Source organism: Paenirhizobium selenitireducens ATCC BAA-1503, assembly GCF_900492185.1.
GTDB classification, from domain to species: Bacteria; Pseudomonadota; Alphaproteobacteria; order Rhizobiales; family Rhizobiaceae; genus Allorhizobium; species Allorhizobium selenitireducens_A.
Map to the genome: position 1 here is coordinate 392,256 of NZ_UEYP01000002.1, position 56,988 is coordinate 449,243.

Sequence of the window (56,988 nt, forward strand, 5' to 3'; positions counted from 1 at the left end):
GTGACGTTCTACGCATCCTCTCCGACCTCGGGATCGACGACAAGGAGAAGTCCGAGCGCATCATCGAGATCTGGAACAAGATCGACCGGCTGGAGCCGGAGATGCACGACGCGCTCTTGCAGAAGGCGGAGACCCGCGAGAACGTCATGACCGTCTCGGCGATCACCGGCGAGGGCGTCGACCGTCTGCTCGATGTCATCTCGCAGCGCCTGTCCGGCGTTCTCACCGAAACGACGATCGTCATCCCGGCCGACAAGCAGGCCTTGATTTCCTGGGCCTACGAGAACGCCGTTGTCGACGGGCGCGAGGACCACGAGGACGGCTCGGTCAGCCTCGACGTGCGTCTGACCGCCCGCCAGGCCGACGAACTGGACCGCAAGCTGGGCAGCGGGCAGAAGGCGGAGAAGGAAGACTGGGAGCGGTAGGGCCCGACGGGTGTCGCTTCCGGCGTCTGCCTCTGCCCGCCTTCGGCCTGGCGCCTGCCACTGCAATGTCGACAGCGGTCCCCCGCTTGGTTAAGCTGTGCCAAACACTCAAGGGCAGTCGCGATGTCAGACGCGCAGCACAAGCTCGACACTTTCTTTCAAGGTCAGGATCGATGGCAGGCCGAGCTGGTCGCCCTGCGGCAGATTCTGCTCGGCTGCGGTTTGAACGAGGAGTTCAAGTGGAGCTCGCCCTGCTACACGATCAACAGCGGCAATGTCGCGATCCTCTGGGGCTTTAAGGACAATGCGACCCTGGGCTTCTTCAAGGGTGTGCTCTTGAAGGACGAGCGGAACCTGCTCGTGGCGCCCGGCGACAATTCCCGTTCGTCACGCGTCTTGAAGTTCACCGACCTTGGGCAGATCACAGAAATGGAGCCGCTCATCCGGTCCTATGTGCTTGAGGCGATGGAGCTCGAAAAGGCGGGCGCCAGAGTCGATCTTGCGAAGGACGACATCGTCTATCCCGAAGAACTGATTGCCGCGATGGAGGCGGATCCGTACTTGCAGGAGGCCTTCGAGTCGCTGACGCCCGGACGCCGCCGCGGCTATGCCCTCTATTTCGCCCAGCCCAAGCAGACTGCGACCCGAGCGGCCCGGATTGATAAGATGCGTGCCAGGATTGTCGCCGGCAAGGGACTGCACGACCGGTGAAGCCGGCCTTATCTCCCACCATTGTCACGTGACGGCCTTCTTTGGCTGACGGGTACAGGAGGGCCCGCGGTCTGAACGCGATCACGGCCCGTTGGATCTTGACTCCAGACGCTTCGCCTCCTGCCAAAGCGCTTCCATCCGCTCCAAGGTGGCGGCCTGAAGCGTTTCACCATTCGCTTCAAGAGTCTTCTCTATGTATCCGAACCGCCTACGGAATTTCGTATTCGTTCCGCGTAGTGCCTGCTCCGGATCAGCCTTCACATGGCGGCCGATATTGGCGAGCGCGAAGATCAGGTCGCCGAGTTCGTCGGCGATCTTGTTTGCCTCTCCGGCCCTCAGCGCCTCGCGCAGTTCGCCGATCTCTTCCTCGATCTTGTCGAGGATCGGTTCGGCCTCCGACCAGTCGAACCCGACCTTCGCTGCCTGTTCCTGGAGCTTCAAGGCTTCGGTTAGCGCCGGGAAACTGCGCTGCACCGAGCCGAGGAAGCCGGCCTTCGGATCGTCGGGCATGGGCTTGCCCGAAGCGCTCGCACGGGCGGCGTGGCGTTCGGCGCGTTCCTGCTTCTCCTGCCGCTTGATCTCGTCCCATTGCAGTTTGACGGCGTCCGGGGTCGCCGCGTCCGACACGGCGAACACGTGCGGGTGGCGGCGGATCATCTTCCTGGTGATGGCCTCGACCACGTCGCCGAAGGCAAACAGGCCCGCCTCCTCGGCGATGCGGGCGTGGAACACCACCTGAAGCAACAGGTCGCCGAGTTCGTCGCACAGATCGTCCGGATCGTTGCGTTCGATCGCGTCGGCCACCTCATAGGCCTCTTCGATGGTGTAGGGCTTGATCGTCTCGAAGGTCTGCACCACGTCCCAGGGGCAGCCGGTTTCAGGCGCGCGCAGGGCCGCCATGATGTCGAGCAGGCGGGAAATGTCCTTGGAGGGTTCCATGCGGGTCTCTGTGCTGGACGCTCAGTTGAGCGGAATGTCGTTGTCGGATTTGCCGGACTGATATTGTTGCGAGAGCCGGTCATAGACGGCGCGGATACGCTTCGACTGGGCCACGAGCCGTTCGGCATCGTCGTCGACCGCGACCAGGTCGGCGATGGCATAGCAATTCCAGAAGGCGTTGGCCTTGCGATAGCCGCCCGGCTCGAGACCGAAGACCTCTTTCAGGATCTTCAGGTCGTGCGGGATGGCGAAAGCGTCGCGGCTGTCCTCATGGCTGAAGAAATAGTAGAAATTGTCGAAGCCGGCCCAGGTGATCGCCGACATGCACATGGTGCAGGGCTCATGCGTCGACAGGAAGATCAGGTCCTTGGTCGCCGGCCGTTCGCCCAGTTCGTAGAAGCGCTTCAGCGTGTGGACCTCGCCGTGCCAGAGCGGGTTTTCCAGCTCGTTGTTGGTTTCGGCCAATACCAGCGACAGGTCGGATTTCCTGATGATCGCCGCGCCGAACACCTTGTTGCCGGCCGCGACACCTTTTTCGGTTAGCGGCAGGATGTCGTGTTCGATGACGTCGAGCAGGCGGCGGGTGATGTCGGCGGCGGTCAAGGCGTTCTCCAGGCTGGATGCCGCCCGATCCTATCGGCGGGCCATGGCCGGCGGAAGGCGCAATTTTCGTCCGCGACGCTGTTATCCCGTGCGATTTGTTGCGCTGCCGCGACCGGCAAATGCGCCCCGGTGATATTTGCTCTATTCCCGCGAAAGCCTAGCAAAGAAATATCCTTCTCCGAAGCCCGACGGATTTCTGTTTCTTCATTCCCTTGGCGAATGCGGGGATAAATGGGCAGTCTTCCACAACGCGGAATCGGGCATGGGCGTGAGCGAACAGCGACTTTCGGTATTTCCGGCCTTCTTCAAGGTTGCGGACGCCGTTGCCGTGGTGTTCGGCAACGGTCCGGAGGCCTTTGCCAAGACCCGCCTGCTGCGCAACACCCAGGCGCGGATCGTCGCCTATGCCGAAGCGCCGGATGCCGATTATGCCGCCTATCTGGTGGAGAACAACGTCGAAACAGTCGCCCGCAGCTTTGCCCCATCCCAGGTCGAAGACGCGGTTCTGGTGTTCGCCGCCACCGGCGATGCGGAGCTGGATCGCTCCATCGTCCAGGCTGCCCGCGGCCGCCGCATCCCGGCCAATGCCGTCGATCAACCGGATTTCTGCGATTTCTACACGCCGGCACTGGTCAACCGTGCGCCGATCGCCGTTGCCATCGGAACGGAAGGGGCGGGCCCGGTGCTTGCCCAGATGATCCGCGCCGACATCGACCGGCTGCTGCCGCGGACCCTCGGTAATCTGGCCCAACTGGCCAACAGCTATCGGAGCGCGGTCGACCGTCTGCTGCCGCGCGGCCTGGCCCGCCGGATGTTCTGGCGCTCCTTCTTCAAGGGACAGGTTGCCGATGCCGTCGCCTCCGGAGACATCAGTGATGCCCGCCGCCGCGCCACGCGCCTGCTCAAGGACGCCGTGAACGAGAAGGCCGAAGGCCGCATCTTCCTGGTCGGCGCCGGGCCGGGCGCGGAAGACCTTTTGACGCTTCGCGCCCACCGGCTGCTGATGGAATGCGACGTGATCGTGCATGACGCGCTGGTGCCGCAGGCCGTGATCGACATGGGCCGTCGCGACGCGACCCGCATTCCGGTCGGCAAGCGCAAGGGCTGCCACTCGAAGTCGCAAGACGAGATCAACGAGCTCCTGGTCGAACTCGGCCGCGAGGGCAAGCGCGTAGTGCGGCTGAAATCCGGCGACCCGCTGGTCTTCGGCCGCGCCGGCGAAGAGATGGCGGCGCTGCGCGAGGCGGGCGTCGCCTACGAGGTCGTGCCGGGCATCACCTCGGCGCTGGCCGCCGCCGCCGATTTCGAGCTGCCGCTGACGCTGCGCGGTGTCGCATCCTCACTGGTCTTCACCACCGGCCACGACCTCCATGGCGAGACCCTGCCGGACTGGGCGCGGCTGGCGCTCTCGGGCGCCACGGTCGCCGTCTACATGGGCCGCAGCAATGCCGCCTCCGTCGCCTCCCGCCTGATGGCGTCCGGGCTTTCCGAAGACACGACCGTCGCCGTCGTGGAAAATGCCGGTCGCAGCGACAGCCGCCTCATGCACGGCACGCTGGCCGAGCTGCCGGCGCTCGAGGCGCGCGACGAACTCAAAGGCCCGGTGATGGTGATCATCGGCGATGCCGTCGCCGGCGGCAATTTTACCCGTTCCGAACCGCTGCGCGGCACGATCGCCAGCCTTGCCGCTTTCGAGAGGACCTGACATGGCAGACAAGGTACTGACCGCAAATCGCCTGGGTGACGGCATCGCTGTCTGGCTCGACGTCAACGGCCAATGGACCGAACGGCTGCAGGACGCCTTCGTCGCCCGCCATGCCGAGGCGGTTGCCGCGATCGAGGATGCCGGCCGCAGGGCCGTTGCCAGCAACCTGGTCCTCGACGTCAACGTCATCGAGGTCGAGGAGAAGGGCGGTCTGCTGCGGCCCTTGCGCCTTCGCGAACGCATCCGCGCCGAGGGGCCGACCATCGCCTATGCCGACGGCCATGGCTTCGCCAATCCCGAATTCATTGCCGCCTGAGGAATTTCATGTACCGCTATGATGAATTCGACCACGCCTTCGTCTCTGCCCGTGTCGAGCAGTTTCGCGACCTGGTGACCCGGCGTTTGTCCGGCGAGATCGCCGAGGACGCGTTTCGGCCGCTGCGCCTGATGAACGGCGTCTATTTGCAGCTGCACGCCTACATGCTGCGGGTCGCCATTCCCTATGGCACGCTGAATTCGAAGCAGATGCGCATGCTCGCCCATATCGCCCGTCGCTACGACCGGGGCTACGGCCATTTCACCACCCGCCAGAACATCCAGTACAACTGGCCGAAGCTGTCGGACACGCCGGACATCCTCAAAGAATTGGCAAGCGTCGAGATGCACGCGATCCAGACCTCGGGCAACTGCATCCGCAACGTGACGGCCGACCATTTCGCCGGCGCCGCCGCCGACGAGGTCGCCGATCCGCGGCCCTATGCGGAAATCCTGCGCCAGTGGTCTTCCGTCCATCCGGAATTCTCCTTCCTGCCGCGCAAGTTCAAGATCGCCGTCACCGGCGCGCCGCGCGATCGTGCCGCGATCCAGGTGCACGACATCGGCCTGCATCTGAAGAGGAACGACGCCGGCGAGCTGGGCTTTGCCGTCTATGTCGGCGGCGGGCAGGGGCGTACGCCGCTCGTTGCCAAGCTGATCCGCGACTTCCTGCCGGAAGAGGACCTGCTGACCTATGTGACGGCGATCGTGCGCGTCTACAACCTGCACGGCCGGCGAGACAACAAGTACAAGGCCCGGATCAAGATCCTCGTGCACGAGACCGGCGTCGAGGAAGTGACGCGCCAGGTCGAGGCCGAGTTCCAGCAGATCCGCGAGAGCGAACTGAAGCTGCCGGAAGGCGACATCCGCGCGATAGAGACCTATTTCGCACCGCCGGCTCTGCCCGACCGCGCCGATGGCTGGGAAGCCCTTGCCCGCGCCAAGAAGGCCGACGGGGCCTTTGCCGCCTGGGCCGCCCAGAACGTGCAGCCGCATCGTCATCCGGACTACGGCATGGTGACGATCTCGCTGAAGCCCATCGGCGGCACGCCGGGCGATGCCAGCGACGTGCAGATGGAAGTGGTCGCCGACGTCGCCGAACGGCTGGCCTTCGACGAGATCCGCGTCAGCCACGAGCAGAACCTGATCCTGCCGCATGTGGCGCTCGGCGATCTCTATGCCGTCTACCAGGCGCTGGAGGCGTCCGGCCTTGCCACCGCCAATGCCGGGCTGATCACCGACATCATCGCCTGCCCGGGGCTCGACTATTGCGCGCTGGCCAATGCCCGCTCGATCCCGGTCGCGCAGGAAATCTCGACGTGCTTCGGATCGCCCGAGCGCCAGGCCGAGATCGGCGAGCTGAAGATCAAGATCTCCGGCTGCATCAATGCCTGCGGCCATCACCATGTCGGCCATATCGGCCTGCTGGGAGTCGAGAAGAAGGGCGCCGAGCTTTACCAGATCACGCTTGGCGGCTCGGGCGACGAGAACACTTCGATCGGCGAGATCATCGGCCGCGGCTTCGAGCCGGAGCGTGTGACTGATGCCATCGAAACGATCGTCGACACCTATCTCGGCCTGCGCCTCGAACCGAAGGAGACCTTCATCGACGCCTATCGCCGCGTCGGTCCGAAACCCTTCAAGGAAGCCCTTTACGGCCAGACGGCCGAGGCGGCCTGAGAAATGGACAAGATGACCAAGATCTGGAACGCGGGCGGTTTCGTCGACAATGACCCCTGGGTGATCGAAACGGACGAGGTAAAAGCTGGCGAGGGCGCGCGCCCCATCATCGGATTGGACGCTTTCCTTGAACTTGCCGAGCACAGCAACGAGAGCGGCTTCGGCGTAATCGTCGGGCCTGCCGACGATGTGACACGGCTCGAACCCCATCTCGACCGCATCGCGCTGGTGGCGATCGCCTTTCCCGCGTTCAACGACGGGCGCGGTTTCAGCCATGCAACGCTGCTTCGCCAACGGCTGGGCTACCAGGGTGAGGTCCGGGCCGTCGGCGACGTGCTGATCGACCCGATCCCGCTGATGCTGCGCACCGGCTTCACCAGCTTTGCCGTATCAAACCCGACCGCGCTTGTCCGATTGGCCGAGAACCGCCTGCCGGGGATCGCCCAACGCTACCAGCCCACGGCCGTCGCCTCGGCGGTGGCGGGTGGTTTCAGCTGGCGTCGGATCGGTGGCACAGGTGCCTAGAGCATCGCAAAATTGTAATCTAACAGCCCCTTCTTGACGGAGGTCAAGGAAAGCGCCGTCTCTCTGTTGCATCGGGGAGGGGACAAAAGCCCGAACGCGGCGAATTGCCGACTTTGTCGGTCGCCCAAGTTGCGGTATAGGGCAGCGAGCGAAGTCAGACAGGCGACCATAGGAACCAAAGACGCATGAATGCTCCCGTCAAAACCGAGAATGCGGAACTGATCGTCCCGGAAGGCGTCTACGCCGAGATCGTGCTCAGCGTGACCCATTATACCGACCGCCTGTTTCGCTTCCGCATGACACGGCCCGCAGGCTTCCGCTTCCGCTCGGGCGAATTTGCCATGATCGGCCTGATGGTCGAGGGAAAGCCGATTTACCGCGCCTATTCGATCGCCAGCCCGTCCTGGGACGAGGAACTGGAATTCTTCTCGATCAAGGTGCCGGATGGCCCGTTGACCCAGCACCTGCAGAAGATAAAGCCCGGTGACAAGGTGCTGATGCGCAAGAAACCGACCGGCACGCTGGTCCTCGATGCCCTCACTCCGGGCAAGCGCCTCTACATGTTTTCGACCGGCACCGGCATCGCGCCGTTTGCCAGCCTGATCCGCGATCCGGAAACCTATGAGAAGTTCGAGGAGGTCATCCTCACCCATACATGCCGTGAGGTGGCCGAGCTTCAATACGGTTTCGACCTGGTCGACGAAATCCGGAACCATGAATTCCTGGCCGAACTCGTCGGCGACAAGCTGAAACACTACGCAACCGTGACCCGCGAGGACTATCCGTTCCAGGGGCGCATCACCGACCTGATGGAGAGCGGCAAGCTCTACGCCGATCTCGGCGTGCCGCCGCTCGACCCCGCGGTGGACCGCGGCATGATCTGCGGCTCGACCGCGATGCTGAAGGACACCAAGGCCTTGCTCGAAAAGGCAGGCCTTACCGAGGGCGCCAACAACAAGCCGGCAGAATTCGTCATCGAGCGCGCCTTCGTCGGCTGAACCTTCGAGATTGAGATCAGACGTGCGCCCGGGGATTGCTCCGGGCGTTTCGCGTTCAAGCGAACTGCGCGACCTTTCAGGCTTTGCTGAGGTACCCGATCAGAGCCGCCATCGCCGCCTCGGCCTCCTTGCCATTGCCCTGCTGGATCGCGCGGATAACTGCGACGTGAAGCGAGACAGAGCGATCCATCTTGGCCACGGTTGCGCCGGCATACCACATGCGACGCGAATGGGACTGTAGCGGCGCGAGGGCCGAAATCAGGAACCGGTTGAGACAGGCCTGTTCAATGATCTCGTCGAACTCCTTGTCGGCGGCGAGAAATGCGTCGAAATCACCGGTGGTCGCCGCGGCGGTCATCGCCTGGGCACAATCGAGCAGGTGGGCACGCTTTTCCGGATCGGCATTCTCCGCCGCAAGTCTTGCCAGCAGCGGTTCGAGCTTGAGGCGGACGGCCATGATGGACTGGTGGTCGTCCGGCTGGATTTCCGCGATCTGCAGCCCGACGCGGGGACGCACCACCACGAGGCCCTGCCATTCGAGCTTCTGGATCGCCTCGCGGACCGGCGTCCGTCCGAAGCCGGACAGTTCGATCAGCTGCCGCTCGTTGACCAGTGCGCCGGGTTTCAGCTTCAGCGTCACGATCAGCCGTTCCAGGGCGAGGTAGGCGAGATGGCTCTGGGAGCCGAGGGTCGCGGTCATTGAAGCCTCCACTGATATATCACACTGTGCCATGTCGCATTTGGAAAGACAAGGTGCGGTGATATATCAGGGCGGTATCGGAGGGGCACCTCGCGCCGAGGACGGTCCTTCGCAGGTGACGGCCCGCCGGCCCGCCGGACAGCGGCCAGGCTTATTCGTGCCTCAAGGCTTCAATCGGATTGAGCTGGGCGGCGCGGCGCGCCGGAAAATAGCCGAAGACCATCCCGATCGCGGCGGAGAAGGCGAAGGCGAGCACAATCACGGAGGGGCTGCTGACGAACGGGACGTTCATGTAGGAGACCGCACTGTAGGCGAGACCAAGGCCGAGCAGGATCCCGACGATGCCGCCGGCGAGCGACAGGGTCACCGCCTCGACGAGAAACTGCATCAATACCTGCTTTTCCAGCGCGCCGATTGCCAGCCGGATACCGATCTCGCGGGTTCGCTCTGTCACCGAGACCAGCATGATGTTCATGATGCCGATGCCGCCCACCAGGAGGCTGACGGCGGCGACCGCGCCGAGCAGGCCGGTCATCAGCGTCGTCGTGCCGGTCAGGGTCGAGGCCATCTGGGTCATGTCGTTGACGGAGAAGTCGTCGTCGCGCCCGGCAATGATCTTGCGGCGTTCACGCAGCAATCGCTCGACATTGGCCTGGATTTTCGACGTCGAAACGCCGTCCTCGGCCGAAAGGACCATGCTCGACACCTCGCTTGAGCCGCCGATGCGCCGCTGGAACACCTTGAGCGGCATGACGACGATGTCGTCCTGGTCGGTGCCCATGCCGCTCTGACCCTTCTTGACCAGCGTGCCGATCACTTCGCAGGAGAAGCCGCCGACGCGGATATTCTGCTGGAGCGCCGGCGTCGAGCCGAACAGTTCCTTGCGCACGGTCTCGCCGATGACGCAGACCGCCTGGCCGCCGCGCTCTTCGGAAACCAGGAAGGTTCGGCCGCTCGCAAGCGTCCAGTCCTGGGCGATGAAGTAGTCGCCGGTCGTGCCCGTCACCGTGGTCTGGTGGTTCTCGCCGCCGTAGACCACTGTCTGGCTCGACTGGTTGACGCCGGCCACGGCGCGAAGACCGGCGATCTGGTCGACGACAGCCTGAACGTCGCGTTCGGTGAACTTCTTGGCATCCGTGCTGGCTCTGCCCGGGCCGAACTGGCCGGGCCGCACGAAGAGCAGGTTCGTTCCCAGCTTGGAAATCTCCGCCGTTACCTGGGCGGTCGTGCCATTGCCGATCGTCACCATGGCGATGACGGCGGCGACCCCGATCACGACACCGAGCACGGTGAGGAACGAACGCAGCATGTTGCGGCTGATGGCCCGAAGCGCGAGTTTTACGGTTTCAAAGAACATCGGCTTTGCCCTTTCCGTTATGGCTGTCGGAATTCAGGCGACCGTCGAGGAAGCGCAGATTCCGTTTGGCGTAAGCCGCGATGTCGTCCTCGTGGGTGACCATGATCACCGTGATGCCGTGCTCCTCGTTGAGCCCGGTAATCAGTTCCATGATTTCCTTGCTGGTTTTGGTATCAAGATTACCGGTGGGCTCGTCGGCCAGCAGGACCTTGGGACTGGTGACGATCGCCCGGGCGATCGCGACACGCTGCTGCTGGCCGCCCGACAATTCCTGGGTCGTGTGATGTTCGCGGCCGGTGAGGCCGACCTGGGACAAGGCTCTGTTGGCCAGGCGGCGACGCTCGCCGGCCTCCATGCCGCGATAGACGAGCGGCAGTTCGACGTTTTCCAGCGCCGAAGTGCGGGCCAGCAGGTTGAAGCCCTGGAACACGAAGCCCAGCATGTGGCGACGCAGCATCGTATGCTGCCTGCGGTCGAGGGTGGATGTGCGTATGCCGTGGAACAGATACTCTCCGGAGCTTGGGACGTCGAGGCAGCCGAGAATGTTCATCGCCGTGGATTTTCCCGAGCCGGACGGACCCATGATCGCGACGAATTCGTTCTTCTCGATCACGAGGTCCACGCGGTCGAGCGCCTTGATCGTCGCCTCTCCGCGACCGTAGACCTTCGAGACCTGCTGGAATTCGATGAGGGGAGGGCTGGCCATCTGTCGCCCCTCAGCCGTTCTTTTCCGTGGCGTCGGTGATCAGCAGATCGCCTTCGGCGATGTCACCCTTGGTGACGACGGTGCTCTGTCCGTCGCTGGCACCGATCTCGACGTTGACGGCGGTCGGCACGTTGTTTTTCATCAGCCAGACGGTGCGCTCGCTACCTTCCGGCTCAGGTGCGCTGATCGATCCCATGCGAGGCGGCCGGAACAGGCTGAACATGCCGCTCCCGCCGCCCGAACTGCTCTTCGTCAGGGTCTCCGGCGGTGCATAGCGCAGGGCGGCATTGGGAATGAGAAGAGAATCCTCGATCGACTGCACGACGATGTCGGCAGTGGCGGTCATGCCGGGGCGCAGCAGCAACTGGTCGTTTTCGACCTTGAGGATGCCCATATAGGTGACGACGTCGTTGACGGTTTCGGAGGCATAGCGCACCGAGGTGATTTCGGCCGGAAAGCGCTTCTCCGAAAAAGCGTCGACGGTGAAGGTGGCCTTCTGTCCGACGGCCACCTGGCCGACATCGGCTTCATCGATATCGACCTGCAATTCCATTTCCCTGAGGTCGCCGGCAATGGTGAACAAGGTCGGCGCCTCGAGCGAGGCTGCGACCGTAGCGCCTGGATCGACGTCGCGCGATAGGACAATGCCGTCGATCGGTGAAATGATCGTCGCCTTGGACAGGTTGAGGCGGGCCTGCTCAAGCTCGGCTTCGGCGGAGAGGACATTGGCCTCGGCGCTGGCCTTGGTGGCGACGGCTGCCTCGTAGGTGTAGCCGGCGGCATCCATCTCCTGTTGGGTCGAGACGCGGCTGCTGACCAGGGATTTCAGCCGGTCAAAGGTTGCCTTGGCCGATTTCATGTCGGCATCCGCCTTGGCGACGCTCGCCTTGGCGGACAGGAGGTTTGCCTCGGCGCTCTTGACGTTCGCCTCGAGCTTGGCGGTGTCGAGCCTGGCGACCACCTCTCCCAGCTTGACGACACTGTTGTAGTCGACCAGCACGTCACGGATGGTGCCCGACTGTTCGCTCGAAACATCGACCTGCACGGTCGGCTCAACCGATCCCGTTGCGGTAACCACGACGGTGAGATTGCCCCTCTTCGCGGCGGAGGTGGAATAGGTATAGGCGGTCGCCTGGGTGCTGTAGGACCAATAGGCATAGCCTGCGCCGATCAGCACGCCGGCCGCCAGCAGACGCCAAAGCCAGCGCGAACGCTTGCCGCGCTTTTGCGAACTCCCCAGCAGCGCGGTCAGTTCATCGGTTTCCTTGTCCTTGGCGGGGGGCGGTGCGGCGGTGTCGCTCGTCATGTCGCGTCCATTTTTCAGCGTTCGATTTAAAAGTGTATGGCCGGAATTCGCGGTAAACTTATTGACCCGTATCAAGTCTCGACGAAACGCTGCCCCGAATTGCCCACCCCGCCGGCAGGTTCCGTCGATGGATTGTTTGTCACAGGCGTCGCGGGAAGCGAAGTTAAATCTTGGTAAGGGATTGCAACGAAATCCGTCGCGGCAACGTTTCTCAGGGTCGTTTGTGCGATACGCCGTCGCCGCCCAGCGGGTAACGGATCAAGGCCGTCAGGAGCACACCGAAAGCCAGACAATTGCTGATATGCCAGAGGAAATGGGTCCCTGTCGGGAAGACCGAACAGAGCGGCAGGTCGAGGCTGCGGAACACGAAGGACAAGACGAAGAGCGCGGCCGCCAGCAGGATGAGGCGGAAGGACGGATGCTTCTCCTTCCAGACTGCTCGCCCCGTGGCCAGAACGACGAAGAGCGCCGGCAGATATTGGGTCGAGCCGCTGACCGTATCACCCACCATCTGGGTGTCACGCAAGGACAAGGCCATTCCGGCGGAAAAGACCAGCAGGCCAGCGACAATGGCGAGAGGGAGAGCAAAGCGCGGACGCAGAGACTTTCGCAGAACCGCGGCGCCGTAGAGCGCGACGAAGCCCCAGATCGGCAGGACGTCGGCCAGTTCTGCCCAGCGTGTGGCGAAGGTGTGCCAGAGAAAGGAGCCGACGCCGATCGCCACCGCAAGCGCCATCAGTGCAAAGAGACCGGGGGAGACGGATCGGGTCCGCATCACATGGACAAAGGCGAGAAGGCTGACGACGACGACGAGCAGGCTGGAAGTGGCGTTCAGCGGTTCGCCCCAGATTCCGGGATCGGTTCGCTCGCAATAGGCACCTGTGATCGGTGCATTCCAGTCGATCGTCATCACCGATACCAGTCACATCCAAACGAGACAAAGCCTGCCAAATTCACCGGCGAGGGTCTTTTCCTTTGCGCATTAGGTACACCGTACATATGATGTCAAGCGGGTGGATGAATAGTTGCGGGGACGATTCGCCGGCTGCAAACGGGAGTGCCATCCGGTGTTCATCTTGCGGAATACTTTCTGGGGCGTGCATGTACTCTTGGTTGAATTTCCATCATTCTCGGCGCGTTGCAGGATTGAGGCGGCCCGTACTTGCCGTTGCCGTGTGGTTCGCAACACTTCTCGGCATGGCCAGCTCGGCCACCTCCGCCGCCAATGTGAACGGGGCCATCGCTGCGGTCGAAAGGATCCACGCCCTGGTCGTGGCTTCCGCGAATGGTCCAGCCTCCAGGCTTGCGCCCTTGCTCGAGCGCCATCTCGATCTTGGCGAAATCGCCCGTAAGGTTGCCGGCAAAGCCTGGGACAGCGCCAGCGAGAGCGAACGGCGGAAGTTCCTCATCGTGCTGCGCGACGTCATGGCGGTGGAACTGGATCGCCGCATTCGTGGCGACGACCGTCTACGCATCAACGAAGCCAAGCCCCTCGGCGCCAGGGACGTGGTCGTTCTGACGTCGCAGATGCGGCGTGACGGCAGCGCTCGCCGGATCGACTGGAAGATGCGACCGTGCGGCGGCTCGTTCTGCCTTTTCGACCTGGTCGGCAACGGCGCGTCGCTGACGGTTGCTCGACGCGACGACTATGCCGTGCGCCTGAAGGCACTCGACGGTTCGTTGGCGGCGCTGACCAGGAGCCTGCGGGCCGAACTCGACGGGCGGAAGTGAGAACCTGAAGCATGCCGCATCTGGTCGAACTTCAACATTGCCACCGCGTCTATGACAATGGCCGGATCATCGCTCTCAATGACGTGTCCTTTTCCGTCGCGCGCGGTGATTTCATCGCCATAACCGGCCCCAGCGGCTCTGGTAAATCGACCCTGCTCGACCTTTTGTGCGGGCTTGAGGAGCCCAGCGCCGGCGACGTGGTTTTCGATGGCGCGACCGTGCGGGACAGGGCGGATTGGGCCCGCATCCGTGCGGAACGGATCGGCTTCGTCTTCCAGTCCTTCTGTCTTATCCCCTCACTGACGGCGGCCGAGAACATCGAACTCGCCATGCTATGGCAGGGAATTTCGGCGCATGCACGACGGGACCGGGTGGCGGAGCTGCTCGAACGTCTGGGGCTTGGCGCGCGGGGCCGGCAGCACCCGATGCAGCTCTCCGGCGGGGAGCGCCAAAGAGTGGCAATCGCTCGGGCACTCGCGAACAGCCCGGAACTGATCGTCGCCGACGAGCCGACCGGCAGTCTCGATAGCCGGTCGAGCGCCGATATCATCGGTTTGCTCGAGGGTCTCCAGCGTGATGGTGCGATCACCGTCGTAATCGTTACCCATGACCGGGCGATCGCCGAACGCTGCGACCGGCGCGTCGAACTGGTCGACGGCCGGATCGTCTCCGACCAGCGCCGGCAGACCGTATAAGAGGCGATCCCATGAACCTGCTCAGCTTGCCGGCCCGCAACCTCATGTCACAGAAACTGCGCTCGACACTGACCGTACTCGGGATCGCGGTGGCGGTCGGCAGTTTCATCGCGCTGACCGGGCTGACGCGCGGCCTGCAGGACAGCTATTCTCAAGGGGTAGGCGATGTCGGTGGGGATTACGTCGTCAGCCAGAGGGGTACCTACAGCCTGGTCAGCAGTTCGATTTCCGAAGAGCTTGTGGCCAGGCTCGATGCGGTCGCCGGTGTCGACGAGGCGGCCGGCATCGTGCTGTCGATCGCCGCGGTCGACGACGAGGCAAACATCTTCGTCACGGGCTGGCCGGATGGTAGTTTCTTGTGGCGTTCACTGATGCTGGAGCAGGGGAAGGCGCCTGCAGGCGACCGCGAGGTCGTGCTTGGCCGCACGGTTGCCGAGGCGCTCGGCAAGACGGTCGGCGACGAGATCCTGATCCAGTACGAACCCTTCCGCATCACCGGCATTTCGGTGCCGGATTCGGTCTTCAACCAGAATGTCGCGGTCGCCCGCCTGTCCGGTCTGCAGGAACTTCTCGGCCGCCCGGCCAGCGTTTCCCTGGTGCAAATCCGCCTGGCGCGTCCCGTCGATCCGCAGAAGGCGGCGAACGTCAAGGCGGCGCTCGCCAAGGTCTCACCGACGATCGAGGTCAGCGACAGCGCCGAATTCGCCGAGAACATGGACTTCGTCAAGACGGTGGACGCCATCACATCGGCCGTGTCGCTGGTGATGATCCTCGCCTCGTCCATCCTGGTCGCCAATACCTTGTTGATGTCGGTTTCGGAAAGGGTGCAGGAATTCGGCATTCTTGCCGCGATCGGCTGGACACCGGGCCGCATTCGACTGCTCGTGGTGGTCGAGGGGCTCTTGATGTGCCTGATCGGCAGTGTGATCGGCGTCGCTCTCGGGACCGCCGCGATGCACCTCGTGTCCTGGCTGCGCGTCTCGGCCGGCCTGCTCGAGCCTTATCTCACTCTTGGCATCATCATGGAGGCGATGTTCTGGGTTCTCCTGGTCGGCCCGCTTGCCGCCCTTTATCCCGCATGGCGGGTGACCCGCGCGACGCCTTCGGCGGCCCTCAGGGGGATCCGCTGACCGCGGTCGCTTTATTTCTGGCGGGCGTCGGACCCTTCACTTAAGTTGTGCGTTGTTGCTGCGCTGTGGTGGGGAGCCGGAGGTCGAGCTTGCGCGTCGCGAAAATAATCCTGATCGGCCTGGTCCTGTTTGCCCTCGCGTCCTGGCTCACCGTCTATGTCTACGGACGCTTTGCCGCGCAGGCGAGGGGCGCGCCGTCCGAGGCTTTGGCCGTGGCGGAAAACGGAACGGCACTCGACCGCGTTGTCGCGGCGCAGACCGCCAGACATCCGGACATGAGCGGCCTTAGGCTCGTCTCCGACAATATCGACGCGTTTGCTGTGCGGGCGCATGCCGCACGCGCCGCCGGCCGCAGCCTCGATCTGCAATATTATTACTGGCGGGACGATCTGACCGGTTCGCTGCTCGGCCGGGAGATACTGGCCGCCGCCGACCGCGGGGTGCGGGTGCGGCTTCTGCTCGACGACATCAACTCGCGGGGTGATGGAGATGACATTTATGCCGCTTACGACAGCCACCCGAACATCGAAGTGAGGTTGTTCAACCCGGCCATGAGCCGCGACAGCGCACTGGGGCGCGGCATCGAAATGATCCTCAGGGCCGTGACCGTGACGCGCCGTATGCACAACAAGGCCTTCATCGCCGACGGCCGCGTGGCGATCGTCGGCGGACGCAATATCGGTGACGCCTATTTCGGCGCCTCGGACACCGCCAACTTCCGCGATCTCGACGTTTCCATGGTCGGGCCGGCCGTGGGAGAGACCTCGGCGATCTTCGACCGCTTCTGGAACAGCCCGCTGGCACTGCCGATCCGCAGCCTGTCCGACCCGGAGCAGCGGAGCCTTTCCAAGCTTCGAGCGCGGTTGGAGGGGCTATCCGCCAGCGAGGCGGCGCAACGCTATCTCTCCCATCTGGAAGAGGCGGCAAACGCGGCGGCGGAACGCGCGGCAGAACCGCGATACCACTGGACTGCGGAGGTGCAGGTCGTATCGGACCCGCCGGAAAAGGTGCTCGACGTGGGTCAGCAGAGTTGGCTCGACCAGGCGATCAATCCGGTCATCACCTCGGCCACCCGGACCCTCGAAATCACGTCGCCCTATTTCATTCCGGGCGATGAAGGCGTCTTGACGCTGCGCACCCTGGTCGAACGCGGGGCGAAGGTCACCGTGCTCACCAACTCGCTCGCCGCCACCGATGTCGCCGCCGTCCACGGCGCCTATGCGCCCTATAGGGAGACCCTGCTGACCGATGGCGTGGATCTGTTCGAACTGCGGGCGGAGAGTGCGCCGGGACGTATTTCACTGTTCGGATCGAGTAATGCCAGCCTCCATACCAAGGCCTTCACCGTCGATCAGCGGACAGGCTTCATCGGCTCGTTCAATTTCGACCCGCGGTCGATCGCCCTCAACACGGAAATGGGCGTGCTGTTCGATGATGCCGAGTTGACCGCCGAGGTGCGCCGGGAGTTCGCCACCCACATCGCGCCGAACCACAGCTATCACCTGACACTCGAGAATGACACGCTGACCTGGACGGGCGAGCCGGGCGCCGCCCCGGAATATAACGAACCGGGCGCCAGCATCTGGCGAAAGTTCGTCGCCACCTTCACCGGGCTATTGCCATTGGAATCGCAATTGTGAGGGAATGGTGAGAGCGCAGGGATTCGAACCCTGGACCTACTGATTAAAAGTCAGTTGCTCTACCGGCTGAGCTACGCTCTCCCAGGACCGGGCATTCAAGCTCCGGCGGAAGTGTGCGTTACATAGGCAGGTGCCCTTTGCCGGTCAACCGAAATTTTCACCGGGGACCGGAAGTGCCGTCGCAATTGTCGCAGCGAACAGAAAGGTGATTGGCAAGCACGGGAGGAGGGCGCTAGGAAGGCGGCACAAGGCTGCAGATGGAGTTGCCCACGTGTCGATTGCCGAGATTTCGCTGCTCAGCGCGCTGTTTGCCGGAGCGCTCTCCTTCCTCTCGCCCTGCGTTCTTCCGCTTGTGCCGCCCTATCTCTGCTACATGGCCGGGATATCCGTCGACCAGTTTCGCGGTGGCGGCGTGGCTGCGCAGGACCGGCAGGCCCGCCGCGCGGTGATGTTCTCGGCGCTCGCCTTCACGCTCGGCTTTGCCACCGTCTTCGTGGCGCTCGGGGCCGGCGCCTCGACCATCGGCACGATGCTGCGCCAGCATCTCGACCTGCTTTCCAAGATCGGCGGCGTGATCATCATCATCATGGGGCTGAACTTCCTCGGCGTCTTCCGCATCGGGCTTTTGTCGCGCGAGATGCGCATCTCCGGCGGCGGCAAGCCGGCGACGCTGTCCGGCGCCTATGTCATGGGCCTGGCCTTCGCCTTCGGCTGGACGCCCTGCATCGGTCCGGTGCTCGGCGCGATCCTCGGAGTGGCCGCAGCGCGCGATACGGTCGGCGAGGGCGCCATGCTGCTGGCGGTCTATTCGCTGGGTCTGGCGGTGCCGTTCTGGATCGCCGCTGCCTTTTCCGGCGCCTTCATGCGGTTCCTCACCCGCTTTCGCAAGCATCTCGGCCTGGTCGAGAAGATTATGGGCGGCTTGCTCGTGCTGACCGGCCTTGCCTTTATCTTCGGATTCGTCGCCGACATGGCGATTTGGTTCCAGCAGACCTTTCCAATCCTGTCGCAAATCGGCTAAGGCCGAGAGGATTGGGTCGTATGCGAACGGCCCGCCGAACCGGGGAGTGGCGGCTTGGGTGACATTATCGCGCTGGTGCTGCCGTTCTTCGGCCTGATCCTGATCGGCTATGTTTCCGGCCGAGTGACGCGGCAGCCGGCCGAGGCGCTCGGATGGCTCAACTTCTTCGTCATCTACATCGCCCTGCCGTCGCTGTTCTTCAAGCTGGTGTCGCGTACGCCGATCGAGGAACTGACCCGGATCGACTTCATCGTCGCGTCGCTGGCCGCCACCTATGCGATCTTTCTTCTCGTCTTCCTGATCGGCCGTCTCGTGCGGGGCAATACGATCGCCGACTGCACGATCCAGGCGCTCGCCGGCGCCTATGGCAATATCGGCTATATGGGGCCGGGTCTTGCGCTCCTGGCCTTTGGGGAAGCCGCCGCGGTGCCGGTCGCGCTGATCTTCTGCTTCGAGAATGCCGCCCACTTCATTGCTGCACCGGCGCTGATGGCCTTTGCCGGCGGCGATGAGCGGCCGCGCAGCCGGGTGGCGCTGGACGTGGCAAAGAAGATCGCCTACCACCCGTTCATCATCGCCACAGCGATCGGCTTCCTGGCGGCGGGGTTCCAGTTCGAGCCGCCCCTCGCGCTGCAACGACTGATCGACTATCTCGCCCAGGCGGCTGCCCCCTGCGCGCTGTTTGCCATGGGCGTGACGCTGGCGCTTCGTCCGCTGAAGCGCATACCGGCCGAAATCGGCTATATCGTGCCGATCAAGCTGTTGCTGCATCCGCTGCTGGTCTATGTCGTGCTCGGACTTGTCGGCAATTTCGATCCGTTGTGGATCTTCACCGCCGTGCTGCTGGCCTCGCTGCCGACGGCGACCAATGTCTTCGTGATCGGACAGCAATACGGCGTCTGGCAGGAGCGCGCCTCTGCCACCATCCTGATCACCACGGTGCTGTCGGTGCTGTCGGTTTCCGCGCTTCTTTACGCCATCACCAACGGCATTCTACCGCCGGATCTTTTCCCTTAGGAAATCCGGGAAGGAACTGAGCGCCCGGCCGGGAGCGACCCCTTCCTGCATCAGCAGATGACGGAGCGGCGCGACGCTGGAAAGCACCTGCAGGCCCGCTGCCCGCAGCATCTGCACCGGCAGGAGGCTCGACAGGAGCGAGCGATTGAGCAGGTCGACGCTTGCCGTGCGGCTGATCACGTCGACGCGGCGCTTGGCGTCGAAGCGATCCCCGGCATCGGCGGCGATCGGCCGGCCGGTGCGATCGCACAGGATATCCTCGAGCGCTGTAATGTCGCGCAGGCTGAGATTGAGGCCTTGCGCGCCGATCGGCGGGAAGGCATGGCCGGCCTCGCCAATGAAGGCGGCGCGGCCCTTGCCATAGCGGTTGGCGGTCATGCCGGAAAGCGGCCAGGCCTGGACGCCCTCCTCAACAGTGACCTTGCCGAGCATCGACTGCATGCGGGACTCGACCGCCATCGACAGGTCTTCTTTCGTAAGCGAAAGCAGCCGGTCGGCCTCTTTCGGATCAACGACCCAGACCAGGCTGGAGCGCTGGCCGGGCAGTGGCACCTGGGTGAACGGGCCGCTTTCGCCGTGGAACTCGGTCGAGGTGTTGCGATGGGGAACGCCGTGGGCGAAGTTGAGGACGACGGCGGTCTGGGGATAAGACCAGGTCTTGACGCCGACGCCGGCGCTTTCCCGGACCAGCGACTTGCGGCCGTCCGCGCCGACGACGAAACCGGCCTCCAGGTTCTCGCCCCCGTCCAGCGTGATCATGACCTTGTCCGGGCCAAGGACGATGTGCTGCGCAGCGGCTGTAAAGCGCGTGATGTTGGGCTCGGCGGCAACCGCCTCGGCCAGAACTTTAAGCAGCGCGCGGTTGGGCATGTTGTAGCCGAATGCGTCGAGGCCGATCTCGGCGCTGCGGAAGGCGACAACCGGGGCCCTCAGCAGCCGGTTCGTGCCGTCGATGATCTGCATGGTGGAGAGGGCCGCCGCCGCCGGGCGCACGGCGTCCCACAGGCCGAGCCGCTCCATCATGCGGATCGACTGGTCCATCAGCGCGGTCGTGCGTTTGTCGTCGACGAGTGGGCTGGGCGCGACGAGGGCCACACGGCGGCCACCGCGCGCAAGGGCGATCGCGGCGATGGAGCCGGCAAGACCTCCGCCGACCACGGCGATATCGAAATCTCTCATGTCACGGACCTCTGCTGTTTCGTCCTATCTAGAGTGCGGGACGGCAAAAATCCATAAGTCCAATTGGCGCAGCCGCTCGCATTCCTTTCCCAGCGCCGGGGTCATTTTTGTTCATCTTCGAGCATCGCGGTTGCAAAAAATGTGGTTTCGGTCGATACGAAATCGGAGGGTGAAGAACGGGGCAAAACCGCAGATGAAGATCTTCAATTATCGGCGCGTGCCTTACGCGGAAATCCGTGCCTTCTCCGTTCATATCCTGACAGCTTCCGGTTCGTTCCTTGCATTCCTCGGGGTAGTCGCGGCCGCCGAGCGGCGATTCGTCGACATGTTCTGGTGGCTCGGGCTGGCGCTTCTGGTCGATGGGATCGACGGCCCAATCGCGCGCAAGGTCAGGGTCAAGGAAGTGCTGCCCAACTGGTCGGGCGACACGCTCGACAATATCATCGACTACGTCACCTATGTCCTTTTGCCGGCCTTCGCGCTGTATCAGAGCGGCATGATCGGCGAACCCTGGTCCTTCGTCGCCGCCGGCATGATCGTGGTGTCGAGCGCCATTTATTACGCCGACATGGGCATGAAGACGGATGAGTATTTCTTCTCCGGCTTTCCGGTCGTGTGGAATATGGTGGTGTTCACCCTTTTCGTCATCGACGCGGATGCCACCACGGCGCTGATCGTCGTGGTCGCCTCGGTCATCCTGACCTTCCTGCCGATCCATTTCCTTCATCCAGTGCGGGTCCAGCGGCTTCGACCAGTCAATCTCGCCGTATTCTTCCTCTGGTGCGCACTGGGCGGCTATGCGCTGCTCAAGCATTTCGACATTCCCGATTGGGTCAGCCTCGCCTTTGTCGCGACCGGCATCTACCTCTACGGCATCGGCGCAGTGCTCCAGTTCTTCCCATCGCTGGGCAAGTCGAAGTCGTAAATGCCGCAACTGTGTGCAAGCGCAAAAAAGTCGCAAGGGTCGGTTGCCGGATGGCGCAAAGCGGGTATCAATATCGCCTTCTCGCTTTGATCGGCAGGCTTCGCGGCTGCGTTGGGAGCACGAGAGGGAACAGTGCCGAAGGGTGACATGACGAAGGCTGAACCACTTCTTGCCGTCGAGGGGCTGACAAAACTGTTCGGCAGTTTCGCCGCCTGTCAGGGGATCGACCTTGAGATCGGCCATGGCGAGATCCATGCCCTGCTTGGCGAAAACGGAGCCGGAAAATCGACGCTGGTCAAGATGCTGTTCGGCATCCTCGCGCCAAGCTCCGGACGGGTCCTTTGGCAGGGACAACAGGAGGACATCATCTCGCCGGCGGCTGCCCGAAAGCTCGGGATTGGCATGGTCTTCCAACATTTCTCGCTGTTCGAGGCGCTGACCGTGGCCGAGAACATCGCCCTTGCGCTCGACGAGAAAGTGTCGATCGACGAAATCTCGCACAAGGCCGCCGAGCTCTCCAAAGCCTATGGCCTGCCGCTCGACCCCGCCGCCCATGTCGCCGACCTGTCCGTCGGCGAGCGCCAGCGCATCGAGATCGTCCGCGCCCTCCTGCAAAACCCCAAGCTGATCATTCTCGATGAGCCGACTTCGGTTCTCACCCCGCAGGAAGCGGACAGGCTGTTCGAGACATTGTTCAAGTTGAAGGCCGAGGGGCGGTCGGTTCTCTACATCAGCCATCGCCTCGAAGAGGTGCAGCGCATCTGCGATCGCGCCACCGTGCTTCGCCAGGGCAAGGTGACGGGAACCTGCGATCCGCGCGGAGAGACGCCGGCCTCGCTCGCCCGCATGATGGTGGGTGGCGAGGTGGCCACGGTCCTGCGCGACGACGAGGCGCCGGTCGGCGACGTCCAGCTCGAAGTGCGCCATCTGAACCTTCGGCCGCGCACGCCCTTTGCCATGCCGCTCAAGGATCTTTCGCTGCGCGTGAGGGCCGGCGAGGTACTGGCGATTGCCGGCGTGGCCGGCAACGGGCAGGGCGAACTGTTCGACGCACTTTCCGGTGAATACATATCGGAAGAAAACGATGCGGTGCGCATTCGCGGGCGCTCGGTCGGGCGTCTCGGTATAACCGGCCGGCGCCTGCTCGGGGCCGGTTTCGTTCCCGAAGAACGCAACGGACACGGTGCTGTCTCGGCCTTGGCCTTGTCCGACAATCTCCTGCTGGCCCGCAATCAATCCGATGCCAGGGCATTCCTTTCGGGCGGCTGGCTTAAACTCATCCGCCACGATGCTGTCCGCATGGCGACGCAGCGGATCTGCGAGGTGATGGACGTGCGCAAGAGCGGCCTCGATCCGGCGGCGGGTTCGCTGTCGGGCGGCAATCTGCAAAAATTCATCGTCGGGCGCGAGCTCGACCGCCAGCCGGCCGTGCTCGTCGTCAACCAGCCGACCTGGGGCGTCGATGCGGGTGCTGCGAGCCGCATCCGCCAGGCGCTGATCAACCTGGCCCGCGCCGGTTCGGCCGTGGTGGTGATCAGCCAGGACCTTGACGAAATCTTCGAGGTGGCGACCGCGATCGCGGCGATTTCGGAGGGACAGCTGTCGGAGATCTATCCGGCTGCGACGATGACCCGCGAGAAGATCGGTCTCCTCATGGGCGGCATGCATGGCTTGGAGACGGCGAATGCGCATTGAACTTGAACGCCGTCCCGCCATGTCGGGCTTTTTCGCGGTCGTTTCGCCGCTCGTCGCGCTGGCGCTCACCGTCTTTTTCGGCGGCATCATGTTTGCCCTGCTCGGCAAGGATCCGGTCGACGCGCTCTACAGCTTCTTCATCGAGCCGCTGCTCGAGGTCTGGTCGCTGCATGAGCTGGCGATCAAGGCGGCACCGCTGATCCTGATCGGCGTCGGGCTTTCGGTCGCCTACCGCTCGAACAACTGGAACATCGGTGCCGAGGGACAGTTCACCATCGGCGCGATCACCGGCTCGTTCCTGCCGGTGGTGTTCTACGAATGGAATTCGCCCTTGCTTCTGCCGCTGATGCTGATCATGGGCATGGTCGGGGGCGCGCTCTACGCGGCAATCCCGGCGCTGCTCAAGACCCGCTTCAACACCAATGAAATCCTCACCAGCCTGATGCTGGTCTACATCGCCCAACTGTTCCTCGACTGGCTGGTGCGCGGCGCCTGGCGCGATCCCGCAGGATACAATTTCCCACAGAGCCGATCCTTCGTCACCGAGGCCGTACTGCCGGAAATGCTTGGCTCGGGCCGCGCGCATTTCGGCTTTGCCTTTGCCATTCTTGCGGCCATCGGCGTGTGGTTCATGATGCGCTACATGCTCAAGGGCTTCCAGGTCGTGGTGCTCGGCCAGTCGGAACGGGCAGGGCGGTTCGCCGGCTTCTCCTCGCGCGGCATGGTATGGTTCTCGATGCTGTTTTCCGGGGCCCTTGCCGGCTTGGCCGGCATTTCCGAAGTGTCCGGTTCGATCGGCCACCTGCAGCCGTCCATTTCGCCCGGCTACGGCTTCACCGCAATCATCGTCGCCTTCCTCGGGCGCCTGAACCCGCTCGGCATCATCGCGTCCGGTCTGGTGCTGGCATTGACCTATCTGGGCGGCGAGGGCGCGCAGTTGTCGATCGGCGTTTCCGACAAGGTGACGCGGGTTTTCCAGGGACTTTTGCTGTTCTTCGTGCTGTCCTGCGACACGCTGATCCACTACCGCGTCAAACTGGTGCTGGGCAAAGGCCGGGCCCTTGTCGGGGGAGCCAACCGATGATCATTGAAGCCATACTGCTGACCGTCATCACCGCGTCCACGCCGCTCGTCATCGCCGCCATGGGCGAACTCGTCACCGAGCGGTCCGGCGTGCTCAATCTTGGCGTCGAGGGGATGATGATCATCGGCGCGGTGTGCGCCTTCGCCGTCGCACAAATGAGCGGATCGCCGCTGATCGGGGTGGGGGCCGGGATCGTCGGCGGGGCAGCGTTTTCACTGCTTTTTGCCTTCCTGACCCTGTCGCTGGTCGCCAACCAGGTCGCCACCGGCCTTGCGCTGACCATTCTCGGTCTCGGCGTTTCGGGCATGCTGGGTGAGAGCTTTGTCGGCGTACCAGGCGTCAAGCTGCAGCCGATCGCCATTCCGCTTCTCGCCGACATCCCGTTTGTCGGGCCGCTGCTGTTCAGGCAGGATCTCATCTTCTATCTCTCGATCCTGCTGGTCGTGGGGGTGAACTGGTTCCTGTTTGGCACCCGCACCGGCCTGAAGCTCAGGGCAATCGGCGACAATCACGGATCGGCCCATACGCTCGGCATCCATGTCATCCGCACCCGCTATCTCGCCGTTCTGTTCGGCGGCGCCTGTGCCGGGCTCGCCGGCGCCCAACTGTCGCTCGTCTACACGCCGCAATGGGTGGAGAACATGTCGGCGGGGCGCGGCTGGATCGCCCTCGCGCTGGTGGTCTTCGCCTCCTGGCGTCCGTGGCGGCTGCTGGCCGGTGGCTATCTGTTCGGCGCCGTCACGATCGGCCAGTTGCACGCCCAGGCCTTCGGCATCGGTTTACCCTCGCAGCTGCTTTCCGCGCTGCCCTATGCGGCAACCATTGTGGTCCTCGTGATTATCTCGCAAAATCGGCGCACCACGCTGATCAATACTCCGGCCTCGCTCGGCAAGCCGTTCGTGCCTGACCGGTAAATTCAAAAGCCTTTGTCAACAACCAGAAGGGGTTCCCCATGAAAAAGATGCTCATCGCACTCGCCACGAGCGCTGCCGTTCTCGGCAGCTTCGCGGCCTCGGCCCAGGCCGAAGACAAGACCAAGGTCTGCTTCGTCTATGTCGGCACGACGACCGACGGCGGCTGGACCCAGGCCCACGACATCGGCCGCCAGCAGTTGCAGGCGCATTTCGGCGACAAGATCGAGACGCCCTTCCTCGAAAGCGTGCCGGAAGGCCCGGATGCCGAGCGTGCCATCGAGCGCCTCGCCCGTTCCGACTGCAAGCTGATCTTTACCACCTCGTTCGGCTTCATGGACGCCACCGTCAAGGTCGCCCAGAAGTTCCCCGACGTGAAGTTCGAGCACGCCACCGGCTTCAAGGCCGCCGAGAATGTGGCCACCTACAATTCGCGCTTCTATGAAGGCCGCTACATCCAGGGCGTGATCGCCGCCAAGATGTCGGAAAAGGGTGTGGCCGGCTACATCGCCTCGTTCCCGATCCCGGAAGTCGTCATGGGCATCAACGCCTTCATGCACGGCGCGCAGTCGGTCAATCCCGAGTTCAAGGTCAAGGTCGTCTGGGCCAATACCTGGTTCGACCCGGGCAAGGAAGCCGATGCCGCCAAGGCGCTGATCGACCAGGGCGTCGACATCCTGACCCAACACACCGACACCACCGCGCCGATGCAGGTCGCAGCCGAACGCGGCATCAAGGCTTTCGGCCAGGCGTCCGACATGATCAAGGCCGGCCCGGAGACGCAGCTGACCGCCATCGTCGATACCTGGGGCGCCTATTACATCAAGCGGGTCCAGGCCCTGCTCGACGGCACCTGGAAGTCGGAACAGATCTGGGACGGTCTGAAGGACGGCATCCTGACCATGGCGCCCTACACCAACATGCCGGATGACGTGAAGGCGATGGCACAGGAAGCGGAAGCCAAGATCAAGTCGGGCGAACTGCATCCCTTTACCGGTCCGATCAAGAAGCAGGACGGTACGGACTGGCTGAAGGACGGCGAGAAGGCCGAGGATGGTGCGCTGCTCGGCATGAACTTCTACATTGCCGGCGTCGACGACAAGCTGCCGCAATAATCGGCTCTTGCCGGACATTACCACGAACTGCAAAGGGCGCCTCGGGCGCCCTTTTTGTCTTCGGTATTTCGGCAAATTCGACCACGGCGCGTTTACAAAAGTCATATAGTATGATTTATGACATCTGTCACGGGAGGTGACGCCAAGGGAGGAAATCATGACGTTCTTTAAAGCGCTTGCCAGCGCCACGGTGCTTGCTGGCTGCATGTTCGCGACAGCCCAGGCCGAGGGCCTCGTTGTCGGCTTTTCGCAGATCGGTTCGGAATCCGGCTGGCGTGCGGCAGAGACCACGCTGACCAAGCAGCAGGCGGAAAAGCGCGGCATCGACCTGAAATTCGCCGATGCCCAGCAGAAGCAGGAAAACCAGATCAAGGCGCTGCGCTCGTTCATCGCCCAGGGTGTTGACGCCATCCTGGTCGCCCCGGTCGTCGCCACCGGATGGGACGAAGTGCTCGAAGAGGCCAAGGAAGCCGAGATCCCGGTTATCCTGCTCGACCGTACCGTCGATGCCGACAAGGAACTCTACATGACGGCGGTGACCTCCGACCTCGTGCACGAGGGCAAGGTTGCTGGCGAATGGCTGGCCAAGACCGTCGGCGACAAGCCCTGCAACATCGTCGAACTCCAGGGCACGACCGGTTCCTCGCCGGCCATCGATCGCAAGAAGGGTTTTGAGGAAGGCATCGCCGGCAAGGCGAACCTGAAGATCGTCCGCAGCCAGACCGGCGATTTCACCCGCACCAAGGGCAAGGAAGTCATGGAGAGCTTCCTCAAGGCCGAGGACGGCGGCAAGAACATCTGCGCGCTCTACGCCCACAATGACGACATGGCGGTCGGCGCGATCCAGGCAATCAAGGAGGCGGGCCTGAAGCCGGGCACCGACATCCTGGTCGTCTCGATCGATGCCGTGCCGGACATCTTCCTCGCCATGGCGGCGGGTGAAGCCAATGCGACCGTGGAACTGACGCCGAACATGGCGGGTCCGGCCTTCGATGCGCTGGAAGCCTACAAGAAGGACGGCACCATGCCGCCGAAGTGGATCCAGACCGAATCGAAGCTTTACACCCAGGCTGACAATCCGCAGAAGGTCTACGAAGAGAAGAAGGGCCTCGGCTACTGATTGCTGCTTTGATGTCCCGGCCACGCTCCCTTCGCATGTGAACGGAACGCGGTCGGGTCCGACACTCCCACCGGCAGGCGCCCGGCGCCTCCGGCGGGACCGTTGCGATGATCTGGGGCCGCAAATGACCGAGCATTCCAATTCCATTCTGACGGCAACCGGGATCTGCAAGTATTTCCCTGGGGCAACCGCACTCGACAATGTCGATTTTGACTTGCGGCGGGGGGAGATCCTAGCGCTCTTGGGCGAGAACGGCGCGGGTAAGTCGACGCTGGTAAAATGCCTGACGGGCGCCTACCGCCGCGACGCCGGTGCAATCACGCTCGACGGACGGGAGATCGACCCGAGAGACACGCGCGCTGCGCAGTCGCTCGGCATCGGCACGGTCTACCAGGAGGTCAACCTGCTCGGGAACCTCACTGTGGCGGAGAACCTCTATCTCGGCCGCCAGCCGCGCAGGTTCGGGCTGGTCGATAGCCGGCGCATGAATGCGGACGCCCGCGAACTGCTGCTCGGCTATGGGATCGACATCGACGTCAGGCAGGAACTTTCCGTCTACTCCGTCGCGATCCAGCAGGTGGTGGCGATCGCGCGTGCGGTCGATCTCTCCGGCAAGGTGCTGATCCTCGACGAGCCGACCGCCAGTCTCGACGCGCAGGAAGTGGCCATGCTCTTCCGCATCATGCGCGAACTGAAGGCGAAGGGCCTCGGCATCGTCTTCATCACCCATTTTCTCGGACAGGTCTACGAGGTCGCCGATCGTGTGACAGTCCTGCGCAATGGCTGTCTCATCGGCACACGCGACATCGCATCGCTGGACCGCAAGGCGCTGATCTCGATGATGCTGGGCCGGGAACTCGAGGCGGTGGAGAATACCCATGGCGGTGCAGCGCGCTCCGAGGGCGAAATCCGCTTCCGATTCGACGGATATGGCCGGCGAGGGCGCATCCATCCGTTCGACCTCGAGGTCAGGGCCGGCGAAGTGGTCGGGATGGCCGGGCTGCTCGGTTCGGGGCGAACGGAGACTGCCGAGACGCTATTCGGCATTCATCCGTCCGACAGTGGCTCGGCCCAGATCGACGGAAGGCCGGCCAAGATCGGCAGCCCGCGCGAGGCGATCCGTCACGGTTTCGGATTCTGCCCGGAAGACCGCAAGATCGACGGGATCGTCGGCGATCTGTCGATTCGCGAGAATATCGCCTTGACCCTCCAGGCACGCCGCGGCTGGTTGCGCCCGATATCGGCACGGGAACAGGTCGAGCTTGCGGACCGCTACATCGCGGCGCTCGACATTCGCACGACGGATCGGGAGAAACCGATCCGCCTGCTCTCCGGTGGCAATCAGCAGAAGGTCATCCTGGCCCGCTGGCTCGCCACCGATCCGCAATTCCTGATCCTCGACGAGCCGACCCGTGGCATCGATGTCGGGGCGCACGCGGAAATCATCAAGCTGATCGAGGCGCTTTGTGCAGAGGGGCTGTCGCTTCTGGTCATCTCCTCGGAACTTGAGGAGTTGCTCGCCTACAGCGCTCGGGTCGTGGTGCTGCGTGACCGGCGTCACGTCGCGGAACTGAGCGGCGAGGCGATGACGACTGCCCACATCGTCGAGGCGATCGCCAGTCAAGCCAGTGAAGGAAATCCCGCATGATCGCCCATCTGAAACCGCTCGCCGTCAGGCTTGCCCCCCAGCTGGTTGCACTTGCCGTCATCCTTGCCCTCAATGTCATCGCCTTTCCCGGTTTCTTCCACATCGAGATCCAGAACGGTCGGTTCTATGGCAGCCTGATCGATGTCTTGAACCGCGGCGCGCCGGTCGCCTTGCTCGCCGTCGGCATGACGCTGGTGATCGCGACCAAGGGGATCGATTTGTCCGTCGGCGCCGTGATTGCCATCACCGGAGCGGCCGGCGCTGCGGCCGTTGCAGCTGGCTATTCGCTGGGGGCAACGCTCGGCCTCGTCCTGCTCGTCGGGCTTGCCTGCGGACTGTGGAATGGCGTTCTCGTCGCGATCCTCGGCATCCAGCCGATCATCGCGACGCTGGTGCTGATGGTCGCCGGGCGCGGTATCGCCCAGTTGATCACCGAGGGCACGATCCTGACCTTCACCCATCCGGGCTTCATCTTCATCGGCAGCGGGTCGCTGTTCCTCATGCCGATGCCGGCGCTGATCTTCATCGCCTTTGCAATCATGATCGCCTTGCTTGTACGCGGTACGGCGCTCGGCCTTCTGGTCGAAACGGTCGGCATCAACCGGCGTGCCGCAACCCTCTCCGGCGTCGGCACACCGGTACTGCTGCTCGTCGTCTATCTGATCTGCAGCCTGTCGGCCGCCATTGCCGGCCTGATTGTCGCTGCCGACATCAAGGGTGCCGATGCCAACAATGCCGGCCTTTGGCTCGAGCTGGATGCTATCCTGGCGGTGGTGGTCGGTGGCAATTCGCTGCTCGGTGGTCGTTTCAGTATTGCCGGCTCGCTGCTCGGGGCGCTGATCATCCAGTCGATCAACACCGGCATCCTGCTCTCCGGTTTCCCGCCCGAGTTCAACCTCATCATCAAGGCTGCCATCATCGTGATCATCCTCGTCATCCAGTCACCTGCCGTGCAATCGCTCGCCGCCTATGTGAGACGGACGCCGGCCGGCGCGGGGGAGTGACGCGATGGCCTTCAACATCCGCTATCTTCCGGTTCTTGCGACTGTCGTGATCTTCATCGTCGCCTATGCCGTCTGCACCATCCAGTTTCCCGCCATGCTGTCGATGCGGGTGATCAGCAACCTGTTGACCGACAATGCCTTCCTGGGCATCGCTGCGGTTGGCATGACCTTCGTCATCCTGTCCGGCGGCATCGATCTCTCCGTCGGCGCGGTGATCGCCTTTGCCGGAGTGTTCCTGGCCGTTCTGCTGCAGACGACCGGCGTTCACCCGCTGGTCGCATTCGGCCTGCTCTTGATCGTCACCACGCTCTTCGGCGCCCTGATGGGGGCCGTCATCCACTATCTGGAAATGCCGTCCTTCATCGTCACCCTGGCGGGCATGTTCCTTGCGCGCGGCATGGCTTTCGTCCTGTCGATCGACAGCATCCCGATCGATCACGAATTCTATGCGACTATGCGCAAGACATTCTACAAACTGCCCGGCGGCGGGCGGCTGACCCTGATCGGTGGGATCATGATCGCGGTTTTCCTGATCGGCATCCTGATCGCCCACCGCACCCGCTTCGGCGCCAATGTCTATGCACTGGGGGGCGGGGCGCAGACCGCGCGGCTGATGGGTGTTCCGATCGGACGCACCACCATCCTCACCTATGCGCTGTCCGGCCTTCTGGCCGGTCTCGCCGGCATCGTCTTCTCGCTCTACACTTCGGCTGGCTACCCGCTTGCAGCCGTCGGCGTCGAACTCGACGCGATCGCGGCCGTGGTGATTGGCGGTACCCTGTTGACCGGTGGATCGGGCTTCATTGCCGGAACATTCATCGGAATTCTCATCCAGGGATTGATCCAGACCTACATAACCTTCGACGGGACCCTTTCCAGTTGGTGGACGAAAATCCTCATCGGCCTACTGTTGTTTGCCTTCATCCTGTTGCAGAAGGGCATTCTCGCCCTGTCACGCAGGGGCAGTGGATGAGGCTTTGAAAGGGAACACATCTTGTACAACGGACTGCTCGGACCCGTGGCGATTACCGGCTCAAGAACCAGCCATGGCCAGGTTGTCGACGAGATCGGCATGGCGATCATCTGCGGCGAGTTTCCGGTCGGAAGCATCTTGCCGGGCGATGTCGAGCTTGCCCAGCGTTTCCAGGTGTCCCGCACCGTGTTGCGCGAAGCGATGAAGACGCTGGCCGCCAAGGGGCTGGTGGTCGCCAAGGCGCGCATTGGTACCCGTGTCACCGACCGGCAGTTCTGGAACATGTTCGACGGCGACGTTTTGACCTGGCATTTCGAATGCGGCGTCAGCGAAGATTTCCTCTTGAGCCTCTATGAGATCCGCCTGGCATTTGAACCTGCCGCCGCAGCACTGGCAGCGGAGAAGGCGTCGGCCCAGGACACAGCCACTCTTCGCCAGCTGGCCGAGGACCTCGGCAATCCGGACCATACGGTGGAGACACTGGCGATGGCCGACCTGCGCTTCCACATGGCGCTCGCCAACGCATCGGGCAATCCCTTCATGCGAACCCTCGGCAGCCTGATCAAGGCCGCGCTGGTCGGCGCCTTCAAGCTGTCATCGACGCCGGTCGACCTGCGCCGGTCGACGGACGTCAAGACCACCCATCTGGCCATCGTCGAAGCGATCGAGAACCGCGATCCTGCAGCAGCGCGCGCGGCGATGGAGAAAGTCATCCTCGTCGGCCGCGACCGGGCGCGGGCTAGTTTCGCCTCGCAGCACGGCTGACCAGCAGTCCCACTCCCGCTGAGCGAAGCAAGGGGGCTCGACCTCGGGCGTCACCGGAGAAGTCCGGCCTGTCTGTTAAGCCTCCCTCAACCGCGCGCTGCCTTTTGCTGTTGGGCGTCTCGACGCTTGCTGATATGAGACGGTCGTCCGCCCATTGCCAAGCCACGATTCCTTTTCTCGGAGTTTCCATGAGCCGCAGCTGTCTCGCCGTCATCCTCGCCGCAGGCGAAAGCACCCGCATGAAGTCGTCCATGTCGAAGGTGCTGCACCCCGTGGCGGGACTGCCGATGATCGCCCATGTGATGAAGACCATCGCTTCCTCCGGGATCAGCGACGTTGCCCTCGTCGTCGGGCGGGACATGGACAAGGTCGCCAGGGCCGGCAGCGTCGGGGGCGTCAATGTCACGCCTTTTCTCCAGGCGGAGCGCCTCGGAACCGGCCATGCGGTTCTCGCCGCACGCGAGGCGATCGCTCGCGGCTATGACGACATTCTCGTCGCCTACGGCGACGTGCCGTTGATCACTGCGGAGCCGCTCATGGCTGCACGCGCGGCTTTGGCACAGGGACACGACGTTGCGGTGATCGGTTTCCACACCGCCAATCCGACCGGATACGGCCGCCTTCTGGTCAAGGACGGAGAACTGGTGGCAATCCGCGAAGAACGGGACGCAAACGAAGCCGAACGGGCGGTGACATGGTGCAATAGCGGGCTGATGGCGATCAACGGCCGCAAGGCCTTGGATCTTCTCACCCGCATCGGCAATGCCAATGCCAAGGGCGAGTATTATCTGACCGACATCGTGGAGATCGCCCGCGCCCTCGGCGGGCGCACGGTGGCCGTCGATGCGCCGGAGGAACAACTGACCGGCTGCAACAACCGCGCGGAACTCGCCGTGCTCGAACGGCTCTGGCAGGAGCGGCGCCGGCACGAACTGATGGTGTCCGGCGTGTCGATGATCTCCCCGGAGACCGTCTTCCTCAGCCACGACACCGAAATCGGCCAGGACGCGTTGATCGAACCCAACGTCGTCTTCGGTCCGGGCGTCACGGTCGAGGGCGGCGCGATCATCCATGCCTTCTCCCATCTCGAAGGGGCGCATGTGGCGGCCGGCGCCACCGTCGGGCCGTTCGCCCGGCTGCGTCCCGGCGCCAATCTCGCGACCGGTTCCAAGGTCGGCAATTTCTGCGAGGTGAAGAAGGCCGAGATCGGCGAAGGAGCCAAGGTCAATCACCTGACCTATATCGGCGACGCCTTCATCGGCGCGCATGCCAATATCGGCGCCGGCACGATCACCTGCAATTATGACGGAGTCAACAAGCATGTGACGCGGATCGGGGAGGGGGCCTTCATCGGTTCCAACAGCGCGCTGGTGGCCCCCGTTTCGGTCGGCGACGGGGCTATCATCGCCTCCGGCAGCGTCATTACCGAGGATGTGCCGTCCGACGCGCTGGCGCTCGGCCGCGCCCGGCAGGAAATCAAGCCGGAACGGGCCAAGGCGATCCGCGCCCGCAACCAGGCGATCAAGGCCTCCCGCAGCGCGAAGTCCTGATTGCTGCGATTGCGTAACGCGACGATACCGAATGTGACCGGTGCGTGCATTGCGAAAATAACGAAATCCATTAGGACTGGCGGCAGGATGAAGCCAGACGGAGAACTTTATGTGCGGCATTGTCGGTATTGTGGGTAACCAACAGGTGGCGGGTCGACTGGTCGACGCGTTGAGGCGGCTCGAATATCGCGGCTATGATTCCGCCGGCGTGGCGACCATCGACAACGGCGTGATGGATCGCCGCCGCGCCGAGGGCAAGCTGTTCAACCTGGAAAAGAAGCTCGACGCCGAGCCGCTTTCCGGCACGATCGGCATCGCCCATACCCGATGGGCCACCCATGGCGTTCCGAACGAGACGAATGCCCATCCGCATTTCGTCGACGGCGTTGCCGTCGTGCACAACGGCATCATCGAGAACTTTTCCGAGCTGCGCGACGAACTGACGGCCGAAGGGGCGGTGTTCACCACCCAGACCGACACCGAGATCGTCGCCCAGCTGATCGCCAAGTACCGCCGCAAGGGCCTCGACAACCGGGCCGCCATGCTCGCCATGCTGAACCACGTCAAGGGCGCCTATGCGCTGGTGGTGATGTTCGCCGACGATCCGGACACGATCATGGCCGCCCGTTTCGGGCCTCCCCTTGCCGTCGGTTTCGGCAAGGGCGAGATGTTCCTCGGCTCAGACGCCATCGCGCTGGCGCCGTTTACCAACGAGATCGCCTACCTGGTTGACGGGGACTGCGCCATCATCCATCGCAATGGCGCGGAAATCATCGATTTCTCCGGCAATCCGGTTGAACGGGCCCACCAGATTTCCCAGGCGACGGCGTTTGTCGTCGACAAGGGCAATCACCGGCATTTCATGGAAAAGGAAATCTACGAGCAGCCGGAGGTGATCTCCCATGCGCTGTCGCACTATATCGATTTCCACAATCATTCGACAAAGGCGATCGATGCGGCGATCGACTTCAAGAGCCTGCGTGGACTGGCGATTTCCGCCTGCGGCACCGCCTATCTGGCTGGCCTGGTCGGCAAGTACTGGTTCGAGCGCTATGCCCGCCTGCCGGTCGAGATCGATGTCGCTTCCGAATTCCGCTACCGCGAGATGCCGCTCTCCAAGGACCAGGCGGCGCTGTTCATCTCGCAATCGGGCGAGACGGCAGACACGCTTGCCTCGCTGCGTTACTGCCACGATGAGGGCCTGAAGATCGGGGCGATCGTCAACGTCAAGGAATCGACCATCGCCCGCGAGGCGGACGCCGTCTTCCCGATCCTTGCCGGCCCGGAGATCGGCGTTGCCTCGACCAAGGCGTTTACCTGCCAGCTGGCCGTTCTCGCCTCGCTGGCAATTGCCGCCGGCAAGGCGCGCGGGACGATTTCGGCCGACGAGGAGAAGCAGCTGGTGAAGAGCCTGGCGGAAATGCCGCGCATCATGAGCCAGGTGCTGAACGCCATCCAGCCGCAGATGGAAGCTCTGGCGCGCGATCTCTCGAAGTTCAAGGACGTGCTCTATCTCGGCCGCGGCACCAGTTATCCGCTGGCCATGGAAGGCGCGCTGAAGCTCAAGGAAATCTCCTATATCCACGCCGAGGGCTATGCCGCCGGCGAGCTGAAGCACGGCCCGATTGCGCTGATCGACGAGAACATGCCGGTGATCGTCATTGCTCCGCATGACCGCTTCTTCGACAAGACCGTGTCGAACATGCAGGAAGTGGCGGCGCGCGGCGGCCGGATCATCTTCATTACCGACGAGAAGGGCGCCGCCGCCTCGAAGCTCGAAACCATGGCAACGATCGTCCTGCCGAACGTGGCGGAGATCATCGCGCCGATGCTCTTCTCGCTGCCGATCCAGCTGCTGGCCTATCACACCGCGGTGTTCATGGGCACGGACGTCGATCAGCCGCGCAATCTGGCAAAGTCGGTGACCGTCGAATGAGGATCAGGCCGGAAGCGCCGGGGGAGGAGGCCGCCATCGGCGCACTCACCGCGGCTGCCTTTGCCGGCCATCCCCACAGCGACGGATCGGAGCCGCAGATCATCGAGCGGCTACGGTGCCTCGGCAAGCTGACGCTTTCGCTGGTCGCTGAGGACGACGGCAAGATCGTCGGCCATGTCGCCTTCTCGCCGGTGACGCTGTCGGGCGGCGAAGGCGGCTGGTACGGTGTGGGGCCGATCTCGGTGGCACCCGGCCGACAGAGGAGCGGGATCGGCTCGGCGCTGATGCGGGAGGGCCTGGCGAGACTCGAGGCGCAAGGGGCGTCTGGCTTCGCTCTGGTCGGTGAACCGGCCTACTATAACCGTTTCGGTTTCATCGCCCGGCCGGAGCTCACGACGACGGGTGTACCGCCCGAATATTTCCTCGTTCTGCCCTTGCACGGCGAGGTCCCCTCCGGCATGGTGGCCTTCCATCCGGCTTTCTTCGGCGACGCAGCATAAGGTCGACATGACGAACGGCAGTCTCGAGCGCATTTCGCTGGCGACACGGATCCGGAACAATTTTCTGACCGGACTGATCATCTGTGCGCCCATCGCCATCACCATCTGGCTGACCTGGTCCTTCATCGACTGGGCCGACAGTTGGGTGAAGCCCTATATTCCGAGCCGCTACAATCCGGAAAGCTATCTGCAATTCGCCATTCCGGGCTTCGGCCTGCTGATCGCGGTGACGACGATCACGCTGATCGGTTTTCTCGGAAAAAACCTGATCGGCCGATCGATCGTCGCCTATAGCGAGTCCATCCTGCATCGCATGCCGCTGGTGCGGACGGTCTACAAGAGCACCAAGCAGATCTTCGAGACGGTGCTGAAGGAACAGTCGGGGTCGTTCAAGAGAGTGGGGCTGATCGAATTCCCATCACCCGGCACCTGGGCACTGGTCTTCGTATCGAGCGATGCCAGGGGCGAGATCGCCGCGAAGCTCAACGAGGACGGGGAGGAGATGGTGGCGGTGTTCCTCGCGCCCACGCCGGTTCCAACCGCCGGTTTCCTGATGTTCGTGCCGCGCAGCAAGTTGAAGCTGCTCGACATGTCGCCGGAAGAAGGCGTTAAGCTTCTCATTTCAGCCGGCCTCGTTACCCCGGAATACAAGGCGGCCGCCACCGAAGAGGCGGCAACCATCATCAACCCGCCCGAAGGAACCTGATCGCCTCGTCACGACGATGCAGGTAGAGCAGCGTCCTGACGGCTTCCCCGCGCGGGCTCATCAGATCTGGATCACGCTCGAGCAGGTAGGAAGCATCCTTCCGGGCGATCTCGAGCAGATCGGCATGGGCCTCCAGGCTGGCGATGCGGAAGCCTGGCGTGCCGGATTGGCGGGTGCCGAGCAACTCGCCTTCGCCGCGCAGCTTCAGGTCCTCCTCGGCGATCAGGAAACCGTCCTCGCTGTCGCGCAGGATCGACAGGCGCGCCTTGCCGGTCTCGCCGAGCGGTCCCTTATAAAGCAGGATACAGCTCGACGCCTCGTCGCCACGCCCGACCCGGCCACGCAGCTGGTGCAGCTGGGCAAGGCCGAAGCGCTCGGCATGCTCGATCACCATGATGGTCGCATCGGGAACATCGACGCCAACCTCGACCACGGTCGTCGCCACCAGCAAGCGCGTCTCGCCGCTCTTGAAGGCGAGCATGGCCGCATCCTTCTCCGGCCCGCTCATACGGCCGTGGACCAGGCCGATCGGCGCGCCGATCGCCTTTTCGAGAACGGCAAAGCGCTCCTCGGCCGACATCAGCTCGGATACGTCGGATTCCTCGACCAGCGGGCAGATCCAGTAGGCCTTCTTGCCGTCGGCCACGGCGGCGCGCAGCCGCTCGACGATCTCGCCGGTGCGCTCGCTCGGCACGGTCACCGTCTGGATCGGCTTTCGCCCGGCCGGTTTTTCGGTGAGCTTGGAGACGTCCATGTCGCCGAAGGCGGCAAGCACCAGCGTGCGCGGGATCGGCGTCGCCGTCATCACCAGCATGTGCGGCGAGATTCCCTTGGCGGTCAACCGGAGACGCTGGTGCACGCCAAAACGGTGCTGCTCGTCGACCACGGCCAGCGTCAGGTTCCTGTAGTTCACCGTGTCCTGGAACAGCGCATGGGTGCCGATGATGATCTGCGCCTCGCCGGACGCGATCCGCTCGGTGATCGCCTCGCGCTCCTTGCCCTTGGTGCGGCCCGTCAGCACTTCGACTTTGAGGCCGGCGCTCGCGGCAAATTTCGAGATCGTCGCATGGTGCTGGCGCGCCAGGATCTCGGTCGGCGCCATCAGCACGGCCTGGCCCCCGCTCTCGACCGCAGCCGCCATGGCGAGCAGGGCGACCAGCGTCTTGCCGGCGCCGACATCGCCCTGCAGCAGCCGCAGCATGCGGGTGTCGGAGGACATGTCCTTCAAGATGTCGGCGATCGCCTGCGTCTGGCTTCCGGTCGGCGAGAAGGGCAGGGCAGCAAGAATCTTGCCCGAGATCTCGCCGGTTGCCTTGACCGGTGTGCCGGGCACCTTGCGCAGCTTCTGCCGTACCAGGGCTAGAGACACCTGACCGGCGAGGAATTCGTCATAGGCTAGCCGACGCCTGGCCGGCGCCTGCGGATCGATGTCCTTTTCGTCGCGCGGATGATGCAGGTCCATGAAACTCTGGCGGATGCGCGGAAAACCCTGCCGGGTGACGAGCGCCGGATCGGCCCATTCGGGCAATTCCGGCACGCGCTCCACCGCATGCTCGATCTGCTTACGCAGCACCTTGGGCGAAAGCCCGGCTGTCAGCGGATAGACCGGCTCGACCAGCGGCATGTTCTCCGCCTCGCTCGCCTTTACCATCATATCCGGATGGACCATGGAAGGCCGGCCGTTGAACCAGTCGACCTTGCCCGACACGATGATCGTCTCGTCGACGGGAAGGGCCTTTTCCAGCCAGTTGCCCTTGACGCGGAAAAAGGTGAGCGCCAGCTCGCCGGTCTCGTCGTGCAGGAAGACGCGGTAGGGCAGGCTGGACTTGCCGGGCGGCGGGGGCTGGTGACGGTCGACCCGTCCGGTGATCGTCACGATCGCGCCCTGCGGGGCCAATGCGATGCCCGGCTGGTTGCGCCGGTCGATCAGGCGGAACGGCGCGAGGAACAGAAGGTCGACGACGCGCGCGTCCTCGGCATCCTCGCGGCCGAGCAGGCTCGCCAGCAATTGCGCAAGCTTCGGCCCGACGCCGGACAGCGAAGCGACGGAGGCAAACAGGGGATCGAGAAGGGTTGGCCGCATGATGGCTGGAAAATGCGCCGAGAATTACCGGCTTGGCAAGGCTGACAAGCGCATGGGACGGCGCTATAGAGGCGCATCAACAGGAAGGTGTTTGCATATGACCGGTTTGATCCTCAGCAGTGCAGAACTCGATCCGCGCCGCCGGCGCATTCTGTTCCGCTGCTGGCACCGCGGCATCCGCGAAATGGACCTGATCCTCGGCCAGTTCGCCGAAGCCGAAATCGCCGACATGGACGATGCCACGCTCGACGAGCTGGAGCGCATCATGAGCGAAGAGGACCAGGACCTGGTGAAGTACATAACCGGCGCTTCGCCCGTGCCCGCGCATCTGAAGACCCCGCTGTTCGAGCGCATCGCCGCCTGTCGCCCCGATTTCTCGCCGGTCACGCTGGAAGGGCTCGGACGCTCGGAATGATCTCTATTCTCGATACCAGGACGATTGCGGCGGCGAAGTCCGCGCTCACCGTTTCACACGTGCCGGACGGCATGGACGCCTTCGTGCTGGCGGAACTCGCCCGCCTCGGCCAGCCGGTCGCCTATATCCTGTCGGACGGCCAGCGTATGGCCGATATCGAGCAGAACCTGTCCTTTGCGGCGCCCGAAATTCCGGTGCTGACGCTGCCGGCCTGGGACTGCCTGCCCTACGACCGCGTATCGCCTTCGGCTGATACGTCGGCGCGTCGCCTGGCGGCGCTGTCCGGCCTGGTCGCCCATGGCAAGAAGCCGCATGCGGCGATCGTGCTGGTCACCGTCAATGCCATGCTGCAGAGGGTGGCGCCGGCCGAGGTGATCGACAGCCTCGGATTTTCCGCGCGCCCCGGCAACCAGATCAGGATGGACGACATCGCCGCCCGGCTGGAGCGCAATGGCTTCGACCGCGTGGCGACGGTGCGCGAGGTCGGCGAATTCGCCGTGCGCGGCGGCATCCTCGACGTCTTCGTGCCGGGCTCGGAAGAACCGGTCCGCCTCGACTTCTTCGGCGACACGCTGGAGAGCATCCGCACCTTCGATCCGGCCAGCCAGCGCACCATCGGCCAGGCCCGCTCGCTCGACCTCCATCCGATGAGCGAAGTGACGCTCACGCCGGATTCGATCAGCCGCTTCCGCAAGAACTATCTCTCGCTGTTCGGCGCCGCCACCCGCGACGACGCGCTCTATGCGGCCGTGTCCGAAGGCCGGCGCTATGCCGGCATGGAGCACTGGCTACCGCTGTTCCATGACCATCTCGACACGGTGTTCGACTATCTCCCGGGCTTCCGTATCGTCACCGACCATACCGTGCGTGAGGCGGCCGAGGAGCGCGCCAAGCTGATCCGCGACTATTACGAGGCGCGGCTGAACACCGGCACACCCGGTAAGGGCCATCTGTCGCAGGGCACGCCCTACAAGCCGGTCCCGCCCGAGCGGCTCTATCTCGGCGCCGGGGAATTCGGCCGGATGCTCGACGCCCATGATCCGCTGCGGCTCACCCCGTTTGCCGAGCATGACGGCGAGGCGCGCAAGGTGATCGAGATCGCCGCGCGTCCCGGACCGCGCTGGGCCAAGACGGCGGTCGAGACGGGCGAGGGCAATACCCGCACCAACGTCTTCGACCAGGCGGTGAAATACATCGCCGAGAAGCGCGCGGCTGGCTCCAAGGTGCTGATCGCCGGCTGGTCCGAGGGTTCGCTCGACCGGCTTTTGCAGGTGCTCGACGAACATGGCCTTGCCAATCTGAAGCCGGTCACTGCGCTCAAGGAACTCGACGGACTGAAGAAGGGCGAGGCGGCGACCGCCGTGCTCAGCCTGGAGGGCGGATTCGAGGCTGGCGACCTCGTCATCGTCGGCGAGCAGGACATTCTCGGCGACCGCATGGTGCGCCGCTCCAAGCGCCGCAAGCGTGCCGCCGACTTCATCTCGGAAGTGGCCGGCCTCGACGAGGGCTCGATCGTCGTCCATGCCGAACACGGTATCGGCCGTTTCGTCGGGCTGCGCACCATCGAGGCGGCGGGCGCGCCGCATGCCTGCCTCGAACTGCGCTATGCCGACGACGCCAAGCTGTTCTTGCCGGTCGAAAACATCGATCTCCTGTCGCGCTACGGTTCCGAGGGTTCGGACGCGCAGCTCGACAGGCTGGGCGGCGGCGCATGGCAGATGCGCAAGGCCAAGCTCAAGAAGCGGCTGCTCGACATGGCGGGCGGACTGATCCGGGTCGCCGCCGAGCGCATGATGCGCATGGCGCCGGTGCTGACCACCCAGGAAGGGCTCTACGACGAGTTTGCCGCCCGCTTCCCCTATGACGAGACCGAGGACCAGCTGAACGCCATCGAGGCGGTGCGCGGCGATCTCGGCGCCGGCCGGCCCATGGACCGGCTCATCTGCGGCGACGTCGGCTTCGGCAAGACGGAAGTGGCGCTGCGCGCCGCCTTCATCGCGGCGATGAACGGCATCCAGGTCGCCGTCGTCGTGCCGACCACGCTTCTCGCACGCCAGCACTTCAAGACCTTCACCGAGCGCTTCCGCGGGCTTCCGATCCGCATCCAGCAGGCATCGCGCCTGGTCGGCACCAAGGAACTGAACCTCGTCAAGAAGGAAGTGGCGGAAGGCAAGACCGACATCGTCGTCGGCACGCACGCGCTTTTGGGATCGGGTGTCAGCTTCGCCAATCTCGGCCTGCTGATCATCGACGAGGAGCAGCATTTCGGCGTCAAGCACAAGGAGCGCCTGAAGGAGCTGAAGTCCGACGTGCATGTGCTGACGCTTTCGGCGACGCCGATCCCGCGCACGCTGCAGCTCGCAATGACCGGGGTTCGCGAACTGTCGCTGATCACCACGCCGCCGGTCGACCGCATGGCGGTCAGAACCTTCATCTCGCCCTTCGACCCGCTGGTGATCCGCGAAACGCTGATGCGCGAGCACTATCGCGGCGGCCAGAGTTTCTACGTCTGCCCGCGTCTGGCCGACCTTGCCGACATCCAGGCGTTTCTCGCCTCCGACGTGCCGGAACTGAAAGTCGCCGTCGCCCACGGCCAGATGGCGGCGGGCGAACTCGAAGACATCATGAATGCCTTCTACGACGGCCGCTATGACGTGCTGCTGTCGACCACCATCGTCGAATCCGGCCTCGATGTGCCGACCGCCAATACGCTGATCGTGCACCGCGCCGACATGTTCGGTCTCGCCCAGCTCTACCAGCTGCGCGGCCGCGTCGGCCGTTCCAAGGTCCGCGCCTTCGCGCTTCTGACCCTGCCGGTCAACAAGGTGCTGACGACGACGGCGGAACGCCGCCTGAAAGTGTTGCAGTCGCTCGACACGCTCGGCGCCGGCTTCCAGCTCGCGAGCCACGACCTCGACATTCGCGGCGCCGGCAATCTCTTGGGCGAGGAACAGTCGGGCCACATCAAGGAGGTCGGCTTCGAGCTCTACCAGCACATGCTGGAGGAGGCGGTTGCCGAGGTGAAGGGCGACGACGAAGTCACCGACAGCGGCTGGTCGCCGCAGATTTCGGTCGGAACCTCGGTGATGATCCCCGACGACTATGTTCCCGACCTTCATCTTCGCCTCGGCCTTTACCGCAGGCTTGGCGAGATTACGGAGCTGAACGAGATCGACGGCTTCGGCGCCGAGATGATCGACCGTTTCGGACCGCTGCCCATCGAAGTCCAGCATCTGCTGAAGGTCGTCTACATCAAGGCGCTGTGCCGCAAGGCCAATGTCGAAAAGCTCGAAGCCGGGCCGAAGGGCGTCGTCGTGCAGTTCCGCAACAAGCAGTTCCCCAATCCGGCGGCGCTGGTCGGCTATATCGCCAAGCAGGGCTCGATGGCCAAGATCCGCCCCGACCAGAGCGTGTTCCTGACGCGCGACCTGCCGACGCCGGAAAAGCGGCTGCAGGGAGCGGCGGTTGTGATGACGCAACTGGCGGAACTGGCAAAGAGCTGACAGGCGAGGGGGCCTCAGGATATGGCGGTCTCGTCTTCCGGCTTGATCGCCAGCGCCGCCTCATCCTTGCCGGCAACGGCCGGCGGCAGGGCGACGCCCTTGGTGCGTTCGCGCGACAGGGTCAGGAGACCGGACCCGACGATCAGGGCGATCCCGGCCACCATAGGCAGGTCGACCCGGTCGCCGAAGATCAGGTAGCCGAACAGGATGCCCCAGAGCATCTGGCTGTATTGGATCGGGCCGACGACGGCCGCCGGTGCGTAGAAGGCGGAATACATCAGGAGGACGTTGCCGAGTGCGCCGAGCAGGCCGTAGCCGGCGAGCAGCAGCCATTCCTCGCCCGTCGGCCAGCGGAAATCGCCGAGCATCAGCAGACCGCAGATGACGAGACCGCCGAGCAAACCGGCGCCATAGAGCGAGATGTTCTTTTCCGCCGGGCCGATGGCGCGGTAGATGACGATCGAAAGCGCTCCGCCAAGGCCGGCAAAGACCGCACCCACATGGCCGATCGACAGTTCGCGGAAACCTGGCCTTAGCACCACCAGTACGCCGAGGAAGCCGATGATGACCGCGCCCCAGCGGCGAAAACCGACCGGCTCCTTGAGGAACACCACCGACATGATGGTGACGAAGGAGGGCAGAAGGAAGATCAGGCAGAAGGCCTCGGCCATCGACAGATGGGTAAATGCGGTGACGCTGCCGATGATCCCGGCGCCGGCAGAGAAGAACCGCAGCAGCCACAGCGGGCGATTGGTGGTGGCCAGCACGTCCTGCCAGCGGTCGCCGCGCTTCATCAGGAAGGGCAGGGCGGCGATGCCGAAGACAGCGCCGAAAAAGCCGGATTCGAAGGGACTGATGCGCCCCTCGATGAGTTTCACGCAGGCATCGGAAACCGCATAGGCGGCAAAGGCTGCGAAGGCAATGAGGATGCCTCGAAGAATGGGGTCGGAGCGCACGGCGGATTGTCCTGGGAGGAAGGATATCAGCCGTGCTTACGAAGCTTCCCGCAGCGCGTCAATTGAGTTTTGCAAGCGCTTCGGATTTCATCCGGGCGATGTCGCGCAGCGCACCGGCGAGTACGTCCGGGGTCTGTGCGCCGCTCACTGCATATTGCTGGTCGAAGATCAGGAAGGGCACGCCGTTCACGCCCATCTGCCGGGCCGCCTCGATCTCGCCCTGCACTTCGGCCTTGTCCGCATCGCCGGTCAAAAGCGCTTCGACGAGCGCACGGTCGAGACCGGCGGCCTCGGCGACGTCGAGCAGCACCGTCGGATCGCCGACATTGCGGCCCTCTTCAAAATTCGCCTTGAACAGGGCGGTGACGACCCGATCCTGGATTTGGCGATCCTCGACGCCGGCCCAATGAATCAGGCGGTGGGCGTCCAACGTGTTCGGCCCGACCTTGATAGCACCGAAATCGAAGGCGATGCCGACCGCCGTGCCGAGTTCGCGCAGTTGCGCGTGGGCGCGGTCCATATTGTCCTTGCCGCCGAGCTTTTCGGCCAGTGCCTTCTGGTGGTCGACGCCCTCCGGCGGATAGTCGGGATTGAGCTGGTAGGGACGCCAGTTGACGTCCACCCCGATTTCGTCCTGGACCTCGGCAATGGCGAGGTCTAGCCGGGCCTTGCCGAGATAGCACCAGGGGCAGACGACGTCCGAGACGATGTCGATGGTGATGCGTTCCATGGTGCTTTCCTTTCCGGGCGGCTGAGGGCCGAAATGACCGTTCGCTGCCACGTAGGGGCAATCGCGGCGCATTTCAACCGGTTACCTTGGCGTAACCGCCGCAGGCAAAGGGCAGTTCGCGGGCGCTACTGCGCCCGCGTGTCCCACCAGACCGGGAGCTGGTAGCCGTAGAGCGGCGTCTTGTCCGGCCGGCCGACATGCTTCCAACGGGCGACCCACTGCTCGCCAATATGATAGAGCGGCACGACATAGTGACCGGCGACCAGCAGGCGGTCATAGGCGCGTACCGCAGCCTGGAAGTCTTCGAGGCTCCGGGCATTGGCCATAGCGTCGATCATCCGGTCGATGTCGGGATCGGCGACGCCGGCATAGTTGAAGCTACCCTGGGCGTCGCGCGACGAACCGTTCCAGCGATTGTACTGTTCGGCGCCCGGCGACAGCGACGAGGGATAGGCCTTGACGATCATGTCGTAGTCGAAGCTGTTCGAGCGCGCCTGGTACTGGGCATCATCAACCGTGCGGATGGCCATCTGGATGCCGATCAGCGCCAGCGCGCGCTGGTAGGCGATCGCCATCTTTTCCTGGTCGGCATTCTGGGTCATCACCTCAAAGACGAGCGGCTTGCCCGCCGCGTCCACCATCTTGCCTCCCTTGATCGTATAGCCGGCTTGCGCCATCAGAGTCACCGCCTGGCGCAGGATCTTGCGGTCGGCGCCAGAGCCGTCCGAAACCGGCATGGCATAGTTTCCGGCCAATATTTCCGCCGGGATCCGATCCTTGGCCGGCCCGAGCAATGCCAGTTCGCGCGCATCGGCAGCATTGCCATAGGCGCCGAGCGCCGAATTCTGCCAGAAGCTCTGGCTACGCTTGAAAGCGCCGCCATAGAGGTTCTTGTTGATCCACTCGAAATCCAGTGCCAGCGACAGTGCTTCCCGCACTCTTGGATCGGCAAAGATCGGCCGACGGGTGTTGAAGACGAAGCCGAGCATGCCCGAGGGCAGGCCGGGCTTGAAGACCTCCTTGACGACGTCACCATTGGTCGCTGCCGGGAAGTCGTAGGCACGCGCCCAGTGCCCGGAATCGCCTTCGGGATAGATATCGACGTCGCCTTTCTTGAAGGCCTCGAACAGGGTCGAATCCTGGAGGAAATAGGTGACGGAGATTTCGTCGTAATTGTCAAAGCCGATCTTCGACGGTATATCCTTGCCCCAATAGTTCGGATCGCGAGCGTAGGTGATCTTCTCGCCGGGTTTGATCGACTTGATCTTGTAGGGGCCCGATCCGACCGGGATTTCCAGCGAAGTGCGGTCGAATGTGTTCGCGTCGACGGCGTGCTTCGGCAGGATCGGCGACATGGCGAGGATCAACGGCGTCTCGCGGTTCGCGCCTTGGCCGAAGGTGAATCGGACACTATTGTCGCCGATTTTCTCCATGCTTTCCACGACCATCACCTTGCCGTCGCTGCCCGGATACCAGAGCCGGCGACTGTAGGGCGGTCTCCCCTTTTCCTGCAGCAGGTTGAACGAGAAGATCACGTCTTCGGGCGTCACGGGCTTGCCGTCGTGCCAGCGGGCCTTGGGATTGAGGTTGAACTGGATGAAGGTGCGATCTTCGTCCCATTCGACGCTCTCGGCCAGCAGACCGTAGAGCGAGAAGGGCTCGTCGCTGGAGCGCGTCATCAGTGATTCGTAGAACAGGTTGCCGTATTCCGGGTCCCATATGCCACGCGCGGTGGTGCGCATGCCTTTCAGCACGAAGGAGTTCAGGCTGTCGAAGGTGCCGACGACGCCGTAATTGATCCTGCCGCCCTTCTTCACGTTCGGATTGACGTAAGGGAAATGCTTGTAGTCCGCGCCGAGGGCCGGTTCCCCGTGCATGGCGATCCCGTGCACGGGCTCGGCCTGGGCGAGGCTGCACTGGGCGAGGAAAAGCAGGCTGAGGGCGATGCGGCGCACAAGGTATCCTTTCAGCAATGTCCGAGAATCTCGGCAAGGCTAGCATGAACACCATAATACCAACACACCACCATGCAAAAAGCCGTGTCGCTCCCGCGTACCCCCAAAGAAAGACTGGATATTCCAGACTTCGCGATGTAACAGGGTTCCGGATGCCAAGGTCATGTATTTGCCTCAATTGGACGACAGTTGACGGGCAGCACGACCGGCGAGTGTCGCGGCGTTTCAAGTGCCCGATATCGGTTTTCAGGAGACGGATCAGGTTATGATGTTCAATGCAACCAAAGCTACGCGGACGGCACTGTCTGCTCTCGTTCTGACGCTTGGCGCGGCAACCGCCCCGACGGTCGTCAGCGCCCAGGACGCCGCAGCACCGGCAACGGCCGGAACGGCCAAGTGGTTCAAGACCTGCACCAAGCAGGAAGAAGCCGATGTCTGCGTGGTGCAGAACCAGTTGGTCGCCCAGAACGGCCAGTTGATCACGGCCGTCGGCGTGATCTCCGTCGAGGGCAAGGTCAACCGCAAGATCCTGCAGGTTACCGTTCCGTCGGCCCGCCTCATTCCGCCCGGCATCATGATGCAGATCGACGGCGCCAAGGGTATGAAGCTCGATTACGCCGTCTGCCTTCCGGACCGCTGCACGGCAGAAATGCCGCTGACGGATGCCGTGATCGCCAACCTGAAGAAGGGCAATGAGGTGGTGTTCACCTCGGTCAACTTCCGCCGCGCTCCGAACCCGATCAAGATCCCGCTCGAGGGCTTCACCGGCGCCTATGACGGCGAGGCGATGTCGCAGTCACAGGCGGAAGAACGCCAGCGCCTGCTGCAGGAAGCCATGCAGAAGAAGCAGGAAGAACGCAACAAGGCGATCAATGACGCCCAGGACGCCGCCAAGCAGGGCAACTGATTGACAATTTGATAGACGAAACGCAGAGGCCCGCCGGAAACGGCGGGCCTCTTTTTCTTTCGATTTGGCTCCACCGTTAGCGGGCGCCAAGTCCCGCTCAGGTCTTCAGTGCGCGAAGATGGATTTCGGCTTGTAGCGACCCGCCTGCTCGCGCACAAAGATCTGCTGGATCTGCGGATTGCGCAGCGGCTCCTCGCTCAGGTCCTTTTCCAGATTCTGCTCCGAGACATAGGCGACGTACTCGGCTTCGTCGTTCTCGGCGAGCAGATGGTAAAAGGGCTGGTCCTTGGCGGGGCGGACTTCCGCCGGGATGGCATTCCACCAGTCCTCGCTGTTGGCGAATTCCGGGTCCACATCGAACACGACGCCACGGAACGGAAAAACCTTGTGGCGGACGACTTCCCCGATACCAAATTTTGCGGTGCGGTGTTTCATGGGCATCACTTCCTTTCCCCATGGATTTGGGGAGGGAAGTACAAAACATCAAGACCCTTCCATGCTTTCGCGTCGGCCGGCGCAGTCAGCCGGCGCGGCGGCCCGGTCCGGTCGCCAGTACAAGTCCGCCCATGACCAGGACGATGCCGACGGCATGGTATAGCTGGAACCGCTCGCCCAGGAAGACCACCGCCATGATGATCGATAGGGGCGGCATCAGATAGAGCGTCACGCCCGCCATGGCCGGGCCGAACACCCGCACGGCATGCTGGAAGCAATAGAACGCCGCAAGCGAGGCGAAGAGGATGATGCCGAGCAGCTTGGCCCAATCGCTCGTCGTGTCCGGCAGAAGTCCGCCGGTCAGAACCTCGTAGAGCGCAGGCGGAAGGAGGACGATCGTGCCCGACATCGCCAGAAGGCCGAACAGCGGCATGGGCGGCATGGCCTGCACGGCCGGATGGCGCAACAGCAGGGAATAGAGGGCAAAGGCGATCGCGGCGGCGAGAATGCCGAAGTCGCCGATGTTGAAGCGCAGGTGGAGGAGGACGCTCCACTCGCCTTTCAAGACGATGACGGCGACGCCGGCAAAGGCGACGGCCATGCCGGCCAGTTCGCTCGGCCGGATCCGGCGACCTTGAAGGAGCCATTGCAGCAGGATGATGAACAGCGACGACGTGGTATAGATCAGCGTGGCGTTCGAGGCCGTGGTCAAGGTCAGCGCCCAATAGACGAACCCGCCGCAGATCCCCATGCCGAGAATGCCGAGCACCAGCCAGATGCCGGTATGGGATCGGACGAAAGCAAGGCAGGCTTTCCGCTCGGCATAGACGAAGGGAAAGATGATGGCGGCCGAGCCCGCCCAGCGCAGCAAGGCCGTGGTGAAAGGGGCGATCTCACCGGTTATGCCTCGGCCAAAGATCAGATTGCTGGAAAAGAACACCGGCGCCAGGAAATAGAGCAGCCAGTCGAACGGGCGCGGCGCGGCCGGGGCGGGTTCGGCGTTTTCGGCGGGCATGGGTGATATGTCCTGAGAGCCGCGAGGCGGCTGGGCTTGAGTCGTCCGTTCAGCCTAGCCTCAAGGCTGCCGTGATCGCAACCGCCGCTTGCCGTTCGCGGCCGAAACTCTTCATGTTTCGAAGCATCTTTTATCTATATCTCTATGATTGAAATTGAGAACTCTCCCCTCAAGAAAAAAGCCGGCGCCTCGTCGGAGGCACCGGCTCTCGGAGTATTTGAGCGGCCCGCGGTTGCGGGCCGAGCGGCCGATCAGACCGAATAGTACATGTCGTATTCGACCGGATGCGGGGTCATTTCGAACCGCATGACTTCGGCCATCTTCAGCTCGATGAACGAGTCGATCTGGTCGTCGTCGAAGACGCCGCCGGCGGTCAGGAACTTGCGATCCTTGTCGACGCTTTCCAGCGCTTCGCGCAAGCTACCGCAGACGGTCGGGATCTTCTTCAGTTCCTTCGGCGGCAGGTCGTAGAGATCCTTGTCCATGGCCTTGCCGGGATGGATCTTGTTCTTGATGCCGTCGAGGCCGGCCATCAGCATGGCGGCAAAGGCGAGATAGGGGTTGGCGGTCGGGTCCGGGAAGCGGACTTCGACGCGCTTGGCCTTGGGGTTCGAGCCGAACGGAATGCGGCACGAGGCCGAACGGTTGCGGGCCGAATAGGCCAGCAGGACCGGCGCTTCATAACCCGGGACCAGACGCTTGTAGGAGTTGGTCGACGGGTTGGTGAAGGCATTCAGCGCCTTGGCATGCTTGATGATGCCGCCGATGAAGTAGAGGCAGGTCTCCGACAGGCCGGCATATTCGTCACCGGCGAAGGTGGGCTTGCCGTCCTTCCAGATCGACAGGTGGACGTGCATGCCCGAGCCGTTGTCGCCGAAGATCGGCTTCGGCATGAAGGTTGCCGTCTTGCCATAGGCATTGGCGACCTGGTGCACGACATACTTGTAGATCTGCATCTTGTCGGCATTGCGCACCAGCGCGTCGAACTTGATGCCAAGTTCGTGCTGGGCCGCTGCCACTTCGTGGTGGTGCTTTTCGACGACGACGCCCATTTCCGACAGGACGGTGAGCATTTCCGAGCGCATGTCCTGCAGGCTGTCGATCGGCGGAACCGGGAAATAGCCGCCCTTGACGCGCGGACGGTGGCCGAGGTTGCCCGTCTCGTAGTCAGTGTCGTCGTTCGACGGCAGTTCGGTCGAATCGAGCTTGAAGCCGGTGTTGTACGGATCGGCCTTGTACTTCACGTCGTCGAAGACGAAGAATTCGGCTTCCGGACCGACAAAAACGGTGTCGCCGATGCCAGAAGCCTTGAGATAGGCTTCGGCCTTCTTGGCGGTGCCGCGCGGGTCGCGGTTGTAGGCTTCACCGGAGACCGGGTCGAGGATGTCGCAGATGATGACCATGGTCGACTGGGCGAAGAAGGGGTCCATGTGAACCGTGTCCAGGTCGGGCATCAGAACCATGTCGGATTCGTTGATCGCCTTCCAGCCGCCAATCGAGGAGCCGTCGAACATCACGCCATCGGCGAACATGTCCTCATCGACGCAGACGACGTCCATCGTCACGTGCTGCAGCTTGCCCTTCGGGTCGGTGAAGCGCAGGTCGACGAATTTCACGTCATTGTCCTTGATCTGCTTCAAAACATCTTGTGCGGTCGTCATTATCGAATTCCTTGAGTGTGATGACGATGATGAAGTCCGGCCCCGCGCCGCGGGGCAGACCGATTAGATGGCGTCGACGCCGGTTTCGCCGGTGCGGATACGAACGACTTCCTCGACGTTCGAAACGAAGATCTTGCCATCGCCGATCCTGCCCGTCTGGGCGGCGTTGCGGATCGCGTCTATGACGGCTTCGACATTCTCGTCGGCGAGAACGACCTCGACCTTAACCTTCGGCAGGAAGTCGACCACATATTCCGCACCGCGGTACAATTCCGTGTGGCCCTTCTGCCGGCCGAAGCCCTTGGCTTCCGTGACCGTAATACCCTGCAGACCGACTTCCTGAAGGGCTTCCTTCACTTCGTCGAGCTTGAAAGGCTTAATGATCGCTTCGATCTTTTTCATGAGAAAATATATCTCCGCTTCCTTCAACATGGCGGAAAGTCCCGCTCGGCCCAATCGATGCATGTAACGTGCCAGTTATAGCCCAAACTGCGATCGAAAACGGGAAAACTTCGCATTCCCGATCCAAATCTCGCGCAAGACGGGGTGAAACGCGAGTCAAATCTCGAAAAAAATAAGAATTCCGCGCGGTTCTTTCGTCGCAGGCAATCCAAAGATTTCAGGACTGCCGCGCAATTCAGCACATTTTAGAGGCCATCTTTTGTGCAATTGCACGTATTTTGATCATCTGCTGTTCGGGCGTGCTTTGCGTTCCCCGGCGGCTCGGAATCTGCTTTGATGGAGCGATGAAAAACGATCCTGAACACTGGTTGCTTTCACCTGCCGCGATGGGACGTGTCGATCAGGCTGCCGCCCGATCCGGCATCTGGTCCTTCGGCCTCATGGAAAAGGCGGGGCAGGCGGTTGCCGCGGCTGCGCTCAGGCTCTTTCCCGAGGCATTGCGCTTCGTCGTCCTCTGCGGTCCCGGCAATAATGGCGGCGACGGCTATGTCGCGGCGCGGGCGCTCGCCGATGCCGGCGCGGAGACCGCAGTGTTCCGCCTTGACGACCCGGCCCGCCTGAAGGGCGATGCGGCCACGGCCTTTGCAGTCTGCCCAATCGCCACCGACGCGCTCGACAGCTACGAGCCACGGCCGGGCGACGCGATCATCGACGCGATCTTCGGCGCCGGCCTCGATCGCCCGGTTCCCGAGGCCGTTGCGGCGGTGATCGCCAGGGTCGATGGTGCGGACTTGCCGGTCATCGCCGTCGACTTGCCTTCGGGACTCGACGGACGAACGGGCAGGGTGCTCGGCGCGGCATTCAAAGCGCGTCATACCGTCACCTTCATGGCGCGCAAGCCCGGCCACGTCCTGATGCCCGGCCGCCGCCTGTGCGGCGGCCTCGAGGTCTACGACATCGGCATTCCGCAGCGGATCGTGGAGTCCGAAGCCGGACCGGGGGGGCTGAACTCACCCGCCGCCTGGGAGCGGCTTCTGCCGAAACCCGAGGCCCAGACCCACAAGTTTCTCCGCGGTCACCTGACGGTCTTTTCAGGACCGGCGACTGCAACAGGAGCCGCCCGGCTTTCCGCCGCGGCGGGCCTGAGGGCTGGCGCGGGCCTCGTCACCATCGCATCGCCGAGAAATGCCCTTGAGGCCAATGCATCACAGCTGACCGCCGTGATGCTTAAGCCAGTGGATGATCACGCCGCCCTTGCCGCCTATCTCGAGGATCCGCGCCACAGTACCTTCGTGCTCGGACCCGGCTTCGGCGTCGGCGCGAAGGCGCGCGGTTTCGCCCTGGCACTCAGGGATCGCCGCCTCGTGCTCGATGCGGACGGCATCACATCGTTTCGCGACGATCCGTCTGTCTTGTTCGCGGCGTTTTCGTCGGGGGAGACGCGGCTGGTGCTGACGCCGCACGAGGGCGAGTTCGCCCGGCTCTTCCCGGATGTCGCGGACGAAAAGACGCTCAGCAAGATCGACATGGCGCTTGCCGCCGCCGCGCGATCCCATGCGGTCGTCGTCTACAAGGGACCCGACACCGTGATTGCGGCGCCGGATGGCCGGGCGCTGGTCAACACCAATGCGCCGCCATCGCTCGCGACCGCCGGCTCCGGCGACGTGCTTGCCGGCATCATCGGCGGGTTGCTGGCGCAGGGCATGCCGGCCTTCGAGGCGGCGGCTGCCGCGGTGTGGCACCATGGCAGGGCCGGCAGCGGGGCGGGCAGGGGCCTCACCGCCGAAGGACTCATCAATCATATTGAACTGTGAGATAACGACTATTCGCTTCCTACGGCAGCGCCCGGCATAGTATCGCTGCGGCAAACCTCAGGGAGAATCGCGTGAAACCCGTTCATGTTCTGCTGCTGGTGCTGGTCGCGGCACTCTGGGGCTTCAACTTCGTCGTCATCAAGCTCGGGCTGGACAATTTCCCGCCCTTGCTGTTCTCGGCCCTGCGCTTCTTCTTCGCCGCGGTGCCGCTCGTCTTCTTCATTCCCAAGCCCTACGTGTCGTGGCGGATCATCATCGGCATCGGCATCATGCTGGGCGTGGTGAAGTTCTCCTTCCTGTTCATCGGCATGGATGTCGGCGTGCCGCCGGGCCTTGCCTCGCTGCTCCTGCAGTCACAGGCCTTCTTCACCGTGCTTCTCGCCTTCCTGGTCTTCGGCGCGAAGCCGAGGCCGCTGCAGATGGCCGGCATGGCGGTCGCCTTTACCGGCATCGCGCTCATCGCCTCCTCGATCGACGGCGACTTCACCGTGACCGGTCTGGCGCTGGTCCTTGCCGCGGCGGTCGCCTGGGCCTCATCGAACATGCTGATGAAGAAGGCCGGCAATGTGCCGATGCTCAACCTGATGGTCTGGGTCAGCCTCGTTCCGCCGATCCCGCTGCTGGTCATTTCGGCGCTGTTCGAGGGCTGGGACCGCGATCTCGCCGCCATCGCCAACATCAACCTGGCGGGCGCCGGCGCGGTGCTGTTCGTCGCCTATGTCGCGACCATCTTCGGCTTCGCCATCTGGGGCGCGATGATCAGCCGCTACGGGGTTTCGACCGTCGCGCCGTTCTCGCTTCTCGTGCCGGTGTTCGGCATGTCGTCCGCGGCCCTTTTGCTCGGCGAGGCTTTCGGCCCGTTGAGAATCGTCGCCGCCGTGCTGATCGTGATCGGTCTGGTGATGAACGTCTTCAACCCGCAATGGTTCGGCCGCAAGCCAGCGGCCGCCTGACGATCCGGCCTTAAAGCAGCCGGCTGCGACGCAGCATGCCCTCGTCCTCGAGCAGCGGGTAGCCGATCGAGGCGAAGAGGGAATTGATCTCCTTGAGGTCGCGCATCGTGTCGATATGCAGCGAGCTCGACTCGAAGCTCGCGGCATTACCGTTGCGCAGACGCTGCATATGCTGCTCCTCGCTCACCCGCACCAGATTGCGCACCGCCTCCTTGCGCGCCACGAGCTGGCGGGCGTGCTCGACGTCGCGATTGACCAGCAGATTGAAGGCGAGGCGCGCATTCTTCACCACCTCGTTGTGCATGGCCGTGAGTTCCGCCCAGCCCTCGGGCGAGAAGGCGGCGTTGCGGTCGTGCTTCTTGCGGGCCCGGTTCAGCATGTTCTGCGAGATGATGTCGGCGGCCTGCTCGATCTTGATGGTCGTGCCGAGCAGCGCCTGGCACTGCGCCGCCGATGCCTCGTCGAGCGCGCTTTCCGATATGCGGGCCAGATAGAACTTGATGTCACGGTGGATCGCGTCGATCTCGTCGTCCAGCGCCTCGATCCGCTGCATCTTCTTCGGGTCCCATTTCTCGTAGAGCTCGAAGATCCAGTTGAGCATGACCTCGGTTTTCTCGCAGACTGTCAGAACCTCGCGCGTCGCATTGCTGATCGCCTGGCGCGGATTGGCAAGGTCGGCCGCATTGAGCACGGAGAGGCGAACCGGCGCCGTCGCGTCCGGCGCTGGCCCGGCAAGGACCGCCTCCAGCGCCCGTGCGACGATGCCGCTGAACGGCAGGCCGAAGATCAGCACCGCGCAATTGATCGCCAGATGGATCATCACCACGGCGTCGCCCGGCTGGGCGGCAAAGAGCAGGGGATCGAGGCCGACAGCGAACTGCAGGGCAAGCGCCGCCACCGTGCCGAGACCGCGGATGACGACATTGCCGAGCGGCACGATGCGGGCGCCGGCCTCGGCATTCTTGGTGAGGATCGCGCCGATGACGGCCGCGCCAAAATTCGCGCCGAGCACGAGCGGGATGATGAGGGCCGGCGGCAGCAAATGACGGTCGGCAAGCGAGGCGAACAGCAGGATGGTCGCGACGCTCGAATGGAAGGCCCAGGCGAGCATGGCGGACAGCAGGAAGGCGGTGATCCAGTCGCGCGACAGGTAGTTGAACACCAAAGGCAGGATCTCGCTCGAGCGCAGCGGATCCGACGCCTCGCCGATCAGCCGCAGCGACAGCAGCAGCAGGCCGAGGCCGAAGAGGATGCGGCCGGCCTGGCGCCAGTTGCGTTGTTCCGAGGCGCGGAAGGCGATGGTACCCATCAGCAGCAGGACCGGGATCAGCAGAGACAGGTCATAGCGCAGGATGCGCACGACGAAGGCCGAGCCGACATCGGCGCCGAGCAGGGTGGCGACCCCGATGCCGGAGGAGACATACCCGCCGGCGACGAAGGACGAGACGATCAGGGCGACGGCGGTGGCGCTCTGCAGCACGATGGCGAAGAAGAAGCCGCCAAGCGCGGCCGAGAAGCGATTGCTGACAGCGAGCCTCAGCCGCTCCTTGAGCAGATTGCCATAGGCGCGCTCGATGCCGGTGCGAACCATGCGGGTGGCCCAGAGCAGCAGAGCGACGGCCCCGGCCAGATTGATGAAGACGACGATCCCTGACATGCGGCATTCCCGGAGCAAATGGGCCGAATCGCATGCGACGGCATGCACCGGCAAAGCTGGTGAGCCTTGGCCGAATCCACGTCGAATGCGCCCGGCCAAGCGACAGACGCTAGTCCAGAATCGTCATTGTCACAACTTGATGCGCATGCCGGCTCGGGCGGCGGCAGGCGCCCTTAGGCGACCGCCTTCTGCAGGGCGCGCGCGCCGTTCGGCGCATTGACCTTGCCGCCCGAAATGAAGAAGGCGAAGACGTCGCGCGGTGCCTTTTCGACGGTCCGATCCGGGGCGATCGCCGGTAGGTCGTCCGGCACCCCGCCGCCAGCATAGGTTTTCAGCCGGCCGGCCCAGGCGTCGATGTCCTTCGGCGGATAGCAGCTCGGAATGTCGTCCTCGCCCTTCTGCAGCCGGGCATAGACGAAGTCGGTCGTCGGGTCGGCGAACATCGGATAATCGTGATGATCGGCGCAGACCGCCGCCACGCCGTATTTCGCCAGAAGGCTTACGAATTCCGGCACCTGGAAGGTGTCATGCCGCGGCTCGACCACGTGGCGAAGGGCAATGCCGTCCTGGCTCTTCGGCAGGAGCGCGAGGAAGGCCTCGAAATCGTCCGGCTCGAACTTCTTGGTTGCCATGAACTGCCAGAGGATCGGACCGAGATGCGCTCCAAGCTCGGTAATGCCCTGGGTCAGGAACTTCTCGACGGACGGCCCGGCCTCGGCGAGCACCTTGCGGTTGGTGCAGAAGCGGCTGGCCTTCAGCGAGAAGACGAAATTTTCCGGCACGTCCGCCGCCCATTTGGCGAAGGTCGCCGGCTTCTGGCTCGAATAGTAGGTGCCGTTGACCTCGATCGCCGTCAGCGCGCGGCTGGCGAATTCCAGCTGCCGCTTCTTGGCGAGCGTTTCCGGATAGAAAGTGCCTTCCCAGGGGTCGAAGGTCCAGCCGCCGATGCCGGTGCGGATTGTGCCGGATTGGGTCATGAAGTTATCCTCATTTTGCGGTTCTAACGCTCAATCGGTTCCTGCGGATTATCGCCGAAACCAAGGGCAGGGCCTTCGTCGCCACTTTCGGGTACCAGCCGGAAAACTCTCGCCTCCTGCAGCGCGCCGCGGATATTGCCCGCTCGTAGCGCGCGGCGCACCCGATCGAGCTTGGCAATCTAGGCGTGCCCCATCGCCGCTCCCCACTCACCGACGTCCTCCAGTTCGACGGGAACCTCTGCGAGGTGTTCTCCCTCGCGAATGAGCTGCAATGATCTATGGGTCATCGCTGACGCCTCCGTGTGAAACTCGCGTCCCCACGCTGTGGATCGGGACGATAGGCGGCGGCAATCGACGGATCGTACTGCCCGATTGGGATCATCGGTCCTCCGTCGACGACAGTCGAGCGGATCCCAAGAGCCCAGAAAGCCGTCGGTGAATGCGATCCAGGAGTGTGAATCGATGGAGCCGATAGAGGACCCCGGAATCCGACTTGAACCCGATCTGAGCCGGTCGGACTTTGTTTGATCGACGATCAAGCCATGCTTCAAATTCGCTGGCCGTCTTCAAGTCATCCAGAACAACCGTCATTTTGTAGACCGGCAGCTGGCCAGCCTTCCTTCCATGAAAACGCACGATCCCCGGCCTTCCGCTTCGGCAAAGGAAAGCGTGAACCGCCTGCGGATCCTCGGAGTAGAAGTGGAAGGTGGTATTCGCCATCGCTCACTCCGCCGCCTGGGGCTTCTTCAGCGGTCGCCGTTCCAGCAACTCCTTGAGGAACTGGCCCGTATAGGACTTCTCGACCTTGACGATGTCCTCCGGCGTGCCCTCGGCGACGATCATGCCGCCGCCGTCGCCACCTTCGGGGCCGAAGTCAAGGATCCAGTCGGCGGTCTTGATAACTTCCAGATTGTGCTCGATGACCACTACCGAATTGCCCTGGTTGACCAGTTCCTGCAGCATTTCCAGAAGCTTGGCGACGTCGTGGAAATGCAGGCCGGTGGTCGGCTCGTCGAGGATGTAGAGCGTGCGGCCGGTCGATTTCTTCGACAGTTCCTTGGCCAGCTTGACGCGCTGCGCCTCGCCGCCCGACAGCGTGTTGGCCTGCTGGCCGACCTTGATATAACCGAGCCCGACGTCGAACAGCGCCTGCAGCTTATCACGCACCGCCGGCACGGCGGAGAAGAAGTCGACGCCTTCCTCGACCGTC

51 protein-coding genes and 1 tRNA gene (2 of these 52 running past the window's edge) are annotated in these 56,988 nt (G+C 63.5%); 32 read left to right on the top strand and 20 right to left on the bottom strand.

The genetic code is table 11. The annotated features are described in order from the left end of the window. On the top strand, positions 1-425 hold the 3' end of the coding sequence (hflX, locus tag RHIZ70P_RS05635; protein WP_115669399.1) for a GTPase HflX. It extends 988 nt beyond the left edge of the window; only the last 425 of its 1,413 coding nucleotides appear in the window; its start codon lies off the left edge, out of view; the stop codon is at positions 423-425. Positions 426-548: 123 nt separating this feature from the next. Next, the gene (locus RHIZ70P_RS05640) at positions 549-1,136 is read left to right on the top strand and encodes a YdeI/OmpD-associated family protein (protein WP_115669400.1); all 588 of its coding nucleotides are present in this window, start codon (positions 549-551) and stop codon (positions 1,134-1,136) included. A gap of 81 nt (positions 1,137-1,217) precedes the next feature. Here the strand turns inward: RHIZ70P_RS05640 and mazG are convergent, their stop codons facing one another. Both mazG and RHIZ70P_RS05650 read right to left on the bottom strand, forming a co-directional pair. Next, on the bottom strand, positions 1,218-2,075 hold the full coding sequence (gene mazG / locus RHIZ70P_RS05645; RefSeq protein WP_115669401.1) for a nucleoside triphosphate pyrophosphohydrolase: 858 nt from the start codon (positions 2,073-2,075) through the stop codon (positions 1,218-1,220). A gap of 21 nt (positions 2,076-2,096) precedes the next feature. Next, positions 2,097-2,678 (bottom strand): deaminase, encoded by a 582-nt coding sequence (locus RHIZ70P_RS05650; protein ID WP_115669402.1) that lies wholly within the window; start codon positions 2,676-2,678, stop codon positions 2,097-2,099. Positions 2,679-2,940: 262 nt separating this feature from the next. Here RHIZ70P_RS05650 and cysG point away from each other — a divergent pair, with 262 nt between their 5' ends. The 5 genes from cysG to RHIZ70P_RS05675 all read left to right on the top strand — a co-directional run bounded on the left by cysG (position 2,941) and on the right by RHIZ70P_RS05675 (position 7,901). Then, complete coding sequence (cysG, locus tag RHIZ70P_RS05655; protein ID WP_115669403.1) at positions 2,941-4,383, top strand: siroheme synthase CysG; 1,443 nt, start codon at positions 2,941-2,943, stop codon at positions 4,381-4,383. Between the two features lies 1 nt (position 4,384). After that, on the top strand, positions 4,385-4,699 hold the full coding sequence (locus RHIZ70P_RS05660) for a DUF2849 domain-containing protein (protein ID WP_115669404.1): 315 nt from the start codon (positions 4,385-4,387) through the stop codon (positions 4,697-4,699). A gap of 8 nt (positions 4,700-4,707) precedes the next feature. Continuing rightward, positions 4,708-6,378, top strand: a complete 1,671-nt coding sequence (locus RHIZ70P_RS05665) for a nitrite/sulfite reductase (RefSeq protein ID WP_115669405.1) — start codon at positions 4,708-4,710, stop codon at positions 6,376-6,378. A gap of 12 nt (positions 6,379-6,390) precedes the next feature. Further along, the gene (locus tag RHIZ70P_RS05670) at positions 6,391-6,903 is read left to right on the top strand and encodes a DUF934 domain-containing protein (protein ID WP_115669529.1); all 513 of its coding nucleotides are present in this window, start codon (positions 6,391-6,393) and stop codon (positions 6,901-6,903) included. Between the two features lie 185 nt (positions 6,904-7,088). Further along, a complete protein-coding gene (locus RHIZ70P_RS05675; RefSeq protein WP_115669406.1) occupies positions 7,089-7,901 on the top strand; it encodes a ferredoxin--NADP reductase in 813 nt (270 codons plus the stop codon). A gap of 76 nt (positions 7,902-7,977) precedes the next feature. On the opposite strand, the gene RHIZ70P_RS05680 is transcribed toward RHIZ70P_RS05675, so the two are convergent. The 5 genes from RHIZ70P_RS05680 to RHIZ70P_RS05700 all read right to left on the bottom strand — a co-directional run bounded on the left by RHIZ70P_RS05680 (position 7,978) and on the right by RHIZ70P_RS05700 (position 12,880). Beyond that, positions 7,978-8,601 (bottom strand): GntR family transcriptional regulator, encoded by a 624-nt coding sequence (locus RHIZ70P_RS05680; RefSeq protein WP_115669407.1) that lies wholly within the window; start codon positions 8,599-8,601, stop codon positions 7,978-7,980. Between the two features lie 151 nt (positions 8,602-8,752). Then, a complete protein-coding gene (locus tag RHIZ70P_RS05685) occupies positions 8,753-9,958 on the bottom strand; it encodes an ABC transporter permease (protein ID WP_115669408.1) in 1,206 nt (401 codons plus the stop codon). Then, positions 9,948-10,664 (bottom strand): ABC transporter ATP-binding protein, encoded by a 717-nt coding sequence (locus RHIZ70P_RS05690; RefSeq protein WP_115669409.1) that lies wholly within the window; start codon positions 10,662-10,664, stop codon positions 9,948-9,950. Before RHIZ70P_RS05690 ends, RHIZ70P_RS05685 begins: the two co-directional genes overlap by 11 nt. Before the next feature lie 10 nt (positions 10,665-10,674). Then, positions 10,675-11,970, bottom strand: coding sequence for an efflux RND transporter periplasmic adaptor subunit (locus RHIZ70P_RS05695; RefSeq protein WP_115669410.1), 1,296 nt, complete (start codon positions 11,968-11,970; stop codon positions 10,675-10,677). A gap of 211 nt (positions 11,971-12,181) precedes the next feature. Continuing rightward, positions 12,182-12,880, bottom strand: coding sequence for a ceramidase domain-containing protein (locus RHIZ70P_RS05700; protein ID WP_115669411.1), 699 nt, complete (start codon positions 12,878-12,880; stop codon positions 12,182-12,184). A gap of 236 nt (positions 12,881-13,116) precedes the next feature. Here RHIZ70P_RS05700 and RHIZ70P_RS05705 point away from each other — a divergent pair, with 236 nt between their 5' ends. The 4 genes from RHIZ70P_RS05705 (at position 13,117) to RHIZ70P_RS05720 (ending at position 17,166) form a co-directional block, all read left to right on the top strand. Beyond that, the gene (locus RHIZ70P_RS05705; RefSeq protein WP_181903948.1) at positions 13,117-13,701 is read left to right on the top strand and encodes an ABC transporter substrate-binding protein; all 585 of its coding nucleotides are present in this window, start codon (positions 13,117-13,119) and stop codon (positions 13,699-13,701) included. 11 nt (positions 13,702-13,712) lie between these two features. Continuing rightward, positions 13,713-14,396, top strand: coding sequence for an ABC transporter ATP-binding protein (locus RHIZ70P_RS05710; protein ID WP_210209732.1), 684 nt, complete (start codon positions 13,713-13,715; stop codon positions 14,394-14,396). A gap of 11 nt (positions 14,397-14,407) precedes the next feature. Further along, complete coding sequence (locus tag RHIZ70P_RS05715; protein ID WP_115669413.1) at positions 14,408-15,526, top strand: ABC transporter permease; 1,119 nt, start codon at positions 14,408-14,410, stop codon at positions 15,524-15,526. Between the two features lie 89 nt (positions 15,527-15,615). Then, positions 15,616-17,166, top strand: coding sequence for a phospholipase D family protein (locus RHIZ70P_RS05720; protein WP_115669414.1), 1,551 nt, complete (start codon positions 15,616-15,618; stop codon positions 17,164-17,166). 5 nt (positions 17,167-17,171) lie between these two features. On the opposite strand, the gene RHIZ70P_RS05725 is transcribed toward RHIZ70P_RS05720, so the two are convergent. Continuing rightward, a tRNA-Lys gene (locus RHIZ70P_RS05725) sits at positions 17,172-17,247 on the bottom strand. Positions 17,248-17,437: 190 nt separating this feature from the next. Between RHIZ70P_RS05725 and RHIZ70P_RS05730 the strand changes: the two genes are divergently transcribed. Further along, positions 17,438-18,187 carry a cytochrome c biogenesis CcdA family protein gene (locus RHIZ70P_RS05730; protein ID WP_115669415.1) on the top strand — a complete coding sequence of 250 codons (750 nt, stop codon included), beginning with the start codon at positions 17,438-17,440 and terminating at the stop codon, positions 18,185-18,187. A gap of 54 nt (positions 18,188-18,241) precedes the next feature. Further along, a complete protein-coding gene (locus tag RHIZ70P_RS05735; protein ID WP_115669416.1) occupies positions 18,242-19,204 on the top strand; it encodes an AEC family transporter in 963 nt (320 codons plus the stop codon). Here RHIZ70P_RS05735 and RHIZ70P_RS05740 read toward each other — a convergent pair. After that, a complete protein-coding gene (locus tag RHIZ70P_RS05740; RefSeq protein ID WP_115669417.1) occupies positions 19,181-20,383 on the bottom strand; it encodes a UbiH/UbiF family hydroxylase in 1,203 nt (400 codons plus the stop codon). The two genes, RHIZ70P_RS05735 and RHIZ70P_RS05740, sit on opposite strands and share 24 nt — an antisense overlap. Before the next feature lie 193 nt (positions 20,384-20,576). Here RHIZ70P_RS05740 and pcsA point away from each other — a divergent pair, with 193 nt between their 5' ends. From pcsA to RHIZ70P_RS05810, 14 genes are all read left to right on the top strand, one after another. Further along, positions 20,577-21,308: a phosphatidylcholine synthase gene (gene pcsA / locus RHIZ70P_RS05745; protein ID WP_115669418.1), complete on the top strand. Its 732-nt coding sequence runs from the start codon at positions 20,577-20,579 to the stop codon at positions 21,306-21,308. A gap of 147 nt (positions 21,309-21,455) precedes the next feature. Then, the gene (locus RHIZ70P_RS05750; RefSeq protein WP_235842153.1) at positions 21,456-23,003 is read left to right on the top strand and encodes an ABC transporter ATP-binding protein; all 1,548 of its coding nucleotides are present in this window, start codon (positions 21,456-21,458) and stop codon (positions 23,001-23,003) included. Continuing rightward, positions 22,993-24,087, top strand: coding sequence for an ABC transporter permease (locus RHIZ70P_RS05755; RefSeq protein WP_115669420.1), 1,095 nt, complete (start codon positions 22,993-22,995; stop codon positions 24,085-24,087). Before RHIZ70P_RS05750 ends, RHIZ70P_RS05755 begins: the two co-directional genes overlap by 11 nt. Further along, a complete protein-coding gene (locus RHIZ70P_RS05760) occupies positions 24,084-25,001 on the top strand; it encodes an ABC transporter permease (protein ID WP_115669421.1) in 918 nt (305 codons plus the stop codon). The genes RHIZ70P_RS05755 and RHIZ70P_RS05760 overlap by 4 nt, the downstream gene beginning before the upstream one ends. Positions 25,002-25,039: 38 nt before the next feature. Next, complete coding sequence (locus tag RHIZ70P_RS05765; protein WP_115669422.1) at positions 25,040-26,113, top strand: BMP family ABC transporter substrate-binding protein; 1,074 nt, start codon at positions 25,040-25,042, stop codon at positions 26,111-26,113. 157 nt (positions 26,114-26,270) lie between these two features. Continuing rightward, positions 26,271-27,233, top strand: a complete 963-nt coding sequence (ytfQ, locus tag RHIZ70P_RS05770; RefSeq protein WP_115669423.1) for a galactofuranose ABC transporter, galactofuranose-binding protein YtfQ — start codon at positions 26,271-26,273, stop codon at positions 27,231-27,233. A 124-nt stretch (positions 27,234-27,357) separates the two neighbouring features. Continuing rightward, on the top strand, positions 27,358-28,881 hold the full coding sequence (gene ytfR / locus RHIZ70P_RS05775) for a galactofuranose ABC transporter, ATP-binding protein YtfR (RefSeq protein WP_115669424.1): 1,524 nt from the start codon (positions 27,358-27,360) through the stop codon (positions 28,879-28,881). Continuing rightward, a complete protein-coding gene (locus RHIZ70P_RS05780) occupies positions 28,878-29,885 on the top strand; it encodes an ABC transporter permease (protein ID WP_115669425.1) in 1,008 nt (335 codons plus the stop codon). Before ytfR ends, RHIZ70P_RS05780 begins: the two co-directional genes overlap by 4 nt. A gap of 4 nt (positions 29,886-29,889) precedes the next feature. Further along, positions 29,890-30,858, top strand: coding sequence for a galactofuranose ABC transporter, permease protein YjfF (gene yjfF, locus RHIZ70P_RS05785; RefSeq protein WP_115669426.1), 969 nt, complete (start codon positions 29,890-29,892; stop codon positions 30,856-30,858). 21 nt (positions 30,859-30,879) lie between these two features. Continuing rightward, complete coding sequence (locus RHIZ70P_RS05790; protein ID WP_115669427.1) at positions 30,880-31,623, top strand: FadR/GntR family transcriptional regulator; 744 nt, start codon at positions 30,880-30,882, stop codon at positions 31,621-31,623. Positions 31,624-31,811: 188 nt separating this feature from the next. Continuing rightward, a complete protein-coding gene (gene glmU / locus RHIZ70P_RS05795) occupies positions 31,812-33,173 on the top strand; it encodes a bifunctional UDP-N-acetylglucosamine diphosphorylase/glucosamine-1-phosphate N-acetyltransferase GlmU (RefSeq protein ID WP_115669428.1) in 1,362 nt (453 codons plus the stop codon). A gap of 109 nt (positions 33,174-33,282) precedes the next feature. Continuing rightward, a complete protein-coding gene (gene glmS, locus RHIZ70P_RS05800) occupies positions 33,283-35,109 on the top strand; it encodes a glutamine--fructose-6-phosphate transaminase (isomerizing) (protein WP_115669429.1) in 1,827 nt (608 codons plus the stop codon). Beyond that, positions 35,106-35,609 (top strand): GNAT family N-acetyltransferase, encoded by a 504-nt coding sequence (locus tag RHIZ70P_RS05805; RefSeq protein WP_115669430.1) that lies wholly within the window; start codon positions 35,106-35,108, stop codon positions 35,607-35,609. Before glmS ends, RHIZ70P_RS05805 begins: the two co-directional genes overlap by 4 nt. 7 nt (positions 35,610-35,616) lie before the next feature. Further along, the gene (locus RHIZ70P_RS05810; protein ID WP_115669431.1) at positions 35,617-36,315 is read left to right on the top strand and encodes a DUF502 domain-containing protein; all 699 of its coding nucleotides are present in this window, start codon (positions 35,617-35,619) and stop codon (positions 36,313-36,315) included. Here the strand turns inward: RHIZ70P_RS05810 and recG are convergent. Further along, on the bottom strand, positions 36,293-38,398 hold the full coding sequence (recG, locus tag RHIZ70P_RS05815; protein ID WP_115669432.1) for an ATP-dependent DNA helicase RecG: 2,106 nt from the start codon (positions 38,396-38,398) through the stop codon (positions 36,293-36,295). The genes RHIZ70P_RS05810 and recG overlap by 23 nt on opposite strands. 97 nt (positions 38,399-38,495) lie before the next feature. Here recG and RHIZ70P_RS05820 point away from each other — a divergent pair, with 97 nt between their 5' ends. Together RHIZ70P_RS05820 and mfd are read left to right on the top strand one after the other, a co-directional pair. Continuing rightward, positions 38,496-38,813 carry a succinate dehydrogenase assembly factor 2 gene (locus tag RHIZ70P_RS05820; RefSeq protein ID WP_115669433.1) on the top strand — a complete coding sequence of 106 codons (318 nt, stop codon included), beginning with the start codon at positions 38,496-38,498 and terminating at the stop codon, positions 38,811-38,813. After that, complete coding sequence (gene mfd, locus RHIZ70P_RS05825) at positions 38,810-42,316, top strand: transcription-repair coupling factor (RefSeq protein ID WP_115669434.1); 3,507 nt, start codon at positions 38,810-38,812, stop codon at positions 42,314-42,316. Before RHIZ70P_RS05820 ends, mfd begins: the two co-directional genes overlap by 4 nt. Before the next feature lie 14 nt (positions 42,317-42,330). On the opposite strand, the gene RHIZ70P_RS05830 is transcribed toward mfd, so the two are convergent. The 3 genes from RHIZ70P_RS05830 to RHIZ70P_RS05840 form a co-directional block, all read right to left on the bottom strand. Then, positions 42,331-43,272: a DMT family transporter gene (locus tag RHIZ70P_RS05830; RefSeq protein WP_115669435.1), complete on the bottom strand. Its 942-nt coding sequence runs from the start codon at positions 43,270-43,272 to the stop codon at positions 42,331-42,333. Between the two features lie 58 nt (positions 43,273-43,330). Next, positions 43,331-44,002 carry a DsbA family oxidoreductase gene (locus tag RHIZ70P_RS05835; protein WP_115669436.1) on the bottom strand — a complete coding sequence of 224 codons (672 nt, stop codon included), beginning with the start codon at positions 44,000-44,002 and terminating at the stop codon, positions 43,331-43,333. 125 nt (positions 44,003-44,127) lie between these two features. Beyond that, the gene (locus RHIZ70P_RS05840; RefSeq protein ID WP_235842154.1) at positions 44,128-45,957 is read right to left on the bottom strand and encodes an extracellular solute-binding protein; all 1,830 of its coding nucleotides are present in this window, start codon (positions 45,955-45,957) and stop codon (positions 44,128-44,130) included. 265 nt (positions 45,958-46,222) lie between these two features. Between RHIZ70P_RS05840 and RHIZ70P_RS05845 the strand changes: the two genes are divergently transcribed. Further along, the gene (locus RHIZ70P_RS05845; protein ID WP_115669437.1) at positions 46,223-46,864 is read left to right on the top strand and encodes an invasion associated locus B family protein; all 642 of its coding nucleotides are present in this window, start codon (positions 46,223-46,225) and stop codon (positions 46,862-46,864) included. 105 nt (positions 46,865-46,969) lie between these two features. Here the strand turns inward: RHIZ70P_RS05845 and hspQ are convergent, their stop codons facing one another. The 4 genes from hspQ to RHIZ70P_RS05865 form a co-directional block, all read right to left on the bottom strand. Continuing rightward, complete coding sequence (gene hspQ, locus RHIZ70P_RS05850; RefSeq protein ID WP_115669438.1) at positions 46,970-47,299, bottom strand: heat shock protein HspQ; 330 nt, start codon at positions 47,297-47,299, stop codon at positions 46,970-46,972. Positions 47,300-47,384: 85 nt separating this feature from the next. Next, positions 47,385-48,314 carry a DMT family transporter gene (locus tag RHIZ70P_RS05855; protein ID WP_115669439.1) on the bottom strand — a complete coding sequence of 310 codons (930 nt, stop codon included), beginning with the start codon at positions 48,312-48,314 and terminating at the stop codon, positions 47,385-47,387. Positions 48,315-48,565: 251 nt separating this feature from the next. Further along, positions 48,566-49,975, bottom strand: coding sequence for a type I glutamate--ammonia ligase (glnA, locus tag RHIZ70P_RS05860; RefSeq protein WP_115669440.1), 1,410 nt, complete (start codon positions 49,973-49,975; stop codon positions 48,566-48,568). A 63-nt stretch (positions 49,976-50,038) separates the two neighbouring features. Next, entirely contained in the window at positions 50,039-50,377 is a 339-nt protein-coding gene (locus RHIZ70P_RS05865; RefSeq protein WP_015916113.1) for a P-II family nitrogen regulator, read from the bottom strand. Between the two features lie 344 nt (positions 50,378-50,721). Between RHIZ70P_RS05865 and RHIZ70P_RS05870 the strand changes: the two genes are divergently transcribed. After that, positions 50,722-52,191 (top strand): NAD(P)H-hydrate dehydratase, encoded by a 1,470-nt coding sequence (locus tag RHIZ70P_RS05870; RefSeq protein ID WP_115669441.1) that lies wholly within the window; start codon positions 50,722-50,724, stop codon positions 52,189-52,191. 71 nt (positions 52,192-52,262) lie between these two features. Beyond that, positions 52,263-53,144, top strand: a complete 882-nt coding sequence (locus tag RHIZ70P_RS05875) for an EamA family transporter (protein WP_115669442.1) — start codon at positions 52,263-52,265, stop codon at positions 53,142-53,144. Between the two features lie 10 nt (positions 53,145-53,154). On the opposite strand, the gene RHIZ70P_RS05880 is transcribed toward RHIZ70P_RS05875, so the two are convergent. From RHIZ70P_RS05880 to uvrA, 3 genes are all read right to left on the bottom strand, one after another. Further along, on the bottom strand, positions 53,155-54,801 hold the full coding sequence (locus RHIZ70P_RS05880) for a Na/Pi cotransporter family protein (RefSeq protein WP_115669532.1): 1,647 nt from the start codon (positions 54,799-54,801) through the stop codon (positions 53,155-53,157). A gap of 173 nt (positions 54,802-54,974) precedes the next feature. Beyond that, complete coding sequence (locus tag RHIZ70P_RS05885) at positions 54,975-55,778, bottom strand: DUF72 domain-containing protein (protein ID WP_115669443.1); 804 nt, start codon at positions 55,776-55,778, stop codon at positions 54,975-54,977. A 723-nt stretch (positions 55,779-56,501) separates the two neighbouring features. Further along, positions 56,502-56,988: the 3' portion of an excinuclease ABC subunit UvrA gene (gene uvrA, locus RHIZ70P_RS05895; protein ID WP_115669445.1), read on the bottom strand. 2,438 nt of this gene lie beyond the right edge of the window; the window shows 487 of its 2,925 coding nt (coding positions 2,439-2,925); the start codon falls outside the window, past its right edge; it ends in the stop codon at positions 56,502-56,504.

Bases quoted from the DNA above. Each gene is read 5' to 3' on its own strand.
- RHIZ70P_RS05640 (WP_115669400.1), top strand. From the start codon at position 549: ATGTCAGACGCGCAGCACAAGCTCGACACTTTCTTTCAAGGTCAGGAT.
- mazG (WP_115669401.1), bottom strand. From the start codon at position 2,075: ATGGAACCCTCCAAGGACATTTCCCGCCTGCTCGACATCATGGCGGCC.
- cysG (WP_115669403.1), top strand. From the start codon at position 2,941: ATGGGCGTGAGCGAACAGCGACTTTCGGTATTTCCGGCCTTCTTCAAG.
- RHIZ70P_RS05660 (WP_115669404.1), top strand. From the start codon at position 4,385: ATGGCAGACAAGGTACTGACCGCAAATCGCCTGGGTGACGGCATCGCT.
- RHIZ70P_RS05665 (WP_115669405.1), top strand. From the start codon at position 4,708: ATGTACCGCTATGATGAATTCGACCACGCCTTCGTCTCTGCCCGTGTC.
- RHIZ70P_RS05670 (WP_115669529.1), top strand. From the start codon at position 6,391: ATGACCAAGATCTGGAACGCGGGCGGTTTCGTCGACAATGACCCCTGG.
- RHIZ70P_RS05675 (WP_115669406.1), top strand. From the start codon at position 7,089: ATGAATGCTCCCGTCAAAACCGAGAATGCGGAACTGATCGTCCCGGAA.
- RHIZ70P_RS05680 (WP_115669407.1), bottom strand. From the start codon at position 8,601: ATGACCGCGACCCTCGGCTCCCAGAGCCATCTCGCCTACCTCGCCCTG.
- RHIZ70P_RS05685 (WP_115669408.1), bottom strand. From the start codon at position 9,958: ATGTTCTTTGAAACCGTAAAACTCGCGCTTCGGGCCATCAGCCGCAAC.
- RHIZ70P_RS05690 (WP_115669409.1), bottom strand. From the start codon at position 10,664: ATGGCCAGCCCTCCCCTCATCGAATTCCAGCAGGTCTCGAAGGTCTAC.
- RHIZ70P_RS05695 (WP_115669410.1), bottom strand. From the start codon at position 11,970: ATGACGAGCGACACCGCCGCACCGCCCCCCGCCAAGGACAAGGAAACC.
- RHIZ70P_RS05700 (WP_115669411.1), bottom strand. From the start codon at position 12,880: ATGACGATCGACTGGAATGCACCGATCACAGGTGCCTATTGCGAGCGA.
- RHIZ70P_RS05710 (WP_210209732.1), top strand. From the start codon at position 13,713: ATGCCGCATCTGGTCGAACTTCAACATTGCCACCGCGTCTATGACAAT.
- RHIZ70P_RS05715 (WP_115669413.1), top strand. From the start codon at position 14,408: ATGAACCTGCTCAGCTTGCCGGCCCGCAACCTCATGTCACAGAAACTG.
- RHIZ70P_RS05740 (WP_115669417.1), bottom strand. From the start codon at position 20,383: ATGAGAGATTTCGATATCGCCGTGGTCGGCGGAGGTCTTGCCGGCTCC.
- pcsA (WP_115669418.1), top strand. From the start codon at position 20,577: ATGAAGATCTTCAATTATCGGCGCGTGCCTTACGCGGAAATCCGTGCC.
- RHIZ70P_RS05750 (WP_235842153.1), top strand. From the start codon at position 21,456: ATGACGAAGGCTGAACCACTTCTTGCCGTCGAGGGGCTGACAAAACTG.
- RHIZ70P_RS05755 (WP_115669420.1), top strand. From the start codon at position 22,993: ATGCGCATTGAACTTGAACGCCGTCCCGCCATGTCGGGCTTTTTCGCG.
- RHIZ70P_RS05760 (WP_115669421.1), top strand. From the start codon at position 24,084: ATGATCATTGAAGCCATACTGCTGACCGTCATCACCGCGTCCACGCCG.
- RHIZ70P_RS05765 (WP_115669422.1), top strand. From the start codon at position 25,040: ATGAAAAAGATGCTCATCGCACTCGCCACGAGCGCTGCCGTTCTCGGC.
- ytfQ (WP_115669423.1), top strand. From the start codon at position 26,271: ATGACGTTCTTTAAAGCGCTTGCCAGCGCCACGGTGCTTGCTGGCTGC.
- ytfR (WP_115669424.1), top strand. From the start codon at position 27,358: ATGACCGAGCATTCCAATTCCATTCTGACGGCAACCGGGATCTGCAAG.
- RHIZ70P_RS05780 (WP_115669425.1), top strand. From the start codon at position 28,878: ATGATCGCCCATCTGAAACCGCTCGCCGTCAGGCTTGCCCCCCAGCTG.
- yjfF (WP_115669426.1), top strand. From the start codon at position 29,890: ATGGCCTTCAACATCCGCTATCTTCCGGTTCTTGCGACTGTCGTGATC.
- glmU (WP_115669428.1), top strand. From the start codon at position 31,812: ATGAGCCGCAGCTGTCTCGCCGTCATCCTCGCCGCAGGCGAAAGCACC.
- glmS (WP_115669429.1), top strand. From the start codon at position 33,283: ATGTGCGGCATTGTCGGTATTGTGGGTAACCAACAGGTGGCGGGTCGA.
- RHIZ70P_RS05805 (WP_115669430.1), top strand. From the start codon at position 35,106: ATGAGGATCAGGCCGGAAGCGCCGGGGGAGGAGGCCGCCATCGGCGCA.
- RHIZ70P_RS05810 (WP_115669431.1), top strand. From the start codon at position 35,617: ATGACGAACGGCAGTCTCGAGCGCATTTCGCTGGCGACACGGATCCGG.
- recG (WP_115669432.1), bottom strand. From the start codon at position 38,398: ATGCGGCCAACCCTTCTCGATCCCCTGTTTGCCTCCGTCGCTTCGCTG.
- RHIZ70P_RS05820 (WP_115669433.1), top strand. From the start codon at position 38,496: ATGACCGGTTTGATCCTCAGCAGTGCAGAACTCGATCCGCGCCGCCGG.
- mfd (WP_115669434.1), top strand. From the start codon at position 38,810: ATGATCTCTATTCTCGATACCAGGACGATTGCGGCGGCGAAGTCCGCG.
- RHIZ70P_RS05835 (WP_115669436.1), bottom strand. From the start codon at position 44,002: ATGGAACGCATCACCATCGACATCGTCTCGGACGTCGTCTGCCCCTGG.
- RHIZ70P_RS05845 (WP_115669437.1), top strand. From the start codon at position 46,223: ATGATGTTCAATGCAACCAAAGCTACGCGGACGGCACTGTCTGCTCTC.
- hspQ (WP_115669438.1), bottom strand. From the start codon at position 47,299: ATGAAACACCGCACCGCAAAATTTGGTATCGGGGAAGTCGTCCGCCAC.
- RHIZ70P_RS05855 (WP_115669439.1), bottom strand. From the start codon at position 48,314: ATGCCCGCCGAAAACGCCGAACCCGCCCCGGCCGCGCCGCGCCCGTTC.
- glnA (WP_115669440.1), bottom strand. From the start codon at position 49,975: ATGACGACCGCACAAGATGTTTTGAAGCAGATCAAGGACAATGACGTG.
- RHIZ70P_RS05865 (WP_015916113.1), bottom strand. From the start codon at position 50,377: ATGAAAAAGATCGAAGCGATCATTAAGCCTTTCAAGCTCGACGAAGTG.
- RHIZ70P_RS05870 (WP_115669441.1), top strand. From the start codon at position 50,722: ATGAAAAACGATCCTGAACACTGGTTGCTTTCACCTGCCGCGATGGGA.
- RHIZ70P_RS05880 (WP_115669532.1), bottom strand. From the start codon at position 54,801: ATGTCAGGGATCGTCGTCTTCATCAATCTGGCCGGGGCCGTCGCTCTG.
- RHIZ70P_RS05885 (WP_115669443.1), bottom strand. From the start codon at position 55,778: ATGACCCAATCCGGCACAATCCGCACCGGCATCGGCGGCTGGACCTTC.